General features: G+C 46.9%; 51 protein-coding genes and 1 riboswitch (1 of these 52 running past the window's edge). Of the genes, 32 read left to right on the forward strand and 19 right to left on the reverse strand.

Going from position 1 to position 57,671, the window contains the following annotated elements; genetic code table 11:
• Positions 1–560 precede the first annotated feature (560 nt).
• From GC098_RS38345 to GC098_RS38365, 5 genes are all read left to right on the forward strand, one after another.
• Entirely contained in the window at positions 561–2,915 is a 2,355-nt protein-coding gene (locus tag GC098_RS38345) for an FdhF/YdeP family oxidoreductase (RefSeq protein ID WP_171649578.1), read from the forward strand.
• Between the two features lie 5 nt (positions 2,916–2,920).
• Entirely contained in the window at positions 2,921–3,775 is an 855-nt protein-coding gene (gene fdhD / locus GC098_RS38350) for a formate dehydrogenase accessory sulfurtransferase FdhD (RefSeq protein WP_171649579.1), read from the forward strand.
• A gap of 95 nt (positions 3,776–3,870) precedes the next feature.
• Positions 3,871–6,381, forward strand: a complete 2,511-nt coding sequence (locus GC098_RS38355; RefSeq protein ID WP_171649580.1) for a trypsin-like peptidase domain-containing protein — start codon at positions 3,871–3,873, stop codon at positions 6,379–6,381.
• A 94-nt stretch (positions 6,382–6,475) separates the two neighbouring features.
• Entirely contained in the window at positions 6,476–6,943 is a 468-nt protein-coding gene (locus GC098_RS38360; protein ID WP_171649581.1) for a VanZ family protein, read from the forward strand.
• 59 nt (positions 6,944–7,002) lie between these two features.
• Complete coding sequence (locus tag GC098_RS38365) at positions 7,003–7,257, forward strand: hypothetical protein (RefSeq protein WP_171649582.1); 255 nt, start codon at positions 7,003–7,005, stop codon at positions 7,255–7,257.
• Between the two features lie 63 nt (positions 7,258–7,320).
• Here GC098_RS38365 and GC098_RS38370 read toward each other — a convergent pair whose 3' ends face one another.
• Positions 7,321–8,091: a pirin family protein gene (locus GC098_RS38370; RefSeq protein WP_171649583.1), complete on the reverse strand. Its 771-nt coding sequence runs from the start codon at positions 8,089–8,091 to the stop codon at positions 7,321–7,323.
• A gap of 162 nt (positions 8,092–8,253) precedes the next feature.
• On the opposite strand from GC098_RS38370, the gene GC098_RS38375 reads away from it, so the two are divergent.
• From GC098_RS38375 to GC098_RS38385, 3 genes are all read left to right on the forward strand, one after another.
• Positions 8,254–8,670, forward strand: a complete 417-nt coding sequence (locus GC098_RS38375; RefSeq protein ID WP_171649584.1) for a BlaI/MecI/CopY family transcriptional regulator — start codon at positions 8,254–8,256, stop codon at positions 8,668–8,670.
• A gap of 2 nt (positions 8,671–8,672) precedes the next feature.
• Entirely contained in the window at positions 8,673–9,512 is an 840-nt protein-coding gene (locus GC098_RS38380; RefSeq protein ID WP_171649585.1) for a M56 family metallopeptidase, read from the forward strand.
• A gap of 168 nt (positions 9,513–9,680) precedes the next feature.
• Positions 9,681–10,151: a DUF2231 domain-containing protein gene (locus GC098_RS38385; RefSeq protein ID WP_171649586.1), complete on the forward strand. Its 471-nt coding sequence runs from the start codon at positions 9,681–9,683 to the stop codon at positions 10,149–10,151.
• A 65-nt stretch (positions 10,152–10,216) separates the two neighbouring features.
• Here GC098_RS38385 and GC098_RS38390 read toward each other — a convergent pair whose 3' ends face one another.
• A complete protein-coding gene (locus GC098_RS38390; RefSeq protein ID WP_171649587.1) occupies positions 10,217–10,393 on the reverse strand; it encodes a hypothetical protein in 177 nt (58 codons plus the stop codon).
• A gap of 557 nt (positions 10,394–10,950) precedes the next feature.
• On the opposite strand from GC098_RS38390, the gene GC098_RS38395 reads away from it, so the two are divergent.
• The 5 genes from GC098_RS38395 to GC098_RS38415 all read left to right on the forward strand — a co-directional run bounded on the left by GC098_RS38395 (position 10,951) and on the right by GC098_RS38415 (position 18,952).
• On the forward strand, positions 10,951–12,696 hold the full coding sequence (locus tag GC098_RS38395) for an ABC transporter ATP-binding protein (protein WP_171649588.1): 1,746 nt from the start codon (positions 10,951–10,953) through the stop codon (positions 12,694–12,696).
• A gap of 34 nt (positions 12,697–12,730) precedes the next feature.
• Positions 12,731–14,785, forward strand: a complete 2,055-nt coding sequence (locus tag GC098_RS38400) for an ABC transporter ATP-binding protein (RefSeq protein WP_171649675.1) — start codon at positions 12,731–12,733, stop codon at positions 14,783–14,785.
• 357 nt (positions 14,786–15,142) lie between these two features.
• A complete protein-coding gene (locus tag GC098_RS38405) occupies positions 15,143–15,229 on the forward strand; it encodes a putative holin-like toxin (protein WP_156389939.1) in 87 nt (28 codons plus the stop codon).
• 345 nt (positions 15,230–15,574) lie between these two features.
• Positions 15,575–15,889 (forward strand): hypothetical protein, encoded by a 315-nt coding sequence (locus GC098_RS38410; protein ID WP_171649589.1) that lies wholly within the window; start codon positions 15,575–15,577, stop codon positions 15,887–15,889.
• A gap of 210 nt (positions 15,890–16,099) precedes the next feature.
• Positions 16,100–18,952, forward strand: coding sequence for an S-layer homology domain-containing protein (locus GC098_RS38415; protein WP_246359220.1), 2,853 nt, complete (start codon positions 16,100–16,102; stop codon positions 18,950–18,952).
• A 68-nt stretch (positions 18,953–19,020) separates the two neighbouring features.
• Here the strand turns inward: GC098_RS38415 and GC098_RS38420 are convergent, their stop codons facing one another.
• On the reverse strand, positions 19,021–19,644 hold the full coding sequence (locus tag GC098_RS38420) for an NAD(P)-dependent oxidoreductase (RefSeq protein WP_171649591.1): 624 nt from the start codon (positions 19,642–19,644) through the stop codon (positions 19,021–19,023).
• A gap of 162 nt (positions 19,645–19,806) precedes the next feature.
• Between GC098_RS38420 and rluF the strand changes: the two genes are divergently transcribed.
• Both rluF and GC098_RS38430 read left to right on the forward strand, forming a co-directional pair.
• Positions 19,807–20,520, forward strand: a complete 714-nt coding sequence (gene rluF, locus GC098_RS38425) for a 23S rRNA pseudouridine(2604) synthase RluF (RefSeq protein WP_171649592.1) — start codon at positions 19,807–19,809, stop codon at positions 20,518–20,520.
• A gap of 262 nt (positions 20,521–20,782) precedes the next feature.
• On the forward strand, positions 20,783–23,143 hold the full coding sequence (locus GC098_RS38430; protein ID WP_171649593.1) for an S-layer homology domain-containing protein: 2,361 nt from the start codon (positions 20,783–20,785) through the stop codon (positions 23,141–23,143).
• A 140-nt stretch (positions 23,144–23,283) separates the two neighbouring features.
• On the opposite strand, the gene GC098_RS38435 is transcribed toward GC098_RS38430, so the two are convergent.
• Complete coding sequence (locus GC098_RS38435) at positions 23,284–23,445, reverse strand: hypothetical protein (protein ID WP_164826787.1); 162 nt, start codon at positions 23,443–23,445, stop codon at positions 23,284–23,286.
• A gap of 167 nt (positions 23,446–23,612) precedes the next feature.
• Between GC098_RS38435 and ilvA the strand changes: the two genes are divergently transcribed.
• The 7 genes from ilvA (at position 23,613) to GC098_RS38470 (ending at position 32,067) form a co-directional block, all read left to right on the forward strand.
• On the forward strand, positions 23,613–24,869 hold the full coding sequence (gene ilvA, locus GC098_RS38440; RefSeq protein WP_171649594.1) for a threonine ammonia-lyase IlvA: 1,257 nt from the start codon (positions 23,613–23,615) through the stop codon (positions 24,867–24,869).
• A 62-nt stretch (positions 24,870–24,931) separates the two neighbouring features.
• Positions 24,932–25,020: riboswitch (cyclic di-GMP riboswitch) on the forward strand.
• Between the two features lie 86 nt (positions 25,021–25,106).
• Positions 25,107–26,642: a putative bifunctional diguanylate cyclase/phosphodiesterase gene (locus GC098_RS38445; protein ID WP_171649595.1), complete on the forward strand. Its 1,536-nt coding sequence runs from the start codon at positions 25,107–25,109 to the stop codon at positions 26,640–26,642.
• A gap of 256 nt (positions 26,643–26,898) precedes the next feature.
• Positions 26,899–27,972, forward strand: a complete 1,074-nt coding sequence (locus GC098_RS38450) for a BMP family lipoprotein (protein ID WP_171649596.1) — start codon at positions 26,899–26,901, stop codon at positions 27,970–27,972.
• Between the two features lie 128 nt (positions 27,973–28,100).
• Positions 28,101–29,642, forward strand: a complete 1,542-nt coding sequence (locus tag GC098_RS38455; RefSeq protein ID WP_171649597.1) for an ABC transporter ATP-binding protein — start codon at positions 28,101–28,103, stop codon at positions 29,640–29,642.
• The gene (locus tag GC098_RS38460; protein WP_171649598.1) at positions 29,635–30,714 is read left to right on the forward strand and encodes an ABC transporter permease; all 1,080 of its coding nucleotides are present in this window, start codon (positions 29,635–29,637) and stop codon (positions 30,712–30,714) included. The genes GC098_RS38455 and GC098_RS38460 overlap by 8 nt, the downstream gene beginning before the upstream one ends.
• Before the next feature lies 1 nt (position 30,715).
• Positions 30,716–31,699, forward strand: coding sequence for an ABC transporter permease (locus tag GC098_RS38465; RefSeq protein ID WP_171649599.1), 984 nt, complete (start codon positions 30,716–30,718; stop codon positions 31,697–31,699).
• Positions 31,700–31,890: 191 nt separating this feature from the next.
• Positions 31,891–32,067, forward strand: coding sequence for a hypothetical protein (locus GC098_RS38470; RefSeq protein ID WP_171649600.1), 177 nt, complete (start codon positions 31,891–31,893; stop codon positions 32,065–32,067).
• A 109-nt stretch (positions 32,068–32,176) separates the two neighbouring features.
• Here GC098_RS38470 and GC098_RS38475 read toward each other — a convergent pair whose 3' ends face one another.
• Positions 32,177–32,941, reverse strand: a complete 765-nt coding sequence (locus GC098_RS38475; RefSeq protein WP_171649601.1) for an SDR family oxidoreductase — start codon at positions 32,939–32,941, stop codon at positions 32,177–32,179.
• A 486-nt stretch (positions 32,942–33,427) separates the two neighbouring features.
• Complete coding sequence (locus GC098_RS38480) at positions 33,428–34,285, reverse strand: AraC family transcriptional regulator (protein ID WP_171649602.1); 858 nt, start codon at positions 34,283–34,285, stop codon at positions 33,428–33,430.
• Positions 34,286–34,519: 234 nt separating this feature from the next.
• Between GC098_RS38480 and GC098_RS38485 the strand changes: the two genes are divergently transcribed.
• The 3 genes from GC098_RS38485 to GC098_RS38495 all read left to right on the forward strand — a co-directional run bounded on the left by GC098_RS38485 (position 34,520) and on the right by GC098_RS38495 (position 38,340).
• Positions 34,520–35,701, forward strand: a complete 1,182-nt coding sequence (locus GC098_RS38485) for a galactokinase (protein ID WP_171649603.1) — start codon at positions 34,520–34,522, stop codon at positions 35,699–35,701.
• A complete protein-coding gene (gene galE, locus GC098_RS38490) occupies positions 35,702–36,688 on the forward strand; it encodes a UDP-glucose 4-epimerase GalE (RefSeq protein ID WP_171649604.1) in 987 nt (328 codons plus the stop codon).
• Positions 36,689–36,762: 74 nt separating this feature from the next.
• On the forward strand, positions 36,763–38,340 hold the full coding sequence (locus tag GC098_RS38495; protein ID WP_171649605.1) for a UDP-glucose--hexose-1-phosphate uridylyltransferase: 1,578 nt from the start codon (positions 36,763–36,765) through the stop codon (positions 38,338–38,340).
• 118 nt (positions 38,341–38,458) lie between these two features.
• Here GC098_RS38495 and GC098_RS38500 read toward each other — a convergent pair whose 3' ends face one another.
• Both GC098_RS38500 and GC098_RS38505 read right to left on the reverse strand, forming a co-directional pair.
• Positions 38,459–38,893, reverse strand: coding sequence for a VOC family protein (locus GC098_RS38500; protein ID WP_171649606.1), 435 nt, complete (start codon positions 38,891–38,893; stop codon positions 38,459–38,461).
• Between the two features lie 192 nt (positions 38,894–39,085).
• Entirely contained in the window at positions 39,086–39,907 is an 822-nt protein-coding gene (locus tag GC098_RS38505; protein ID WP_171649607.1) for a helix-turn-helix domain-containing protein, read from the reverse strand.
• 222 nt (positions 39,908–40,129) lie between these two features.
• On the opposite strand from GC098_RS38505, the gene GC098_RS38510 reads away from it, so the two are divergent.
• Genes GC098_RS38510 through GC098_RS38525 form a run of 4 tightly spaced genes read left to right on the forward strand, consistent with a single transcriptional unit; the run spans position 40,130 to position 43,463 of the window.
• Positions 40,130–41,119 (forward strand): acrylyl-CoA reductase family protein, encoded by a 990-nt coding sequence (locus tag GC098_RS38510; protein WP_171649608.1) that lies wholly within the window; start codon positions 40,130–40,132, stop codon positions 41,117–41,119.
• 50 nt (positions 41,120–41,169) lie between these two features.
• On the forward strand, positions 41,170–42,027 hold the full coding sequence (locus GC098_RS38515; RefSeq protein ID WP_171649609.1) for a carbon-nitrogen hydrolase family protein: 858 nt from the start codon (positions 41,170–41,172) through the stop codon (positions 42,025–42,027).
• A 32-nt stretch (positions 42,028–42,059) separates the two neighbouring features.
• Positions 42,060–42,770, forward strand: a complete 711-nt coding sequence (locus GC098_RS38520; RefSeq protein WP_376774080.1) for a GNAT family N-acetyltransferase — start codon at positions 42,060–42,062, stop codon at positions 42,768–42,770.
• A 21-nt stretch (positions 42,771–42,791) separates the two neighbouring features.
• Positions 42,792–43,463, forward strand: a complete 672-nt coding sequence (locus tag GC098_RS38525; RefSeq protein ID WP_171649610.1) for a GNAT family N-acetyltransferase — start codon at positions 42,792–42,794, stop codon at positions 43,461–43,463.
• A 271-nt stretch (positions 43,464–43,734) separates the two neighbouring features.
• On the opposite strand, the gene GC098_RS38530 is transcribed toward GC098_RS38525, so the two are convergent.
• Positions 43,735–44,184 carry an SRPBCC domain-containing protein gene (locus GC098_RS38530; protein WP_171649611.1) on the reverse strand — a complete coding sequence of 150 codons (450 nt, stop codon included), beginning with the start codon at positions 44,182–44,184 and terminating at the stop codon, positions 43,735–43,737.
• An 89-nt stretch (positions 44,185–44,273) separates the two neighbouring features.
• Here GC098_RS38530 and GC098_RS38535 point away from each other — a divergent pair, with 89 nt between their 5' ends.
• A complete protein-coding gene (locus tag GC098_RS38535; RefSeq protein WP_312880617.1) occupies positions 44,274–45,077 on the forward strand; it encodes a DUF6597 domain-containing transcriptional factor in 804 nt (267 codons plus the stop codon).
• A 66-nt stretch (positions 45,078–45,143) separates the two neighbouring features.
• Here GC098_RS38535 and GC098_RS38540 read toward each other — a convergent pair whose 3' ends face one another.
• The 6 genes from GC098_RS38540 to sigY all read right to left on the reverse strand — a co-directional run bounded on the left by GC098_RS38540 (position 45,144) and on the right by sigY (position 50,048).
• Positions 45,144–46,898: a methyl-accepting chemotaxis protein gene (locus tag GC098_RS38540; protein WP_171649612.1), complete on the reverse strand. Its 1,755-nt coding sequence runs from the start codon at positions 46,896–46,898 to the stop codon at positions 45,144–45,146.
• A gap of 366 nt (positions 46,899–47,264) precedes the next feature.
• Positions 47,265–48,002: a CPBP family glutamic-type intramembrane protease gene (locus GC098_RS38545; RefSeq protein ID WP_171649613.1), complete on the reverse strand. Its 738-nt coding sequence runs from the start codon at positions 48,000–48,002 to the stop codon at positions 47,265–47,267.
• Between the two features lie 90 nt (positions 48,003–48,092).
• Complete coding sequence (locus tag GC098_RS38550) at positions 48,093–48,878, reverse strand: CPBP family intramembrane glutamic endopeptidase (protein ID WP_171649614.1); 786 nt, start codon at positions 48,876–48,878, stop codon at positions 48,093–48,095.
• 23 nt (positions 48,879–48,901) lie between these two features.
• The gene (locus tag GC098_RS38555) at positions 48,902–49,120 is read right to left on the reverse strand and encodes a sigmaY antisigma factor component (RefSeq protein WP_171649615.1); all 219 of its coding nucleotides are present in this window, start codon (positions 49,118–49,120) and stop codon (positions 48,902–48,904) included.
• Entirely contained in the window at positions 49,113–49,526 is a 414-nt protein-coding gene (locus GC098_RS38560) for a YxlC family protein (RefSeq protein ID WP_171649616.1), read from the reverse strand. Before GC098_RS38560 ends, GC098_RS38555 begins: the two co-directional genes overlap by 8 nt.
• A complete protein-coding gene (gene sigY, locus GC098_RS38565; protein ID WP_246359217.1) occupies positions 49,527–50,048 on the reverse strand; it encodes an RNA polymerase sigma factor SigY in 522 nt (173 codons plus the stop codon).
• Positions 50,049–50,214: 166 nt separating this feature from the next.
• Between sigY and GC098_RS38570 the strand changes: the two genes are divergently transcribed.
• Positions 50,215–51,108 carry a GNAT family N-acetyltransferase gene (locus GC098_RS38570; RefSeq protein WP_171649618.1) on the forward strand — a complete coding sequence of 298 codons (894 nt, stop codon included), beginning with the start codon at positions 50,215–50,217 and terminating at the stop codon, positions 51,106–51,108.
• 673 nt (positions 51,109–51,781) lie between these two features.
• Here GC098_RS38570 and GC098_RS38575 read toward each other — a convergent pair.
• Positions 51,782–52,189 carry a winged helix-turn-helix transcriptional regulator gene (locus tag GC098_RS38575; protein WP_246321249.1) on the reverse strand — a complete coding sequence of 136 codons (408 nt, stop codon included), beginning with the start codon at positions 52,187–52,189 and terminating at the stop codon, positions 51,782–51,784.
• A gap of 112 nt (positions 52,190–52,301) precedes the next feature.
• On the opposite strand from GC098_RS38575, the gene GC098_RS38580 reads away from it, so the two are divergent.
• Positions 52,302–53,315 (forward strand): zinc-dependent alcohol dehydrogenase family protein, encoded by a 1,014-nt coding sequence (locus tag GC098_RS38580; protein ID WP_171649620.1) that lies wholly within the window; start codon positions 52,302–52,304, stop codon positions 53,313–53,315.
• Positions 53,316–53,399: 84 nt separating this feature from the next.
• Here the strand turns inward: GC098_RS38580 and pyrH are convergent, their stop codons facing one another.
• From pyrH to GC098_RS38595, 3 genes are all read right to left on the reverse strand, one after another.
• On the reverse strand, positions 53,400–54,134 hold the full coding sequence (gene pyrH / locus GC098_RS38585; RefSeq protein WP_171649621.1) for a UMP kinase: 735 nt from the start codon (positions 54,132–54,134) through the stop codon (positions 53,400–53,402).
• 220 nt (positions 54,135–54,354) lie between these two features.
• Positions 54,355–55,680 (reverse strand): MFS transporter, encoded by a 1,326-nt coding sequence (locus GC098_RS38590; protein ID WP_312880619.1) that lies wholly within the window; start codon positions 55,678–55,680, stop codon positions 54,355–54,357.
• A gap of 175 nt (positions 55,681–55,855) precedes the next feature.
• On the reverse strand, positions 55,856–57,671 hold the 3' portion of the coding sequence (locus tag GC098_RS38595; protein WP_246359218.1) for an ATP-binding protein. 1,037 nt of this gene lie beyond the right edge of the window; the window shows 1,816 of its 2,853 coding nt (coding positions 1,038–2,853); its start codon lies off the right edge, out of view; its stop codon occupies positions 55,856–55,858.

The following is a 57,671-nucleotide window of genomic DNA, read 5'->3' on the forward strand; positions in this document are numbered from 1 at the left end:
TTGTGCAGTAAAATCAGCTGCTTTTGACGTTTTTGCATGTATCGGGCTAGATTAGCTGTAGGTAATGCATCAAATTCATTAAATCTAGGAATTTATGCCCGTTTTGCTGCACTTTATGCAGTATTCGGTTCAGGTGAAAGTCATTTAGTAAGTGGAATTCTGTAAATAAATGCTCAAATAGCGACATATACATAGGTAAAGGTGCTTGGCACTTGGTAGCGAACCTGCCGGAGACTAACCACTGTGAGACATGACTTGAGACTTCCTCTGATGAGAGGAGGTCTGGGGATTGTTTTGCGGTGGTTTTTTGCTTGCTGGGGTGTTGTTAGGGCAGCTATTGGGTGTGCGGAGTAGGTGGAAGCAATAGCGAAAGTGGCTCGGGAATCTGAGCCAAAGGGATAGTGGCTAGAGGGGGATGTGAGTAAGTGTTTTCGAAGAGTTGTTCGCAGGTACGAAGGTGTAAACATAACATAGATTAAGAGTGAGAGTGAGAGTAAGAGTAAGAGTAAGAGTAAAAGAGTGGAAGAGATAAAAAATAGAACCAAAGGAGCGTTTTTAAGATGGGGAAAACGAAGCATACGGGACCAATTAAGCTGCCCGCTAAACCAGATCCGAAGCTTTGGGTCAGCAAGGTGCCATTCGGACTTGGGAAAATAAAGCCGCAGCATATTCGCGAAACGGCAAAAATCGCCTGGCAGAATCGCGATAATCTGCCCTATGCGTATCGCATTCTGACGCAAGGGGTGTGCGACGGCTGCGCGCTAGGCGTGTCAGGGCTCTACGACCAAACGCTGGCGGGGCCGCATCTCTGTACAACGCGGCTGAATGTGCTGCGTTTGAACACGATGCCGGCGATTCGGGAGGAGCTGCTGCATGCAGACATTGACGAGCTGAGCCGCATGAGCAGCACCGAGCTCAGACAGCTCGGGCGTATCCCTTATCCGCTCATCCGCCGCCATGGGGAGCGGAAATTCAGTCGAGCCACATGGGATGAGGCGCTGGACACGATTGCAGGAAAGATGCGTACGATCGATCCGAAGCAGATGGCTTTTTATTTGACGGCTCGGGGGATTACGAACGAGTCGTACTATGTGGCAGCGAAGGTGGCAAGGTTGCTCGGTACGAACAACATCGACAACGCCTCGCGTATCTGCCACTCCCCGTCGAAGACGGCTCTTAAGCGCTCCGTTGGCGTGGGCGCTTCGACGTGCAATTACAAGGACTGGATCGGTACGGACGTCCTTGTGTTCTGGGGCAGCGTGGCCGCGAATAATCAGCCGGTCTCGACGAAGTATATGTACGCGGCCAAGCGCAAAGGGACGAAGATCATTGTCATTAACCCGTACTACGAGCCGTCTATGGAGCAGTACTGGATTCCTTCGATTCCCGAATCCGCGTTATTCGGGACGAAGCTGGCTGACGATGTGTATCAAGTGAACATCGGCGGGGATATCGGCTTCATGAACGGCGTCATGAAGGTATGGTTCGAGATGGAGGAGCGCGTGCCGGGCTCCGCGATTGACCATACGTTCGTGCAGGCGCACACGAACGGGCTAGAACAGCTGCGCGCCCACGTGGCGCAGCAGGACTGGACGACGCTTACGCAGTCGTCCGGCCTCACCCGCGAACGCATGCGCGAGTTCGCGGAGCTGCTGGCGCGTGCCAAGAGCGCGGTTTTCGTGTGGAGCATGGGGCTCACACAGCACCGCTTCGGCACGGACAATATCTCGCAGGTGGCGAATCTCGCCCTCCTGCGGGGCTTCCTCGGCCGCGAGCACTGCGGGCTGATGCCCATCCGCGGGCACAGCGGCGTGCAGGGATCCGGCGAAATGGGCGCCGATCCCTTCAGCCTGCCGGGCGGCGAAATCGCCAGCGCCGCCGACCGCGCAAGAATCGAGCAGCTCTGGGGGTTCGAGCTGCCGAAATGGCAGGGTGACATCGTCGGTGTCACCCTAGAGAACGCGCTCCTGCCCGAGGAGCAGGAGAGGAAGCTTCGGATGTTCTACACATCCGGCGGCAACTTCCTCGAGACGATGCCGGACCCGGCATTCGTCCGCGAAGCCCTCACAAGCATCGATGTCCGTGTCCACCAGGACATCATCCTGAACACCTCCACGCTGCTTGACGCGCGGGAGGCTGTGGTGGTGCTGCCCGCAATGACGCGTTATGAGCAGCCCGGAGGGGGCACGTCCACCTCGACGGAGCGGATGGTGTACTTCTCGCCCGAGATCGCCGGCCCCCGCATCGGCGAATCCCGCGCGGAATGGGCGATCTACGTGGATCTCGCCCGCCGCGTGAAGCCCGAAGCCGCCGAGCAGCTGGGCTGCGGCAGCGCAGAAGCTATCCGCGAGGAAATTGCTCTAGCCGCGCCGAGTTACAACGGCATCCAACACCTGCGTGAGCGCGGTGATGTGTTTCAATACGGCGGCGCGTGGCTGTGCGAGGACGGCGTCTGTCCGACGCCGGATGGCCGCGGCGCGCTGCTGCCGATCGAACTTCCGGAGCTGCGGAAGCCGGAAGGGCATTTCGCGGTGACGACGCGCCGCGGCAAGCAGTTCAATTCGATGATCTACAGCGACATCGATCCATTCAATGAAGCAGATCGCTACGATGTGCTTATTCATAACGACGACGCTAGCGCGCTCTCTTTGAATGAAGGGGAGGCGATCGTCATCTACAACAGCTACGGCAGTATGCACGGAAGGGTAAAGCATGCCGACGTAAAACCAGGCAATATCGAGGTGCATTGGCCCGAAGGTAACTCCTTGATTCCCAAAGGTGTGTATGAGCAGTATGCAGGCATCCCGGAGTATAACACAGCAGTCATTGTAGAGAAGGCAGAAACCTATCACGCTCACAAGGATACACGCTACGTTGAGCGGCGTATTCAAGAGCTGGAGACAGAAGTGGAGTGAAGACGATGGACGACGAACAGGATATCTCTCACGCTCCTAATGCGGACTCAGCATCTCAAGCTCACCCCTCACTTCAATCAACGACATCATGGGGGATATACCGATATAACGGGACGGAGGTACTCTCTCAAGAGGATACCATTGCGACAGAGGCGCCGCTCACCATCAAAATTGATGGCGAGGAATTCGCAACACTCGTCTATACGCCGACCGATACCGTCGATCTAGTCACAGGCTTTCTAGCCTCCGAAGGCCTGATCCGATTCGTGGATCAGATCGAGTCACTCACGCTGGAAGAGGAGCGGGGCTTCGTTCATGTCAAGCTGCGTCACCTCCATCAATTAAGTCAAAAGATGGTGTCCAAGCGCTTCATCGGTTCCTGCTGCGGGAAAAGCCGCCAGTTTTATTTTCACAACGACGCTCGTACCGCCAAAACCGTTAGCACGAGGCTCCAACTATCGATTCAGCAGTGCTTTCATCTTATGAATCAGCTGCAGGAGCAATCGGCTGATTTTCAGGCCACGGGAGGTTTGCATAATGCAGCTCTTTGCACGGCTAACGAACTGCTCCTCAGCAGGGCGGACATTGGCAGGCATAACGCACTGGATAAAATTTATGGACACCTATTAAGGCAGCGAATTCCTGTTCGCGATAAGGTCATAGCCTTCAGCGGAAGAGTCTCTTCCGAGGTCGCTCTCAAAGCCGCCAAAATCGGTGTCGGTATCCTTTTGTCGAAATCTGCCCCGACAGATCTGGCACTTCGCTTGGCTCAGGATCTAGGGATTACGGTTGTTGGCTTCATCCGCAGGGATCATTTATCGGTGTACACGCACCCCGAGCGCATAACGGAATGTCGATAAAGCCCCCTTTTTGTGGAAAAATTTGTATTGTTTCTCTATCTTAATTATGCTAGATTCTAGCTATTGCCATCTTTTGTTAAGAGAGGAACACAACAATGGGGAATTGGAATACTTTTACGAAAAAAGGGATCGCAGTACTGCTAGCAGCCTTCTTAGTTGTCTCTCTGCAGAGTCCTGTGCCATCTTATGCAGCCGAAGTGAATGCTGAGGTTCCGAAGGTCATTGAGAAGACATCACCTTCTGTTGTAGCCATTATTGGAAAGCCTTCATCTGATTCGGATAAATCCTTAGACAAGAACCGCTTTAATCTCGCGCACGGTACGGGTGTCATTGTGGAATCAAACGGTGTCATCGTGACGAATGCGCATGTGGTCAAAGATATGAAGAATATCGTCGTCGTTACGTCGAACGGTACAACTTATAATGGACGTGCAACGAATATCGACGAGGAGAGCGATTTAGCCTTGGTCAAAATCGATGCCACTGGCTTATCGCCTGCGAAATTAGCCTCTTCCTCCGATATTAAAGTGGGTGAAACCGTAGCCGCAATCGGGACTCCGATTTCTTTTGCCCTAAGGAACTCCGTCACCGTTGGGATTGTCAGCGGGCTTGACCGCTCTGTGAACTCGCAATATCAGCTTATTCAAACGGATGCGGCGATTAACCCTGGTAACAGCGGGGGCGCTTTGATCAATATGAATGGCGAAGTCATTGGTATTAATACGATGAAATATGCGGATATCGGCGTCGAAAATCTCGGATTCGCGATTCCTGTGGACACCGTCAAATATGTATTAAAGCATTTTCAGCTTTACGGCAAAGTTAAACGCCCTTATCTCGGTCTGGAGCTGGAAGAAAGCTGGGAAGCGGTTGTAGGTTTACCAAGTTCTACGGGTTTAAGAGTAGCTTATGTAGATCCGGATTCACCAGCGGCTGGGGCTGGCATTCAGCAAGATGATCTACTCGTATCGATCGGTGCAAGTAAAGTGAAGACGCTGGTGGATTACAATGAGGCGATTAAGAAGTATTTGCCGGGTGAAGCGATTGAAATAACGATTCAATCAGGTAATTCAACCAAATCGAAGTCGGTTACACTCGGAGAAGCGCAGCAGCAGGAAATGAAACGTACGCAGGACGCTGAGGGTTCTTACTTGGATGCGGACCGCGGCAAAACGAAAATCGGCGACAGCCACTACGGATGGTCCATGAAATACCCGGCGGGCTTAGTGAAAGGTCATCAGTCCGATGACGGCGACTCCGTCAGTTTCGTGGATGCGAAGGGGGATTTCTCCCTAACGATTAAAGTAGAAAGCAATCAAAGCGACGAGCTGTCACCTTCAGCACTTCTGAACAGATTGGCTAGCGATGATGAAGACGATTATTCCGGCTCAGCTTCAACCATTTTAGAGCGTCAGTATGTGAAGCGCGAAGGTAGTCCCTATGCCAAAATTGTTGGTCGTTCAGGAGATGATGGCTATATCCAGACTCGTGGATACCTTCACCAAGGCAGCTTATATATGGTGCAGTTATTTGTATCGAAAGAGCATTACAATAACAATTTTAAGCAAAATAGCTACAACGATCTTTTGGATAGCTTCAAGCTTTCCTTTAATGATAAGGATGAGTCGCTTAAAGACATTTCAGTCTACTCTGGCGGCAATACTTCCTACACGAATGAGTATGGCTTATCCTTTGATTTGCCCTCCAATTGGCAGCAAGGCGGTTATACGGGCGGCTCCTCCTTCTTTAATGATGACTATTCCCAAATGCTTCAAGTCGGCGTAACCTCAGCCTCCTCCGGTGACACACTGGGAGCGTGGGTGGATCGTCAGCGTAAGCAGTTTGAAGATTCTTATGCCCCCAAATACCGCAGTATGGAAGAACCCGAGGAGCTAACCTTAGCCGGTGTGCCTGCTCTGAAATTAACCTACGCGAGTACGTTAGGCAATAAGTGGAGTGCGGGCTATTCCCTCTTTTTTATCAAGGATAAGTATAAATATGTGGTGGATGTGAGTTATCCGCAAGAGGAAGAGGGGGCAACGCTTGAGGATCTCCTGAAAACCTTAACTGCTACCATCAAAGTGGACAAAGACAGCATGGATCAAGAGCTTGGCTTCATTCAGGATCTGGATGAACTCATGGATCCGAATCGTACAGTTACTTACAAAAATGAGAAATTCAAATACGCTCTGCAAATTCCAGAGATCTGGACCAGCAGCAATTCATACGATAACAAAGATCAAGTGAATAAGACGTTCCTCTTCACAGGCGGGTACTTGAGCGTTGGTGCAGAAACGAAAACGACTTACGAAGAGATGGTTAAAGAGGAAGATGCCACTCAGAAGAAAAGTCACGATAACGATAATGACTATACGTTTACCGATGCGGAAATCTCGCTATTCGGTAATGTAAAAGCCAAAAAGTATGAGATCAGCTATGCAAGCGCCAAGATTCCTTACAAAGAAACGACCTACATTTTCAATCAAAATAATATTTCTTACACGGCAACGCTCCGTATGGATGATGCGGTACGCACCGAAACCAATCAGGCGCGGCTCAATAAGGCTTTTGAGTCATTCAAATTTTTGGACGGTGTGAAAAAATAGAGCTACGCTAATCAGGAAACCTCTCATCGGTCCAGGCTGAAGGGAGGTTTCTTGTTTTAACCTTTGATGACTTCTCTAAAGGGGATACTAACACATGAATATCAAGCTCGCTCGGACACTCATCTGGCTGCTTTTCATAGGCTACACGAGCTGTTTGCTGTATTGGATGTTTCTAGGCTTCGGGCGGCATATGTACACTACAGGTCAACTTGCTTACAATGTCGTCCCTTTTCGAACAATCCGTATGTATGTGCTGCATGTCGATTCGTTTTCTACCCGGACTTGGATCATCAATTTGTTTGGCAATATTGGGGTCTTCCTTCCTTATGGTTTTTTACTGCCTTATTTATTTCGCTCCGCAATACGTTATGGTACGTTCCTCCTGTACTTCGGATGCCCTCTTGTAGGCTTGGAATTGCTGCAAATGCTGCTGCGGGTGGGCAGCTTCGATGTCGATGACGTGATACTGAATGCGCTTGGCGCCAGTATATCCTTTGTTCTTTTCGCGGCTGTTGGGCGAAGCTTAGAAGGAAGAGAATCAAAAAGAAGGTATAAAATGTGAGCAAATGCCTCAACATAGCGGGTGTAACGAATTAACCCCAGAGGAGGAATTTAATAACCATGACACAGCCAGATTCAAGTCTACAATCACAAAATCCGATATCCTCAGCACAAAACTCAGTAGATAATGTCCATGCAGCCGTTTCTCGTGCGATGTCTCATCCAACACCTCAGACGAAGGAAGAGGCTCAAAATTCAATCACTCATGCGGAAAGAGCGCTAGAGCAGGCGACGGATCAATCCGATTCGCCAGCTGTGCAGCAAGCCGTCCAATCACTGAACGATGAAAAGGCTAGGCTCCAGAGTAACCAATAATATAAACAGCCCCGATTCCTACCCAGGAACGGGGCTGTTATGTTTCTACTGCTTATCTGCTGCTTATTTATGATATAACGTATAGCCCGGATCTTCCGGCACTTCAATAGCAATGATACGCAGGCCTTGATCGCTATTAGCACTCAGGTGCAGAGCTTCACCTTCCGTTGTGGCTTGGACTATCGCGAAGTCTTTGTGGGACCATGCTTGAAGCTCCTCCGCGGCGATTTCACTTGTGCCTTGCCCTCGAATAACAAGGAAGGCTAGCGGGCGGCTTGGCGTAAGTGTGTAGCTGAACTCGGAACCAGGCTCAAGGCTCCAATCGTACATGTTAACGTCCGCATCCAGCTTAATGGGAGAATCCCCGCCGATTACGGTTTTCAGCGTTGCTCCACCGATATGGCGGATTGAGAATTTCTCATGCTCATATTGATGGTAAGCGGCAGGTTTTTTCACGGTCTGACTAAGGTGCGGCTCGAACCAGATTTGCATCGCTTCGCTGCCAGCTCGGCGGAATGCCTCCGCGTGATAGACGCCGGAGCCGGCTTGAATGACTTGCGCACCGCCATTTGTTACTGTTTCCAAGGAACCAAGGGAATCTTGGTGTTCTACGAGACCGTCAATGACATAAGTGACAATTTCGAACGCTTTATGAGGATGCATACCGATCTCCGATACTTCAGAAGCTTTGCCCCATGCCCAGTAGAATAAGGAACCGACGCGGTCAACAGCCGTTTTTTCACCCGGAAAGCTGATAGCTCGTTGTTCCAGGAACTTTCCTCCGTCAAAAGCGCCAACGCCCTGTTGCTCAGCTGAAAATACTTGAACTTTCATAGTAGCAGCCCCTTCGCTATAAAATATTTAATTACTTACTATATGTAAGTAGTATAAGTCTTTTTTATCCGTCTGTCAAAGCTTTAGCTGGTCAAACTTGGGTAGATCTTGACTTCGCATCTACCCCGAACTACAATTTCTAATGTAAGGAGTGTGCCTATAATGAAAATGCAAAACTTTAAATATGAAGGAAGCGGACTTAATCGCTTTTTTGGCCCCTTAGAAGCAAAGATTATGGAAATTCTCTGGACCAACTCGCTGGAAATGACGATTAAAGATGTCCAACAGAAGTTGGATCAAGCTAAAATCATCAATTTCAATACCGTTATGACCGTGATGAATCGCTTGGTAGCCAAAGGAATTCTGCAAAAGAAATCCGTTGTAAGATCGTTTAAGTACAAACCCGTCGTTACGAGAGATGAGTTCATGGAAAAACAATCCAAAGAGCTTACCCTTGACCTTATTGAAGAATTCGGTTCTTTGGCAGTCACCCATATGGTGGATGCGCTTGATAAAGTAGACCCCGATCTGCTTGACAAGCTTGAGCAAAAAATTAAAGAAATGAAAAAGGATCGATAACGATGATGGAAACACGTTTTAAATGGTTGTATGCAGCGTCACTCGCCTTATCGGGGGCTATTTTAGGACAAATGTTACTCTTTGCTCTTCAATATATTTTTAAATGGAAATCGTTATATAATATATTTGATTTGTGTGTAATTTTATTTAAAGATCTTCATGTACCTGCACCCATTGCTATGAATGTAGTGAACGCTCTTATCCTCTACTCCTTTAGTGCTATCCTTTGGATTTCGGCTCGGCATGCCCTCGGCTCCATGAGAGCGATGAAGCTCGTTGAGAAGTATCAAGACCCTCAGTTATCAGAGCAATACCGCGATAAAATTCAGCTGGGTGAAGGCCGGTTCCATGTTATTTCTTACAAAGCTCCCATCGCGATGACGATAGGACTGTGGAAGCCGCGGATGATCCTATCATCCGGACTTATGGACATGCTGGAACCTAATGAGCTGCGTGCGGTAATCGAGCATGAGAAGTGCCATATGAGGCACAGAGATCCACTTGCGATCTTCCTGCTTTCGATGATATCCAAGTCGATGTGGTACATTCCGATATTCGCTTGGATGGCAGAGAAATACCCCATTATGATTGAACTTCGGGCAGACAAATATGCCATTACACAAATGAAACAGTCCGCACATTTAGGCAGTGCTCTCCTCAAACTACTCAAACAAGCACCAACACCGCATATATCCTTATCTCACGCCTCATTCGCCGAAACATCAATGAATGTACGCATTATGCATATTCTCGATCCACAGATGAAAATCTCATTCAAATGGCCCCTAGTACGGCTACTCATTTCGCTCTTAACAATTATTTTACTTGTGGGACTTATCTAAGATAGGATACCCTGATAGCAATGGTTACATTTAGCAGCCGGAGCCCATGTCAGATAAGTTGACGGGCTTCGACAAAAACTGCAGAAAAGTCTTGACTTTTCGGATATCCAAAACTACACTTTGTAGTGTTAAATCATACATAGCTTTTAATATGGGGGAGAGAGATTAATGGATTATATCTTGAAAAATTTACACTACATCGTAACACATGTACCAATTGCACTTCTTGTTTTTAGTTTTATTTTTGATCTTATCGCAGTTATCGCGAAAAAACGTGAATGGCACTCCGCTGGTATGCTTTGCCTAGTTGTAGGCGCACTCGGGGCTATCGCAAGTGTCCTAACAGGCCCGTCCCCATGGCGTAATCCACTAGTGGTTCCGCATGAGTTTTATGCGAAATTAACGATGTTTTTGTCTATCGCGTTGGCGATTGTACGTGTTGGCTTACTGATCTGGAAAAAGAAAGAATTGGGTCGTAATCCAATCTACTTGGTTGGTTCGCTCGCGGCAGTTATCCTTGTTGGCTATACAGGGCATATTGGTGGTCAAATGGTACATAAACCGGTTCCAGCTAAGACGGTTGTTCCAGCTGCATCACCTGGAGCATCACCAGCAGCATCTACTGCTCCAGCAAAATAATAAAAAGGGTTATCCAAAGGCTTATAGCCTTGTGGATAGCCCTTTTTTTGGTTGATTGGTCAGAGCTACTTGTCCCGAACCAACTCCAGCTCCTCCAGTGTATAACGATGTTCCCACAAAAATATCATATCGTACTGTATCGAATCCCTTTCGACAAAGCGGGCTATGCCTGTGATGACTCCCCCAATAACAACTCCAAAAACGACAATCCAACCCATCAGAGCAAACACTTGATCGACCATGCACATCCACTCCCTTATGCGCTATGAACCTATATACTATGGATATGCCGCCATATTTTGAAACATGTGTGACAATCCAAAGGGGTTAAAAGGCGAGTAAATGCATCTGCAATGTCGAGGTAAGATAGTTCGTTTATAGTCTTTCTATCCGGTTGACACAGACTCGCCAAGGATGTTAAGATCACCTCTGTAAGCACGAATATACAACTTTTGGAAAAGAAAACACTTATGATGCAAGCCTACTTACAACAACACTAAAGGAGGGTTTCAAAAATGATTGATATGGTTATGGATCCTATTGCTCATCGCAGATTTACAGATAAAAACCATACAATTTCATATTTTGTAACCCGATTGTTAGCCGGAAGCGCATGATTTGTGCTTGTTCGGCTGCTGCCGCCCCTTGACATACGCTAATTAAAAGCGCGGGTTACGAAGAAGTTCGTAACGAGCGCTTTTCTGTTTCATAGAAGGCATATCGCTGCGTGCGGTGTGCCTTTTTTGTGTGGATTTAGGTCATTTTGGACAGCACCATTTGAGAGGAGTGACATGATTACATGTTTACGGTATTAAAAAAGTTAGCTTGGTTTTTTCGAATGAATTGGATACGTTACACGATTGCCATTGGACTGCTTATTATTGTTGGAATCATTGATGTAATTCCACCGAAATTGATTGGCTACGCGATTGATGGTATACACATGGGAACTTTGACTGGTAGTAAATTGATCCAATTGCTCGCTTTTTGGGGGGCGTTAATTGTAGCTGGTTATGGGCTATCCTACGTCTGGCTGTATCAGCTATTTGGCGGGGCTTTCGTGCTGGAACGTGTTCTTAGATCCCGGTTAATGAGGCAGCTGCTGCGGATGACGCCTACTTTCTATGAGCGCAACCGCACGGGTGACCTAATGGCGAGAGCGACGAATGACTTGCAAGCGGTGTCGACGACAGCGGGCTTTGGGATTTTGACCTTCGTAGACTCAACGCTATTCATGCTTACGATCCTAGGTATGATGGGCTTCTTCATTAGCTGGAAGCTGACAATTGCTTCAATTCTCCCGCTGCCCATTATGGCAGTTGCAATTACGATCTATGGGGGACGCATCCACGAAAGGTTCTTGCTCGCTCAGAATGCCTTTGGACAGATGAACGATCGGGTGCTGGAGACAATAGCGGGGGTTCGCGTTATCCGCGCTTTTGTACAAGAGAAAGCCAGTGAACAAAGCTTCAAAACGATGACAGATGATGTATATCGCAAAAATATCGCGGTTGCCGTGATCGACGCCCTTTTTGAACCAACGGTCAAAATCCTAGTGGGCATTTCCTACTTAATCGGATTATGTTACGGCGGATATTTGGTGTTTCACAGTGAACTGACGCTCGGAGAGCTTGTGTCTTTCAATACATTCCTAGGGATGCTGATCTGGCCGATGTTTGCCATTGGCGAGTTAATGAACATTATGCAGCGAGGGAATGCCTCCCTCGATCGGGTGAATGAAACACTTGGTTACAAGCCGGATGTAAAGGAAGACCCTAAAGCAACGACATTGCTGCTGCCGAACACGATTAGCTTTAATGAGGTAACCTTCCGCTATCCTTCTTCTTCTATTGATAACTTGGTGAACATTTCTTTTCACCTGCAGCGTGGGCAGACGCTCGGAATTGTAGGACGTACTGGAAGCGGCAAAACAACGCTGCTTAAACAGCTGCTGAGAGAGTATCCATTAGGTCAAGGTGCGATTGTTATATCGGAAACGCCGATCGAGAAGTTAACCATCGACACTCTACATGGCTGGATTGGTTACGTGCCGCAAGAGCCGATCCTTTTCTCTAAAACGGTGAAAGAGAACATCATGTTTGGTCGCAGCCAAGGAACGGAGGAAGAACTGTTGCAGGCGCTTGAGCTGGCTGCGTTCCGCAAGGACGTGGAGTTCTTACCAGAAGGCCTTCAAACGTTGGTAGGTGAAAAAGGCGTCGCGTTATCCGGTGGTCAGAAGCAGCGCGTTTCTATTGCGCGGGCGCTTTATGTAGACCCTGAAATCCTCATGCTGGATGATGCGCTTTCTGCGGTAGACGCCAAAACAGAGGCTGAAATCATTCGCGGCATTCGATCGGAACGAGCCGGCAAAACAACACTCATCACGACGCACAGACTCTCCGCTGTTCAGCATGCGGATTGGATTCTTGTGCTGGATGAGGGGTATATCGTGGAGGAAGGTACGCATGAGCAGCTTGTCGCGCTCGGCGGCTGGTATAAAGAGCAGTATGACCGTCAGCAGTTAGAAGAGCAGACGAAGGTTTAGTAAATAGATATCTAATGAAAAGAAGGTGAGAACACTGAAACAGACAGGTAAGCGATTATTTCAATACGCGGCGTTATTCAAAAAGCCCCTGCTCATTGCGCTGATATTCTTATCGATCGCGGTGGCAACGGAGCTGGCAGGACCTTTTATCGCGAGACAGATGATTGATACACACATTCTCGGTATCGAAAAGCCGTGGTACGAGACTACATCTGCAACTCAGACTGGCAAGGCTGTCCCGGCGAATGGGATTTTTTATAAGCGAAGCGATAACTTTGCAGAAGGCGAGCCGAAGGGGAAGGAAGTTCGCATTTTGCAGGTGGGCAGCCAGTTCGTATGGGTGGATCAGCCGATCGCCTTTGATGGCGTACGCAATCTAGCAGACGATGGTAAGCTTACAATTACACAGGGGACGGAAAAAGCGGAATATGCGGTTAAGAAGCTGAGTATTCAAGAGCTTTACACGTTCTATAAACCGGAATTTAACAGTCTAATGAAGCTTGCAGGCTTTTATTTACTGCTAATCATTATTGGTGCAGGCTTTACCTATGGACAAAAATATTTACTTCAATCGGCGGCGAATCGGATTATTCAGCGCATGAGAAGTGATGTTTTTGCACAAATTCAGCGACTGCCGATCAACTATTTTGATAATCAGCCTGCGGGTAAAATTGTATCCAGGATTACAAATGATACGGAGTCAGTCAGGGATCTGTATGTACAAGTGCTTGCGAACTTTTTTACAGGTACGATCTATATCGTGGGCATTATCGCGGCTTTATTCGTTCTAGATTACAGATTGGCTTTATTCACACTTCCGGTTATTCCGCTGCTTTATGTATGGATCATTGTTTACCGTAAATATGCTTCCTTCTATAATCATGAAATTCGGGAACGGATTGGCTCGATCAATGGGATGATCAATGAGGCGATTCAAGGCATGACGATCATTCAAGCTTTTCGCCGGCAAAAGGAAACGATCCAAGAATTCGAACAATTGAACGATGAATATACGAAATACCAGAATAAATTGCTTAGCTTGAACTCGCTGACCTCTCATAACCTGATGAATGTGGTTCGGAATTTGTTCTTCTTCGGTCTCATCTGGTATGTCGGGGGCAGTTCAATCAACACATTGATCACCGTCGGTGTACTGTACGCTTTCGTCGATTATCTGAATCGGATGTTTCATCCGATGGTCGGGATTGTCAACCAGCTGCCGAATTTGGAGCGTGCCCTAGTATCCGCTGACCGTGTATTCGAGCTGCTAGATGAACAAGGCATCGACGTGGCTGCGGAGAAATCGGATCGCTATCTGGGCAATGTGAAGTTCGAGCATGTTCGCTTCGCTTACAAAGAAGGGGAGGATGTGCTCAAGGACATCTCCTTCGAGGCCAAACAGGGGCAGACGGTGGCGCTTGTCGGCCATACCGGATCGGGCAAAAGCTCGATCTTGAATCTGCTCTTCCGCTTCTACGATGTGAATGAAGGCCGGATCACGGTAGACGGCCGCGATGTGCGGGGGATGCCCAAACAGCAGCTGCGTCAGCATATGGGCATCGTGCTGCAAGATCCGTTCCTGTTCACAGGGACGATCGCGTCCAATGTTAGCCTGGACGATCCGTCCATCACCCGGGAACGGGTGGAGGCTGCGCTGCGCGAGGTTGGCGCAGATGAGATGTTCAAGAGCTTGCCGCACGGCATCGATGAGCCCGTGATCGAGAAGGGCAGCACGCTGTCTGCTGGGCAGCGGCAGCTGATTTCTTTTGCCCGGGCGCTTGCGTTCGACCCGGCGATTTTGATCCTCGATGAGGCGACAGCTTCCATCGATACGGAGACCGAGGCCATTATTCAGGCCGCGCTCGAAGTGCTTTCGAAGGGGCGGACCACCTTCATCATTGCCCACCGCCTGTCGACGATTAAGAGCGCCGACCAGATTCTTGTGCTCGACCATGGCGAGATCGTCGAGCGAGGGAATCACGAGGAGTTGATGGGGCTCCTCGGTCGGTACTATCAGATGTACCAGCTGCAGCAGGGACATCCGGAATCAGCCTCGGCCGCTGAAAGCGAAGTGCGCAGCGTGTTGTAGGGCAGGGAGCCAGCCGTCGGACTTATTGTCCGGAGGCTGGCTTTGGCTTTTTTGAGTAGATAAGAAAGTATAAGTTTTATACTATTGCTTCGCATCTACCTTGACAAACGCGCTCGTCCCTGAAGGACGACGGAGTCGTTTATCCTTGGAAACGGTATATGAAGTGTTGCTGTCATCGTATAATTGATCGTATAAATTAGTTGTGTATTTCTAGAATTTGATCAGCAATAGTTTCACTACCCTTTAGGAAATTGAGGTAAAGAAAAAGCCTACCGAATGGTAGACTTTGTATGATATATTAAGTTAGTACAGGACAACCTTGGGTGAGCATTCTCCTCCAGAAAGGAGGGTGATGCCATGGAAACTTTCCAAACGATTGTAATCATGCTTGCGTTCGGTAGCTTTATACTGGCGCTATTGACATACATCGATAAACGAAAGTAACCCACTCGTATAGGTTGACGACCTAGTGGGTTACTAACTCTACAATTCGGAGGGTATTCACACCCAAGTCTGTGCAGGAGATGGTGTTGGTCGCACCGTCTCTTTGTTATTATAATCATACTACGTATGCTTTAGACACGCAATATAAAAGGAAAACTACCTATTAGCTATAAGGAGATGATGAGCCGATTACAAAGTGCGAACTGCATTGGTTTTCTCGATAATTGCAGCATCTGAACTAGAATGAACTCCACTACGGACAAGGCTCTTTAACCGCACTAAAGACTAACTGTCGGCCCTATGCTACAATAAGTAATATTTCCCTATTTGAAATGGAGGAGCATTATGCGTCCAGAAACGATTCGATTGTTAAACTTGCTTCAGCTTCTGTCCGAAATTGCTATTGCTGTCGGATACTTGATTGGTCTTATTCCGTTTGTATATTTGTGGTCGTGCTCGTGGGTGATCCCGCTCGTGTTCGTCAACCTGGTCTTTGCCATACTTACAAGCAATGGCACCACGACCAAGACGGTCATCAATATTGTTATGGCTTTCTTGAGCTTTATTCCTGTTGCGGGGTACCTTTTCCGTGTGATTGGGATCGTTATTTCGTGGATCAACATTCAGGCATTGGCAAAGGGAAGAAGCAGAGGTTACTAGTATTAAGAGGAGAAAAGATGAATGATAGCCCAAAAGAGAGCCAAATTGGCTTTCTTTTTTTGTCATTTAAGGATATATTGAGTCGACTTTATGACCTTGATGTGCATATAGGCATTTAGGACTATTTTTGTCGAAAAGCGTTGTTGTATAAATAATACAATGGTAAAGTATTCCTATTCTACATAAAAGGAGAGACACATATTGAAGCGAATGAAGTTTTTATCTAGGGCTATTATCCTTGTATTATGCGTAATTATGATTATGCCTAGCTTTGCTCTTGGAGCGACGAACACGTCTTCGACGACTTCCGACATGAAGGGCCATTGGGCTGAGAAAGAAATGGCAAAATGGATTGATAAGGGGGCAGTTTCTGGATATTCTGATGGAACCTACCGACCTGATCATAGTATTAGTAGGGCGGAGTTTTTCACTCTAGTTAACCGCTCATTTAACTATACTCAGGAAGTACCTGTCACTTTTAAAGATTTGAGTGCTACGCATTGGGCATCTATTGAAGTTGCTCGTGCGAAGGCTGCAGGATACGTTGCTGGTTACGAAGATGGTACCATCCATCCTGATATGCAAATAAGTCGAGAAGAAGCAGCGGTAGTGCTCAGAACAATACTTAAGTTAAATGAGGATGCAGATCGTGCTAGCTCGTTTAAAGATGCTGTACGATTGGCTGCTTGGAGTAAGGGCTCTATTGGTGTGCTTGCGGCTAATGGATATCTAGCTGGTTATGAAGATGGAACTTTCAAACCAGATAACTCTATGACTCGAGCAGAAGTGATTGTGTTGTTGGATCGCGTTCTGACCAAGAAGGTTGCTACAACCACTTTTGACCAAAAGGGGACATTTGGACCCGAGACGGGCTCAACTGCCATTAAAGGAAATGTAGTCATTAGTGCACCCGGTGTCACGCTCAAGAACACAATCATTGAAGGAGATCTCCTTCTAGCAGAGTCAATTGGTGAAGGTGATGTTTTTCTGAAAAACGTAACCGTAAAAGGGGCGACTACCGTGAATGGAGGAGGCTCTCATTCCATTCACTTTGAAGATTCTATGTTATTAACGGTTATTGTCAATAAAGTAGATGGCAGTATTCGAATTGTAGCTGAAGGTTCTACGAGTGTACAGCAAATCACTTTGCAATCTAGTGCTTTACTTGAAGCAAGAGGTACTGGGACTATTGCGGACGTCATTCTGTCCAGCTTGCTTCCTTCCAGTGCTGAAGTATCTTTAGCAGGACAATTCAATACGCTCAGTGTACAAGCTACGAGTATTCGGGTTAATCTTTCCGAAGGCTCTATTCAACAATTGACTGTTGCACAAGGTGCAGCTAATTCTACTTTGCAAGTTGGAGCAGGGGCCTCTATTGCCCAATTGATTTTGAATGCGGCTACTTCCATTACGGGCAGCGGGACAATTGATCATGCAACAGTGAATACAAATGGATCAACGTTTGAGCGCACTCCTACTTCGGTAACAAATGGGGATGGAGTCACAGCAGGAAGTTCCTCCAATTCGGGAGGCTCCTCAGACGATAGTCCCACGGTCTCAGATCGTGTATATGGTTTTGAAGGAAGAATTGTAGATGTAAATAATCAACCTGTAAGTGGGATGACTATTTACTTCCGTCGAGGACTTGGCAATACGGACGGCGAGGTAGCAGCTACTGCCATCACGGACAGTAATGGCCATTATTCGGTTAGGTTGTCACCAGGTATTTATTTTGGACAACTTTCCAAAGAAGGATTTATTACAACCTATTTAGTTGGCGTATCTGCTGAGAACGTTTATAACAGAAGTGAGAACGAAACAGCAATTCGAGTAGCAGCAGCCAATGAAGTGCGTGTTGTATTAACTTGGGGAGAAAGACCATTTGATTTGGATTCCCATCTTGTAGGCCCAACACCAAACGGAACTACCTTTCATACTTGGTATGGAGGTCGAACATACACCGTTTCTGGTATCGTATATGATGATTTGGATCACGACGATGTAACATCATATGGTCCAGAAACTACAACTATCCGTCGACTTGTTGATGGATCGTACCGCTTTTATGTTCACAATTACTCAGGGACTCCTTCGATGCAGATGTCAGGCGCACATATTGAAGTGTTTGTAGGATCTACAATCGTTCCTGCTAAAACTTATGATATTGCTGCAGGAACAGGCACGGAGCGTTACTGGACTGTTTTTGAGTTGAATGTGTTAAATGGATCTATTGATTCTTTCACAGACATTAATCACTTGTATGCCAACGAGAATGACGCGCAACGTCTGGAAAATGCTCTTCATAATACTACAATAACATCTACTGTCTATGGGATTAATCAAAATTCTTTTGAAATTAGCGGTGTAGCCGCTAATACACCGGTGTTAAGCTTTAAATCAAGGCTCACAGTTTCACAAGGTGCTTCTTTCGAGGTGTATGAGTCAAATGGGATTACACCACGTGCAGGTGTAGTTCTGAATGGTGATAAAGTAATCGTAACAAGTGCCGATGGTCAATTAAAACGAACGTATACCGTAGTTTTGACAACTATTCCTACGGTTACCTCGCTCACGTACTCACCCGTAGGACCGATTGCGTTTTATACAACCGCACCTTCCGGTGTGACAGTTTTTGCTAATTATTCAAATGGCACGGTAACTGATGTGACTTATTCTTCGGGTATTACCTATAACTCTAGCAATACAAATATAGTGTCAATAGGCCAAAATGGCGTAATGACAGCCGCTGCTTCTGGAACAACAGTTGTAAGTGTTGTCTACGGAGGAGTCACGAAAGAGATTCCAGTAATCGTCATTTTTGCACCTACGCTAACATCATCATCAGCTGCAAACACATTGCAAGCATCTGGACTTATTGTGGGTGCTGAAGTGAGGCTGTACAATGCAACGACAGATGCGTTCATTACTACGTATTATCCGGCTATGCAAGGTGGAACAATAAGTATTCCAGCTCAAGCCAACGGAAATTACTATATCACTCAAACTTTTCAAGGATTGGTAAGTCAAAAATCAAATCCGATAACCTTAAGTAGTATCCAATAGATTATAAAAAAAGCCCAACTGTGAATCGTGTAAACGACTTATAGTTGGGCTTCTTTGAATTCTACACGCTAATAAGCAATCCCCACACGACACCCCACATACTCGCCCTCGAGAGCGACTCGGTATGTGAAAGCCGCGGTGTCGCCCACGGAGATGGACATCCCGCCTTCGGGCAAATAGTCCCGCTCGGCGCGGTACTGCCCCTGTGGCTCGCCGTCGGGTAAATAAGTTGGACAGACGACTGTCCAACTTAAGCCCGAGGCGGCGAGCTGCTCCCACGCTTTGCGATGCTCCTCGGCGGCTCGTGTTGATGAGCGCCGGGAGTCCGGCGCTTCATAGCGCAGCAAGCCGGGATGCTCTCTGCTTTGCAGAATGCCGGCTGTACCGACAGTGACTATTCGGCTCACGCCGTGTGTCTTCATTGCCTCTATGAGTTGAGGCGTAAACTCGGTCAGCACCGTGCCGCCGTCGGTGCCGAGGCAGCTTATGACCAGCTCCGTCCCGTTGAGGGCAGCATGTAGATCTTCTCCGTTACGAGCGTCCCCTTGAAGCTTGGTTAAGCCTTCGGAATGAATTCCTGTCAGCTTCTCCAGGCTTCGAACGAGTGCAGTGACTTCGTGTCCGTCCGCTAGCGCTTTTTCCAGTATTCTTCTTCCTACTCTACCTGTGGCTCCTAATATGAGAATGTGCATGATGGGATCTCCCTGTTTCGTTTAATGGTTATCATTATTATACGCTTATCACACTCGTGGAGGGAATCTACATCGATCCCTTTGAACGATACTTGAACCGAGTGAGCGAATCCAGCATAATAGTAGATACTTGATTACGGCATAGAAGGGAATTTCCCAAGCATGAGAATTAATAAATTTATTAGTGAAACTGGCGTTTGCTCCAGACGGGAAGCGGACAAGTGGGTAGAGGCGCAGCGCGTTACGATTAATGGTGAGGTTGCCGGACTGGGGAGCGTAGTTGGCCCTGGGGATGAGGTTCGGATCGATGGTCGACCGATTGGCGAGAAGAAAGAACATGTTTATATTGCTCTCAACAAGCCTGTAGGGATCACAAGTACAACCGAAGCGCATATCAGAGGCAACATTGTTGATTTCGTTGGGCATTCGGAGCGAATTTTTCCAATCGGCAGACTGGATAAAGATTCCGAAGGGCTCATCCTTCTGACCAATAACGGAGATATTGTGAACCAGATTCTGCGAGCGGAGAACAACCATGATAAAGAATACATCGTGACGGTAAACCGACCGATTACACCGATGTTTTTGCAAGGAATGGCTAGCGGGGTCCGAATTCTGGGCACGATGACGAAGCCGTGTGAGATTTACCAAGTTGGCGACCGTGTTTTCCGAATCATTCTCACGCAGGGTCTTAACCGGCAAATTCGTAGGATGTGCGAAGCGTTCGGGTATCGGGTGGTGCGTCTGCAGAGGGTTCGGATCATGCATATCCATCTGGGTAATTTGAAGGTTGGCAAATGGCGGGATTTGACGCAAGGTGAAATGCAGGATTTAATGCATACACTTAGCAAAGAGAACACCCAATCAAGAAAATAATTGCAATAAAATATACACATGTTTGTGCATTCGATAAAAGGGTGCTCAGATATGTGTTTTTTGTTGAATTATCCTAGATTTTTAGCTCTAAACCGTTTCGATCTAGTGACATTTCGTGTAAATAAAAATATATAGCATTTATCGAGTTTTCTAAAGCAACTTTTTTCCAGTTCTACACGTTAAGGATTATTATGGAATCTCTATGTTTCTAAGGCTTTAAAGCTGTTTTTTAGCACGTAAAACGCTAAGGAGGAAGATGACTTTGAAATTAATCAAACAAGCAGGCACATTGGTACTCGCTTCGACACTGCTGCTCACTGCTGCGCCTGGGGTTTGGGCGGCTGAAGCTGCTGTAGGAAACACATCCATTGCACCCCCTGCATTTCCCGGAAAAGATGATAAGCAGCTGGATGCCAAAATTACCAAAGAGCAAGCCATTGAACGAGCTAAGACCTACATAACGCTGCCGGAAGGCTACACGTTTCAATCCATCAGTCTGAATGCTTATTACAACATGAATGGCCGGAATTTCCCGACGTGGAACATTAATTACACCAAAATGGTGAAAGATCGGAATTACGGCTCCTTAAACGTATCCATTAACGGCTTGGACGGAACGCTGACCGCCTATTCCATGAATGACAATGACCCTGATCACAAACCTAGCTATCCGCCGAAGGTGGATTTCAAAGCTGCCAAGGAAGTCGCTTCTGCCTTTATTGGTAAAGTGAACCCAGTGAAGCAGAAGGAGCTTGTGTACAATGATTCAGAGGAGAATGCATTTCGTACGCCGCTGAATGGTAATTATCAGTACAATATTCGGTTTGATCGATCTGTTGGCGGTGTGCCTTTTGCAATGAATGGTATCAATGTGGTCGTCAATGGAGAAGGACAGGTTACGAATTATAACTACAATTGGGATGACAATGTCACGTTTCAGCAGAATGTAACGCCGATTACTAAGGAGAAAGCTGCCCAAATGTTCCGCGATAAGGCGAATCTTTCTTTGCTTTACCAGATTCCTTATGGTGCCAAAGGCAAGAAATTGCCGATAATTTCGTACATGCTGGGCGGCTTCTCCCTGAATGCGGAAACGGGTGAGATCTGGAGCCCAGTCAAAGGGATGGAAGATGCTGAGGGAAATAAGCCGTTAACCGACAAGCCACTGGCTGCTAAGCCGACTGCTACCTTGGACCTGACTAAGGAAGAGGCTATTAAGAAGGTGACAACGGTTTTCAACCTATCCTCTGAATACAAAATCCAAGAGGCATCCTATAATGAATCGACGAACCCTGAAACAGGGGAAACCAATTCAAATTGGAACTTAAGTTGGAATGAGACGTCTGAGAAGGATTCCAAAGTTAAAATCGTCGGCAAAGGCGCATGGGCTAGCGTGAATAGCAAGACAGGAGAGATTACGAATTTCAGCAGCTACACGCCTTATGGTCCTGACTCTGATAAAGATATAGAGGGTAAAATTTCTCTGGAAGATGCGATAACAACCAGTGTTGATTTTGTGAAAAAGCAGCTTCCTGCTTATACCGATCAGCTGTTGCTTCGTGCACAAACGGCTAAAAATTATTCGGAAGATCAGTTGAAGCATATGCGCAATTGGGATATTAGTTTTAAGCGCGTGATTGATGGCGTAAATGCCGGGAATGAAGAAGCGACGGTAAGCATCGATCGTGTGACAGGTCAAATTGTTGGTTATCACTTCTCTATCAGCAATATGCCATATCCACAGCAAAAGCCACAGGTGCTGGCAATAGATAAAGCCAAGGATCTTTGGCTCGCGCAGTTCGACATCAAGTTAAATTATGTGGCCCAAGGCAGCGGGTTCATCGGTGGAATTCCACTGGAGAAATACAGAGTGATGGTTGCAGCTGGGGATGTCCCGCAATCCATGGATCTGAAGACAGACGGGAAACTAGAAGCCAAGCTTGTCTATTCACTCGTTCCCAAATTCAACCGTGAACCTTTCCTCTTGGATGCGCAAAACGGTCAATGGCGGAATAGTGAAACGGGTGAAGTGATTTCTTTGGATAAAGTGACAGTAAGCGACATTGACAATCACTGGGCTAAAAATGAGCTTCAGCTTATGCTGGATTATCAAGCGCTGGATGTGAAGGATGGCAAAGTGAATCCGGATCAAACGATTCAACGTGGTGAGCTAGTCAAAATGCTCGTTATTGCCATGAATGGCGGTAACGGTGGTATTTATTACGGGGCAGAACGGAAGGCATCTTTTGCCGATGTGAGCAAATCTTCTCCTTATTTTGCCTATGTCGAAAATGCGGTTGATCGCGGCTTGCTAGATGTAGGTGCTGAATTTAATCCAGAAGCTGCGATGAATCGGGAAGAAATGGCACAGCTGATCGTGAAGGCTCTTGGCTACAAGAGCTTGACGAAGTTCGATGGCATTTTCAATGGCAATATCGCAGATGCTGCTAAGCTTAAGCATGTTGGTGATGCAGCTATTGTGGTGGGGCTGAATATTATGTCTCTGAACGATGGACAATTTGCACCACAGCAAGAAGTGACGAAAGCACAAGCGGCCAGTGCCTTTTACCGCTTTTTGCAAAGACGGTCTGAGCTTCAGGAGCAGCCTCGTTACTATTACTAAATAAGTGGTTGAGGGGAGTTGACTAACTCCTGTCTTAACCAATACAAGAAGCCTCTAAATCCACTTACTAGTGGGTTTGAGGCTTCTTGTGGTTGAGCGGGCTCCCTTTGATGAGGACACACACAACTTATGTCCAAGCTCTAGAGCATTGGGAATACATATCGAACTAAGAAATACAGAACGCCGAAAATGATGACGATGTAAGCAGCATATTTGATGAAAGTAGAAGCGACTAAACTGGAATCCGATTTTTTCTCCACATGGCGTTCTTCGATATCGATATTGCGAGGCTGAGTCGACATTTGAACCACTCCTTTGAAGTTGTATTGCTATGTAATACCCTGCTGGGCGTGAAGTGAAACACAGGAAAAAACTATACCAATATTATTTTCGTACAGTTGGGCAGAGTTGTGTTACAATAATCTTTAAAACTTTAATAGTACAATGTGGAGAAAGGGAGTAAGAGAAAATGGTTGTTTCCAGTAAAGTAGGTTTGGAAGATATTATTAGGGCCAATCATGTGCTCAGCAGGGTGATCGAACCATCGCCTTTGCAACGCAATGAGCTGCTCTCTAACTTGTATGAATGCAACGTTTATCTTAAACGTGAAGATATGCAAATTGTTCGTTCTTTCAAAATTCGTGGAGCTTATAATGTGATTCAAAGTTTAACGCCAGAGGAACGCGAAGCGGGTGTCGTGTGTGCGAGCGCTGGCAATCATGCGCAGGGCGTGGCTTACTCTTGTAAACAGCTCGGTATTGAAGGCAAAATCTTCATGCCGACGACAACGCCTAGACAAAAGATTTCCCAAGTTAAGCTATTTGGTGGATCTTTTGTTGAAGTAATTCTTACAGGTGATTCATTCGATGATTCCTCTAACCATGCTAAAGCCTACTGTGCTCAAGAGAATAAGGTGTTCATACACCCCTTCGATGATATCCGTACGATTGCTGGGCAAGGCACAGTTGGCCTCGAGATTTTGAATCAAATGCCCGAATCTCCTGACTTTATCTTCGCAACGATTGGCGGAGGTGGCCTGGTAGCGGGAGTTGCGACCTATGTGGATAGTGTTTCTCCACGAACGCGCATCATCGGTGTTGAGCCAGAAGGCGCGGCAAGCATGACGGAAGCGCTCAAGCAGGGGAAGGTAGTAACCTTATCCACGATCGAGAAGTTCGTAGACGGTGCAGCCGTGAAGCAGGTCGGCGAGCTTACCTTTGACATTTGCAAAGAAAAGCTGGAGGATATCGTAATTGTCCCTTCCGGCAAAGAATGTACAACCATTCTGGAGCTTTACAACAATAACGCGATTGTTATTGAGCCCGCTGGCGCACTCCCGGTTGCAGCACTCGATGCCTATCGGGAACAGATTCGCGGTAAGAATGTGGTCTGTATCATCAGCGGCGGCAACAATGACATTGACCGTATGCAGCAGATTAAAGAGAGATCGCTCGTGTATGAAGGCTTGAAGCACTACTTTATTCTTAATTTCCCGCAGCGTGCTGGGGCATTGCGCGAATTTCTGGAAGAAGTTTTAGGGCCTACAGACGACATAACACGGTTTGAGTATACGAAAAAAAATAACCGGGACGATGCCCCGGCGCTGGTCGGCATTGAGCTCAAAAATAAAGATGATTATGAGGGGCTTATTGAACGCCTATCCCAGAAGGATTATGGCTATATAGAAATAAATAAGGACCCCAAGCTATTTAACTTGCTTATTTAAGGAAAAATAGCCAAACGTGGAATGAATATGATATAGTTAATTAGTCCCATTTATTCCCTTAATATCGTAAAAGGCAAACTTATCGAAAGGTAAGGACGCAAAGCTGCAGATCTAAGGTTGCCCTCGCAACAATGATGGCTGGGCTGCCGACAGGTTGCAGTTTACCTAAACAGGTACACCTACGGCTATTCCGATTCGGAATAGCCGTTTTTTCATATCAAATAAGGAGGTTCATGAATGAGAGGCATATTTTCTAAGTGGATACAGCATATGAAAGCGCAAACGTTGGTCTATTTGGGCGTGCTGGGCTTCTTTTTGTTGACCGTTAATCTACTTGCTGCTTCTTCTTTCTCCTTTTCGCCTTACGTTTTCATTAGTGTGCTTGTTCAAGCGCTAATCTGTCTATTTTTTGCGAAGAGTGTCCGACAACTGCTTCTTACTAGTAAAGAAGAGGAAGAGAAGAGTAAACAACTAGCCTTTCTGGCCTATCATGATACATTGACGGGATTACCCAATCGCCGATTGTTTAATGACCGATTGGAGCGGGCGCTCCTGCATGCGCAGCGTAATGAACAACTGGCGGCTGTTATGTTCTTGGACATGGACAGATTTAAGGATGTCAACGATTCATTAGGTCATGCCTACGGTGATCGTTTAATTCGCCTTGCAGCAGAACGTTTGCTGGGCTGCCTGCGTGGATCGGATACGGTGTACCGCCAAGGTGGCGACGAGTTTACTATATTATTAGAATCTTTTGCAAAGCCTGAAGATGCAAGAGTTGTAGCTTCCCGAATTCAAATGGCTCTGGAAGAGCCTTTTATCCTAGATGGAATGCCAGTAACCATAACAGCTAGTATAGGGATAGCGCTGTATCCGTTAGACGGTAAGCTGCCTGAGCAGCTTATGGCCTATGCAGATGAAGCGATGTATGCGGCCAAAAACCGAGGACATAACCAGTTCCAATTCTATGCCTCTGACATCGATGCCATGGTGAAGAGCAAAGCTCACATGGAGAAAGAGCTTCGAGCGGCCTTAGATAACAATCAATTTGAACTCCTATATCAGCCTCAATATGAAATAACAAACCGGAAATTAATCGGAATGGAAGCGATCATTCATTGGAGCAAGGGAGACGACCTCACACCTAGCATGGATTGGAAGAAAGTGGCCGAGGAAATGGGGTTCATGATACCCATCGGGAAATGGGTTATACGAACGGCGTGCAGACAGATGAGAGTCTGGCAGGACGAGGGCTACACACCGCTGAGAGTGACCCTACCAGTTACGGCTTCGCAATTTAAAGATGAGCATTTTATTGAAGAAATTGCTGTTGTTTTGAAAGAAACAGGTGTTGATCCGATGTTAGTGGAACTGGACCTTACGGAAAGTATCACATCTTCCAATGTACAAGAGGCTAGCGAGAAATTGATTTTGCTAAAGAAATTCGGTGTGCGCATCGTTATGGATGACTTGTGTACAGGCCTATTTACACGAAGCGGGCTCGAAGGTATGCCGCTCGATAGCGTTAAATTGGATAGCGCATTGATCCGGGATTTGGTAGACGACGATGAGAATCAGCTGCTAGCTGCTGCCATTATTCGCATGGCTCAGCGTCTAGGTCTAAACTTAATTGCAAAGGGTGTTGAAACGGAAGAACAACTGGAGCACTTGAGACTTTTGCAGTGTACGGAAGTGCAAGGAATGCTGTTTAGTAGCCCTTTAGGACCCGAACAATTCCTGAGACTTATGAACGATAAAATTAACAAAGGGTAATCTAGATTTTATTAACCAGTGGTAGTATAATAAATAATTGGGGCTTGGAACCTATATTGTATGGGCTTACAAAAAGACCATGTCAACTTGTATGACATAACGAATTATGTTATTTTGCTGGTGTATCGCTTTTATCTTGGGTTTCAAAATGATACACTCATCTATAGCCAGTCTTACATAATTTAACTAATTTTGGTCAACCTACAATGTAAGATTTCATGGTTTTAAATTAAATGATTCTATGGGGGTAATAATGATGAAGAAAATGCTTTCAACAGCTCTTATGGCTGTAACGGTTTCTGCATTGGCTCTTTCCGGCTGTGCCAAAAAAGAAGAAACGAAACCGGCGGCTTCAGCAACTCCAGCTACTTCTGCAGCTGCAACAGCTTCTGCGGCACCAAGCAACAACAGCGGTAAAGACTTCAAAATCGGAATGGTTACCGATATTGGTGGCGTCAACGATAAATCTTTTAACCAAAGTGCATGGGAAGGCTTGAAGGCCCTTGAGAAACAAACAGGCGTTAAAGTGAAAAACCTTGAAAGTAAAGGCGATGCAGATTACACGCCTAACTTAAACCAGTTCGTTAAAGACGGCTACAACCTGACTTGGGGTATCGGCTTCTTGATGGGCGATGCACTAAAAACAGTAGCAACACAAAACCCAAATGCTAAATTAGCGATCATTGATAATGTTGTTGAAGCTCCAAACGTAGAATCCGTAACATTCTCTGAGCAAGAAGGTTCTTACCTTGTTGGGGTAGTTGCAGGTTTAACAACAAAATCAAACAAAATCGGTTTCGTTGGCGGTATCGACATCCCGGTTATCAAACGTTTTGAAGCTGGTTTCGTAGCTGGCGTTAAAGCGGTTAATCCAAATGCTAAAGTTCAAATTAACTATACAGGCGCTTTTGACAAGCCAGACCTTGGTAAAGCAGCAGCAGCAACGATCTACAACGATGGCGCTGATGTTATTTTCCACGCAGCTGGTTCCACTGGTAATGGTGTATTCAACGAAGCGAAAGACCGCGCGAAAAACGGTAAAAAGGTTTGGGTTATCGGCGTAGATAAAGACCAATCCCTTGAGTTCGGCGATGAAGTTACACTAACTTCCATGTTGAAACGTGTTGACACAGCAGTTGTTCGTGTTTCCAAAGACATTATCGACAACAAATTCCAAGGTGGTAAAGTGGTTACACTTGGTCTTAAAGACGATGGCGTAGGCCTTCCTGAAACATCCAAGAAAAACGTAACACCGGAAATCTTGAAAAAAGTTGACGAGTTCAAAGCAAAAATTATTAGCGGCGAAATCAAGGTTCCTGAAAAACCTTAATTTAGGTATAAAAGGCGTTGCGGTTACGAACGATAGGTTTGCTTCTGTTCAAACAAGGCTAGTTATAATAACTAGCCTTGTTCTTTAGTTTTAAAGGTAATTAAAAAATTGATCCTTAGGGTGATCTGATGAGTGAAGTAGTCCCTGTTGTTGAGCTTAGCAACATTACGAAGCGGTTTCCAGGAATAGTGGCGAATGATGCCATTAGTTTAAAGCTGATGAAGGGTGAAATTCATGCCTTACTTGGCGAAAATGGTGCGGGTAAATCAACACTAATGAATATTGTGTTCGGACTTTATCAGCCGGATGAAGGTAACATTAAAGTGCAAGGCAAGGAAGTGTTTATTGATAGCCCGAACCGTGCTATCGAGCTTGGCATTGGTATGGTGCATCAGCACTTCAAGCTGGTTCAGCCATTTACCGTGACGGAAAACATCATTTTGGGCATGGAGCCCAAAAAAGGGTCGAAAATTGATTACAAAACAGCACAAGACAAAGTACGCAAGTTATCGGAGCAATATGGTTTGCGTGTGGATCCAAAAGCGAGAATTGAAGATATCTCCGTCGGCATGCAGCAGCGTGTGGAAATATTGAAAACGCTGTATCGCGGCGCCGATATTCTTATTTTTGATGAACCTACAGCAGTACTAACGCCGCAAGAAATTAGTGAATTGATGGTCATTATGCGCAATCTTGTCAAAGAGGGCAAATCCATCATTCTCATTACACATAAGCTGAAAGAAATTATGGAGATTGCCGATACCGTGACGATCATTCGTCGGGGCAAAGTGATTGATTCGCTCCAAATTTCGAAGACGAATCCACAGATTCTGGCGGAGAAGATGGTCGGGCGCGACGTCTCCTTCAAAGTGAACAAGCAGGATGTGAAGCTTGGAGAACCCGTTCTTCAGGTGCAAGAATTGGTCGCGCGTAACCAGCAGGGTTTGGCTGCTCTGAAAGGGCTAAACTTTGAGGTGAAAGCCGGAGAAATTCTGGGCATCGCCGGTGTTGATGGCAACGGACAGAGTGAATTGATCGAGGCATTAACCGGTCTGCGTTCCATTGATAGCGGTCGTGTACTGCTGATGGGAAGCGATATTACCAACCATACGCCGAGAGAAATCTCCGAGGCTGGATTGTCGCATATTCCTGAGGACCGGCACAAGCATGGACTCGTGCTCGATTTTACAATGAGCGAAAACATGGTGCTGGAAACGTATTTTCATCCTGCCTATAACAAAGCTGGTTTCTTGAATTATGAAGCTATCGATCGTCATGCGGAAGCGTTGATTAAGCAATTCGACGTTAGAACGCCAAGTATCTACAATAAAGCGCGTTCTTTGTCGGGTGGTAATCAACAAAAGGCGATTATTGCCAGGGAAATATTCAAAAATCCCAATCTTCTCATTGCCGCGCAACCAACGAGGGGACTGGATGTCGGTGCAATCGAGTTCGTGCATCGTCAGTTGATCGAGCAGCGGAACAAAGGCAAAGCTGTTCTGTTGATTTCTTTTGAGCTGGATGAAATTATGAATGTGTCGGATCGCATTGCCGTCATCTATGAAGGACAGATTGTGGGAGAAGTGCTGCCGCAGGAGACGAACGATCAAGAGATTGGTTTGCTTATGGCTGGCAGTAAGCGCACAGAGAAAGGAGCTGCTCATGAATAAGGTTGCTCGCATTTTTACAAGTGAATCAGCGGTGAATCCGATCGTGGCGATTATACTTGGGCTGTTATTCGGAGCACTCGTGATGCTGGCAGGCGGATATAACCCAATTGCCGCCTATGGGGCGCTATTTTCTCGTATTTTCGGTAATTCGTATGATATAGGTGAATCCATTCGTGCGATTACTCCTCTTATTTTGACAGGATTATCCGTCGCATTCGCTTTTCGTACAGGCTTATTTAATATCGGTGCCGAAGGGCAATTCGTCATGGGCATGACGGGGGCCACATTTATCGGTGTCAAATTGACAGGTCTTCCATGGATTATTCATGCTCCGTTAGCTGTTATCGTCGGTGCACTTATTGGTGGCCTATGGGGAGCTATTGCGGGCTATTTGAAAGCAAAACGTGGAGTTAATGAAGTAATTACAACGATTATGTTGAACTGGATCGCTTTGTTCCTGTCGAATTATATCATTAATCAATTTCTTCTAGAGCCGAAGCAGCAGCGCTCCTACATGATCCAAGACTCGGCATCTCTGAGCATCACATGGTTATCAGCTATGATGGATAATGCGAGGATGCACTGGGGTACACTCATTGCGATACTCGCAGCGATTGTGTTCTATATCATCTTATGGAAAACGAAACAAGGCTATGAGCTGCGTGCAGTTGGTCATAACATCGATGCCGCGAAATATGCCGGTATGAATGTGAAGAAGAACATTATTAAAGCGATGTTTATCTCGGGCGTTTTTGCCGGGCTTGCGGGCGTGTTTGAAGTCCTTGGTGTATTCCACTATCAAGTTGTTTCAGCAGGCTTCCCAGGTTACGGGTTTGATGGGATTGCGGTATCCCTGCTAGGTGCTAACAATCCAATAGGGATTGTGCTCGGGGCTGCACTGTTTGGTGGATTGTCATACGGTTCAGCAGGCATGAGTTTCGGTGCCGATGTGCCGCCGGAGATTATCCGAATTGTCATCGGTTCGGTCATCTTCTTCGTCGCAACCCAAGGTATCGTTAAATGGGTGCTTATCCCGTTCTATAGTAAACGCAAGAAAGAGAGGGCTACGTAACATGGACCTGCTCACCATGCTTAACGCGTTTTTCACGAAATTTAGTGAACTTATCAACACGACGCTCGTCTATTCGACGGCGCTCATCTTTGGAGCCTTGGGTGGGATTTACTCAGAGCGCTCCGGAGTAGTCAATATCGGGATTGAGGGACTTATGGTTTCCGGGGCATTCGCTTCGGCCGTTGGAGCTTATTATGCAGAAGAGGCGAATATGGGTATCTGGTCCCCGTGGATCGGTTTACTTACTGCCATGGTATTTGCGCTCATTTTCGCTCTGATTCATGCGGTAGCAACGATTTCGTTCAAAGCCAATCAAGTTATCAGCGGTGTTGTGATTAACTTCTTGGCAGCTGGCGTAACGTTGTATTTGGTCAAAGTACTGTTCAATGGTGCTGGTCAAACAGAAACGTTAAATGATGTGTTTTCCAAATGGGAAATTCCGATTTTGTCCAAAATACCGTATATCGGCTACGCGCTCTTCAATGCTTATCCGACAACTTACATTGCTTTAATTCTAGTCGCAGTTACTTACTATGTGCTGTTCAAAACACCTTTCGGTTTGCGTCTTCGTTCCGTTGGGGAGCACCCAAGTGCCGCGGATACCGTAGGGATTAAAGTGAAGCGTATTCGTTACATCGCCGTGTTGATTAGTGGTCTGTTAGGCGGACTTGGTGGGGCGACCATTACGCTCACAACAACAAGTGCCTTCTCACATAACACGATCTCAGGTCAAGGGTTTATTGCGATGGCCGCGATGATTTTCGGTAAATGGCATCCAGTTGGCGCATTGGGCGCAGCAGTCTTCTTCGGAATGGCGCAGGCGCTCAACAACTTCATGCGTTTGTTTGAATTCTCGAAAAATATTCCGCAGGAATTCCTCTACATGCTGCCTTATGTACTGACCATCTTAGTACTGGCAGGCGCAGTAGGTAGGGCTAAAGCACCATCAGCTCTAGGTGAACCTTACGATCCAGGTAAGCGATAAAAATAAAACATGCACTGCTATGGGAGTTTCCCGCGGCGGTGCATGTTTTTTTTGTACATACAATTGTAAACAATTCCCAATAAATGCGTGTCGGAAAATACAGGGAATATGCCGAATCATGACGAAATCCCAATCCACTCCATATTTTTTATAACCTATCATATATGACCGCGGAAGGAAGAATGTCACAAATGTCTGTTTTACGAACCATGTTAGGAGCCAAGTCGCTGAAGGTGAAAATGACGCTGCTGCTGCTGGCCGTCTCACTGGTCCCTCTTTTGATCTCTATGTTTATTCTTACCGCTCAATCCTCTTCTGTTGTTGAGTCTGCCAGGGATGGGATATCTCGCTTATTTTACGGATCCTAGTGGAATGATTGTCGGTGTTTCACAAGCAGATTCGAATGCGAAGTAATGGTATGAAACCAATACGGATTAAAAAGCTTGGCGCATCCGCCAAGCTTTTTAATTGTTTATTTTACATATGAGATCCGCCGCTTGCATCAATCAATTGCCCCGTTATCCAGCGGCTGTCCGAAGAGGCAAGAAAGGCTGCGATATCGGCAACATCTTCAGGCTGCCCCCATCTGTTAAAAGGGGAGAGACCGGCTGCGAACTGCTGCCCACCCGGATCCTGTAATGTTCCGGCATTCATATCGGTATCGATGATACCGGGCAAAATAGCGTTCACTGTAATGCTGCGATTCCCAAGATGCTGTGCTAAGACGAAGGTGAGTGTGTTGAGCGCACCTTTCGAGATGCTGTAGCCCAGAAAATTAGGGAAAGCCAAACGGGTAACAGCCGAAGATATATTGATGATGCGGCCCTCGTCTCTTAGACGAGGCAATGCTTGTTGGATAAGGAATAGCGGTGCTTTGACATGGAGGCTCATGACTTCGTCAAAAGATTGTTCTGTCGTCTCCTCGATGGTTCCACCTTGCCCGATTCCAGCGTTATTAACAAGAATATCAAACTGATTACCGCCAGTGTGCTTCTCGAGGGCTTCGTCCAAGCCCACATATAAATCGCGAACGCCGTTTACGACATTCAAGTCAGCACCGAGTGTAAAGGCGGAGCCGCCTTTATGCTGAATCTCGCGAACCACTTCCTCTGCAGCATCGTAATTCTTTCCATAATGTACGGCGACAATGGCACCATCCTGCGCTAGACGCAGTGCTATCCCTCGTCCAATACCCCGACTTGCACCCGTTACTAAAGCGATTTTACCTTTCAGCATGCTCATATCCTCATCTCCTTCAATGTTTTCATGTTTAGTTTTATCACAGGGTGGCATTCGCAATGTTGCTCTCTCATTCAGAATTCCTGCCTTGTGAGGGGATTGGGGAGTACAGATATTGTCGGTACCCCAGTCTGAGCATGCTTCAGGAACTGTGTGAAGGATTTTATCTGATGCTTGAGAGGGTGGCGAATCGTTGGTTTGAGCTCGGTATTCAGCATGAAATTATATACTTCTATTGGAATTTTCCAATGGAATCGACTCTCATGCCTCAGAATTCGTGCTTTTATTGGAGTTAATCCAATGGAATTGACTTATAGGCTGTAAAATCTCTACTTCTATTGGATTAATCCAATGGAAGTAGCATTCATGGCTTTGAAATTCACAAAGTGGAGCTGAATATTCCAAATATGACTTTTGGGACAGCCCCTTCTGTTTGGTGAAGTTATCTATACGAACTTTGATCCATCGATACCTTATGGTAGATTAAAATCAAAGCGATTTGATTTGATTCCGATACTCGCTTGGCGAGACACCGTACCAACGTCGGAATTGCTTAGAGAAGTACAGCGGATCGTAGAAACCGACGGAGGATGCAATCTGTTCGATGGTGAGCTCCAGGCGTTCTCGAAGCAGCAGACGAGCTTTATCCACACGCAGTTTCAGAAGAAACGTGACGGGGGTTACCTTGGTATGCCGCTTGAACATGCGCGATAAATAAGCGCGGTTGTAGCCCAAACTCTCGGCCATCAGCTCAATGGTGATAGGCTCGGCGTATTGGGTGGATAGGTAGTGAATCGCTTGCTGCACGATGCGGTCACTCTCGGCTTCCGTGATCACGCCGGCTAATGTCGAAGCTGATAATGTTTCACAGTATTCACCGAGTAACAAGTGTAGGTATCCGATGGATTTCAGCTGTGCGTTCGCTTTTTTGGATCTTAAGGCTTGCTGAATATGGCGAAAAAGGACAGGGATGTGGCGATTGCGTTTCGTATGGATAATAGGCTGCAACGGGTTTACTCCAGTTGAGGCGACTAACGCCGCGGCCTGCGTACCTGTAAAAGCGATCCAGCAATAATGCCATGGATCTGTCTCATCGGAGACGTAGCTAATGAGCTGTTCAGGCTCGATGACGAAGCTGTCTCCGGCGCCTAGCTCGTACTCTTCGCCTTGCGAAGAGAATACCCCTTTACCCGATATCACATAGTGGATCAGATAGTAGTCGTATACTTTGGGGCCTAACCGATGCTCAGGTTTCGTTTGACTCTCACCCGCAAACAGCACGGTTAATTCACTCTCCTGGGAAGGCAGTGGATTCGAAACAACGTAATAGCTCTCTGACTTTGGCATGTCTACTCATCATCTCCGATCGAAGCATCTTCATATACCATCACTTTATCATAAATTCAATAAAAAAGTAGTGAGCTTCAGATCACATTTTTCCATGTGGAAATAACATGCCTCCATAGCCAATCACGCGTTCTTCTCGTATACTGAAGTTACAAAGATACCAAACATAAACGACTCCATCATCCTCAGATGACGAGCGAAATCACTTCTAAAACCACTAAAGGCGGTGCCAGAATGGCAGACTTGCAAGCTCTAAAAAACACGTTTATTGAAATTTACGGGAATTCTACAACGGCAATTTCAGCTTTTCATGCTCCAGGTCGGGTCAATTTGATCGGTGAGCACACGGATTACAATGGCGGTTATGTTTTCCCGGCAGCGTTAACGTTCGGAACGACTTTGATCATTCGTCCAAGACAAGATCGTGTAATTGGATTTGCATCGACAAACCTGTCACTTCGCAAACAAATTTCCATAGATGACTTGTCCTATCAAGAAGAAGACGACTGGATCAATTATCCGAAAGGGATCTTCGTTCACTTGGCGAAAGCAGGTTTCCCTGTCACGCAAGGTTACGATCTTTTGTTCCACGGTGAAATCCCGAATGGTGCCGGACTTTCGTCCTCGGCTTCCATTGAAGTCGTTACAGCTTTTAGCTTATTAACACTTGAAAAATATCCAATCGATACCGTAAAAATCGCACTGCTTGCTCAAAAAACAGAGAACGAATTCGTTGGCGTCAACTGTGGCATCATGGACCAATTCGCTGTAGCTAATGGCAAAAAAGATCATGCGATCCTGCTCATGTGCGACACGCTTGAATATCGCCATGTGCCTTTTCAAAGCGGCAGCTATAAGCTGGTTATCGGAAATACGAATAAACGCAGAGGTCTGGTAGACTCCGCTTACAATGAGAGAAGAAGCCAATGCGAGCAGGCTGTGACCTATTTGCAAAAGCAGTTTCCTTCCATCACTTTGCTCGGTCAACTGAACCTTGCGCAATTTAACGAATTCAAACATCTAATTCCAGACGAAACCGTTCGACACAGAGCGCAGCATGTTATTGAAGAAATTGACCGTGTTCTGAAATCCATTGAGGTGCTAGAAGCGAACGACCTTGAATCTTTCGGTAAGCTGATGATCGGGTCCCATGACTCGCTTCGTGATCTTTATGAAGTAACAGGGGTCGAGCTGGATACGATGGTTGCGGCAGCACTGAAGGTTCCGGGTGTGCTTGGGGCACGTATGACAGGTGCAGGTTTCGGCGGATGCACGGTTTCTTTAGTTCATGAGGACAGTGTACAAACGTTTATCGATCAAGTGGGTAAAGAATATACGGAAAAAACAGGCCTGACACCAAGCTTCTACGTTTGTGATATCGGTAATGGTGTCGAACAAGTCGGGGAGGCGTTATAAATGGCCATTCTAGTAACGGGCGGAGCAGGATATATCGGATCTCATGCGGTAGCGGAGCTGGTTGCCAAAGGTGAAGAAGTCGTTATCGTTGATAATTTGCAGCAAGGGCACAGAAACGCTGTGCTTGGGGGCAAGCTGTACGTAGGTGATTTGCGCGACGGCGAATTTCTGGATACGGTTTTCACAGAGAACAGTATTGATGCTATCATCCATTTTGCAGCGAATTCGTTAGTTGGCGAAAGCATGACCAATCCTGCGAAATACTATCACAATAACGTGTACGGAACGCTTTGCTTGCTTGAGAAAATGACGCAATACGGCGTGAAGAAAATCGTCTTCTCCTCTACGGCTGCCACGTATGGTGAGCCTGAAAATATTCCAATCCTAGAAAGCGACCGTACTTTGCCGACAAATACGTATGGCGAGACGAAGCTGGCTATGGAAAAAATGATGAAATGGTTCGACATCGCGCATGGTATTAAATATGTATCACTTCGCTATTTTAACGCAGCTGGGGCTCATGCTGGCGGCAAAATCGGGGAGGATCATAGCCCAGAGACACATCTGATTCCTATCATTCTTCAAGTGGCTCTTGGCCAAAGAGCGCATATTTCGATCTTCGGTAAGGACTATGATACGGAAGATGGCACATGTGTACGGGACTACATTCATGTTAGCGACCTGGCAAGCGCTCATATACTTGCGGTTGAGAAGCTGCGTGGCGGAGCCGAAAGCAATATTTACAACCTAGGCAATGGCACAGGTTTCTCGGTCAAAGAAGTCATCGAAATCGCTCGTAAAGTAACCGGTCATGCGATTCCTGCTGTCATCGAACCGCGTAGAGCTGGTGATCCAGCAACGCTAATTGCCTCCTCGGAGCGCGCAAGAGCTGAGCTAGGTTGGAAACCAACACGCGATTCCTTAGAATCCATTATCGAGAGCGCGTGGAACTGGCACCAAAATCATCCGAATGGGTACGAAGAGTAGAGTAGAGTAGATCAGGGGAGAAAGTGCAGAACGGAGCTGAACAGAGGCTTGTTTTGTAGAAAGGAACGTGGCACATGGAACGGACAGTTAAAGCATCGCAGCATGCAGCGTTGACCATAGAAAGGCTCCTTCAGTTCGCTATGCAAAATGGGTTGATTGAGCAACTTGATATATATACTTCTCGAAATGCTTTACTTGATTTATTCGGACTTGCTGAACCTTATCTAGGAGAAGTTCCGACAGAGAGATTAAGCAGTCCGGTTGTACTGCTTGAAGAACTGCTCGATGCAGCTTTCGAGGCAGGCCTCTTGGAAGAGAATACGACAACGTACCGTGATTTGCTGGACGCGCGGATTATGGGGCTTTTGATGCCTCGTCCATCCGAGGTTGTGCATCAATTCTGGAACACAGCCAAAACAACGAGCGTTGAGGCGGCGACAGATTACTTCTACAAGCAATCCATCGATTCCAACTATATTCGGATGGATCGCATTCAGAAAAATGCCTACTGGTTGGCCGAAACCACGTATGGCGATCTCGAAATCACGATCAACCTTTCCAAACCGGAGAAAGATCCGAAGGAAATTGCCCTGCTCAAAACGCTGCCGCAAAGCAGTTATCCTTTATGTCTGCTATGCGCAGACAACTTAGGGTACGCAGGCCGTGTGAATCATCCGGCGAGGCAAAATCTACGTGTCATTCCTTTGGAATTAGATGGCGAGAAATGGTACTTCCAATATTCTCCCTATGTGTATTACAACGAGCACAGCATTATTTTCCATGAGAAACACATCCCGATGAAAACGACGGCGCACACGTTCTACCGTTTGCTGGACTTCATCGATCAGTTCCCTCATTATTTCATCGGATCGAACGCGGATCTGCCGATCGTAGGTGGTTCTATTTTGAACCACGACCATTTCCAAGGCGGACGCCATAAATTTCCGATGGAAAAAGCACCAAGTGAGAAGGCATTCTCACATGCTGAGTTTGCCGGCGTGAAGGCCTCCATCGTCAAGTGGCCGATGTCAGTGCTTCGCCTGAACGGGCACAACAAGCAGCAGCTTTATATGCTTGCGAGCAAGCTGCTCGAAGACTGGCGCGCATATAGTGATGCGGAAGCGGACGTCCTCGCCTTCAGCGAGAAGGACGGACAGCGAGTCCCGCATAACACGATCACCCCGATCGCCCGCAACAATGCACGGGGCGAGTACGAGCTTGACCTGGTGCTGCGCAACAACCGCACCAGCGAAGAGCATCCGGATGGGATTTTCCATCCGCACCAGCACTTGCACCACATCAAGAAGGAGAACATCGGCTTGATTGAGGTTATGGGGCTGGCGGTGCTGCCAGGCCGCCTGCAAGAAGAGCTGGCGGATATCGCCAAGCTCCTCACCGGCGAAGCCGCATTCGGCCGCGAGATCCGCGTAGAGGCCAGCCATCCGCTGCGTAAGCATGCGGAATGGATCGAAGCGATGCTCGCGAAGCACGGCGCAGCGCTGCCGCAGGACGCAGCCAATGCGGTGCTGCAGGCTGAAGTCGGCAGCAAGTTTATGGACGTGCTGCTGGACGCAGGCGTGTTCAAGCGTGATGAAGCCGGGCAAGCGGCTTTTGGCCGGTTTTTGGCGGCTGCGGGCTTTGCGCAGCAGTAGGAAAAAAAGAACCAACTCCTTGAGGCCTTTGGCCTTGGGAGTTGGTTTTTTGTTTCCGGATTCTAGAGCTTAGACATCTTCATTTCTACCGACAGCAACGCAGTCATCGTAAAAGAGGTTAACTCACAAACAAGGCGAGAAATCGCTTCTGCATTTCTTCCGGATTCACGACTTCAATTGTAGTATAGATCATCCAATAATGTCCGAATGGATCCTTCACACTTCCTGCTCGGTCACCGTAGAATTGATCCGTCATCGGATTAACGATTGTTGCACCAGCTGCAATCGCCTGATGGTATAACTTATCCGCATCGTCAACCTGCAGTTGGATGCCAACCGTTGTATTGCCAAGAGTTTCCGGCCCCAGAATGCCGTATTCGGGATATTCACCGGCGAGTGATATTTTGGCTCCACCGATTGTAATTTCAGCATGAGCCACTTTGCCTCCCGGCTCCGTCAATCGGTATATCTCTACCGCATCGAAAGCCTTCTTATAGAACTCAATTGCCTCCGCAGCGTTCTTGATCCATAGAAACGGGGTCGCCTTATCCATTTAAATCCACCTTCCTCTTTTCCAAAATAAGATGAGCCGTACGCAGTATCGCCAGATGCAATCCAATTCAAGCTGACTGTTCCGGCCTCATATAAAAGTAACCAACCTCCAAAAGAGCGTATAGTAAAAAAATGACCTGTTATTTAATAATTGATCGTGCAGTGATAACATAGTCACTATTTGAATAAGGCTTCAATTGTCGAGCGCAACATGATTGTGATGCCTGCCTGGCCTCGAGAAATAATCAGTAGGATTGAGACTGGAGAAAGCCTGAAAATCTTTTATAAAATGCATCTGATCATAATAACCGCAAGCGATAGCGACATCCAACCAATTGACGCTCTTAGCGTGGTCTATTCTGTTTAATACCTCCTGAAAGCGGCGAAGACGACAGAAGAGCTTGGGAGTCAACCCGACTTCTTCTTTAAAAATCTGGATAAATCTCCTTGGGCTTAAACCGATTTGTGCGATCACATCCGAGAGGGGGCGATTATGCGGCAAGCTCATAAATTCGTTAAGTGCGAAGTTTACTGCCGGATGTCGTATCAGAGGTCGGGAGGCCAGCTTTATAAGACTTTCTTCAAGTATTTGAAACTTATCCTCCACCGTTTTCGATAGAAGCAGCATCTCACGGAGATCATGGGCTCTTGCTCCCCACAGTGCATCCAAGGAAACATGTATATTATGTAATTCATTCACTGGCATTTTAAAAAATGGATAAATACCGCCCGGTTTGAAATGTACGCCCAAAACTGTGGTCTCTGCGGAAGTATCAATGATGAAATATTCGGAATGCGGCCCGCAAATAACAGAGCTGCCATATGTCTGCAACGGGTCCTTATATTCTCGGTCAAACAATTTAATCTTATCTTCACGCAGGTTGATCACGAGTTCAATCGAACCATCAGGTAGCGCGAACTCTTTCGAATGTGGTGGACTATATCCTTGGAAATACCAGAAAAAATCCACGAAATCTGACAATGGAGCTTGTGGAATATAAGTGCGTAACAGCATGGCATATACACGACAGGAGCCTATGGACGTTATATCCGTGGAGTCGCTCCATCCTTTCTGGGGAGTACTTTTTAGTATAAATCTTATCTGCCGATTTAAGAAGCTTGATCAATGAACAAATCGTCTTTTTATCTGCTGGAAGAATGGAAACTGCTGGGTGAATTTAGTAAACTGAGAGAGTAGTTGAACATTGAGCAGGATGATCGTTGAAGGAGGAGTAGAATGGATAGCTTTGAAGCGTTGGTGGTGGATCGAACAAAGGAATCTTTTGCTGTGGAAGTAAAGGAACTGAGGCTCGATGATTTACCTGTTGGCGAAGTGGTGATCCGAGTGTTATACTCCGGCATTAATTATAAAGATGCGTTAGCTTGCAGCCCGAATGGACGCGTTGTGCGTGCCTACCCGATGGTACCGGGGATAGATTTGGCCGGAACCGTCGTAGCTTCGTCAGATGGTCGGTTTCGCGAAGGCGATGAGGTGTTGGTGACGAGCTACGAGCTGGGTACAGGACATTACGGCGGATTCAGCGCCTTTGCACGTGTCCCGGCTGACTGGGTAGTGCCTCTCCCACAGGGATTAACTCATCGCGAGGCGATGATACTGGGTACGGCGGGATTTACCGCTGCGCTCTCCATACAGCGCATGGAGGAGAATGGGCTAAGTAAAGAGCAGGGGCCCGTGCTTGTTCGTGGTGCAACCGGCGGAGTGGGCAGCAGCAGCGTGTCCATGCTGGCAGCGCTCGGTTATGAGGTGGAAGCGAGTACTGGGAAGTCTGCGGATCATCAGTACCTACTCGATCTCGGAGCTAAGCAGGTATTAACGCGAGAGGAGCTTTCTCCCTCTGTCAGCAAGCCGCTGAATAAGGAATACTGGGCGGGCTCTGTTGATCCTGTAGGGGGCGACTCCCTCGCCCATGTGTTGAGCCGGATTAAGTACGGCGGTTCGGTTGCTTTGAGTGGTTTGACAGGTGGCGGTGAATTCGCCGCGTCGGTGTTTCCTTTTATCATGCGAGGTGTGAATTTGTTGGGTATTGATTCGGCTGCTTGCAGGGTGGAGGTTAGAAAGCCCCTGTGGGAGCGTATCGCGAAGGAACTGAAGCCGAAAGGCCTGGAACAGACTGTCTATCAAGAGGTTACGCTGGATGGCGTTACGGAGGCTGCTAAGCAGGTTCTGGAAGGGAAAGTCAGAGGAAGAGTGCTTGTCCGATTGTAAAAGGGGAGGAAGGTACTTCTTTCATTTCATGAAATAAGGAGAGATTGACGTTGAAAATGCGCGTTTCTGCGGTGCAATATCATTTGCATACGATACATAGTTTCGAAGAGTTCGCCGCGCAGGTGGAGCATTATGTGAAAGTGGCTCAGGAGTTTGAGGCGGATTTTGTGCTGTTTCCAGAATTATTTACGACCCAGTTAATGTCAATAGGAGATGAAAACGGTAAGGCGCTGCCCATCGAGGCGTTGCCTTCGTATACAGATGCTTATCGAACGCTTTTTCAGGGGTTGGCGAAGCAAACGGGGATGCATTTGATCGGTGGGACACATATTACCTCTGAGGAAGGCAAGCTTTATAACACGGCTCATTTATTTTATCCGGACGGACGGATTGGGGAGCAGAAGAAGCTGCATATCACCCCGACTGAAGTGAAGGAATGGAATATGGGAGCTGGGGATTCCTTGCAGGTTTTTGATACGGATAAAGGCCGCATTGCGATTCTGGTCTGTTATGATGTGGAGTTTCCGGAAATCGTCCGGATGGCAAGAGCTCGCGGAGCAGATGTGCTGTTCGCCCCATCATGTACGGATGACCGGCACGGGTTCCATCGGGTGCGTTATACGTGCCATGCCAGAACAATTGAGAATCAAATCTATGTGGTCACGACGGGGACAGTCGGGGCGCTGCCAACGGTTGATTTCATGAGGGGGAATTTCGGACAGGCCGCGGTGTTAACGCCAAACGATGTGCCTTTTCCGCCAAAGGGAATTTTGGTAGAAGGCGAGATCAACGGTGACATGGTCGTCACGGCTGATTTGGATCTGGAGCTGCTGAACCTCGTTCGGGAAAAAGGCTCCGTCACCACGTGGCGTGATCGCAGAACAGATTTGTACACAGATTGGTCCTAATGAAGTGAGATCAAGGGGGCTTACAGTGCACGATGGATTTAGAAGCTGCCAAGAAAGTTACAGAGCCGGGGAAATTGTACGCTAAAAAATTATACGTCTTCGACGGGGATAAACCGATCGAGGCTGTGATTCGCAATTATGGAAAAGTCGATTTTGACGCGCTCATTCGCGTTCAGCAGGAAAGCTTCCCTCCGCCTTTTCCATCCGAGCTATGGTGGAATGAGGAGCAGCTTACAGAGCATATCACCCGATTTCCCGAAGGGGCGCTTTGTGTAGAGGTGGCCGGTCAGGTTGTTGGGTCCATAACAGGGCTTCGCGTAGAATATGAGGAGCAGCATGCAGCTGACCATAGTTGGTCATCTTTGACGGACGATGGATACATCCGAACGCATCGTCCTGATGGCGACACCCTTTACATTGTGGACATATGTATTATGCCGGCTTACCGTAAATTTGGTCTCGGCAAGTTGATGATGCAGTCTATGTACGAAGTGGTCGTGCATCTAGGTTTAAGAAGGCTGCTCGGAGGCGGGCGGATGCCAGGTTACCACAAGCATGCCGCCGCCATGAGCGCGGATGACTATGTGAGGGCTGTCACGGCAGGCACGTTAAAGGATCCGGTTATTACTTTTTTGCTGCGCTGCGGCCGGACGCCTGTGCAGGTTGTGCCAAACTATTTGCAGGATGAGGAGTCGCTTAATCATGCGCTTTTGATGGAGTGGCGGAACCCATTTCGAATCTGACGAAGGAGTGAAGATTTTATTATGGAGTATATACGGATTACAAGCATAGACAATCCCTTGTTTCGGAGCATGCATGATCTGATGAAAGAGGTATTTCCACCAGAAGAGGTGCTCGAATACGCATTGTGGAAAGAACCGCTCGAGGACCCCGGTATCCGGGTATTCGTAGCTGTTCATGAAGGTAAAGTCGTAGGTACAACGGAGTACCGCTACTATGATGACTTCCAAGTGGCGATGACAGACTTCACCATTATCGGTCAAGCTGGGCTTGGTATCGGTCGGTTCCTGGCGCGGAAACGCTGGAGCGATCTTGAAGTATTGGCAGCTGAATCTGGCAAGCCGATGCTGGGGATGTTCGCTGAGATTTATGATCCCTATCGGACCCGAGATCATGCTTTCGGCGGCGTGAAGCCAATGGATCCTTATGTACGGCGCGAGGTATTATCGCATCTGGGCTATAAGCGGATCGACTTCCCATACGTTCATCCCTCTTGGGAGAACAATGGAGAGGCGGTTGAGGAACTCGACCTCTGTTTCTTGCCAACAAATGAGGATCAAGATGAGTTAGACGCAGGGATCGTTGTGAAGTTCCTGAAACGCTATTATTCCGTTTTGGCGAATAAACCTAAGGCGTGGCATGACATGGTTGAGGAACTCGAGGGGAAAGTAACCTTGGCGCTGAAGCCGCTTTAGAAGGGGTATGGATAGGAGACTCCAAAGGCTTCTATTTCCTCAGAATTAGGCGAAGGTTTATGGATTAGAGTCTTTAAAGGCTGTTATTGGGAAGATTTTTTTGAAATGCATTCTTTTTAGCATAAATAGCAGTCCTTAGAGGCTTCTATATTATTAAAATCTACTGAAAATGCAAAAATAGGAGTCTCTACAGACTCCTATTTTTATTGAGAAGCTCAATATCGTGTAAAAGTGCTCTGTATAACACCACGAATTGCTCCTCGTTTATTCCCTACCAACCAAAATCCAATGTCTTTCCAGTCTCGGCGAGTGTCTTGATATTGCTCAGAATCATCCACCAACTTGCCTTGGTAGTCTCGAAGCTTGGGTGGTTGGGTGTCCAATTATCATTGACCAACGTTAGTTTTGTGCAGCTCCCAACAGTCTCAAGTGACAACGTCATTCTAGATTCAAAGTCCGCATGATTCGGGTTGTAAGATGGACCGGCATGTTCGGTACAACTAATGAGCTTTTCCGGCTCGTAAGCCAATATCTTACCGTATACATGAACGGTTTCCTCACCGTCATTACCAGGCCCCACATAAGCATAATCGGATCCAATTTCAAAAGTAGACTGAAGCACACTGCCAAAAAGAATCTTACGCGTCCCCTCTGGAGTCACGAGAATATCCCACACTTCTTTCAGTCCTGCCCCAATGTAAAACTCGTATTTGAGTTCCATATACTTCCACTCCTTTGGTATGTGTTATGATTAAGTATAGATGATTGTACAACCTATGTATTGTAAAAACGCGACAAGGAGTGAGCGAAGTGATTCCCAAAGCCTCCAAGCCCAGCCTAGGTATTATGAATCTGCAGCAAGGCGAGCAGAAATTCCAGCTTTCGCGACTTACCCCATCCGAAGATCTGGCCTATTTCATCCGACATTACTGGATAGTTAGGTGGGATTTAACCGACCAGGAGCCTTATTTGCAGCATGTTATCCCGAATCCCTGTGTTAATCTCCTCGTTGAACCAGGTCGAACGGCCATCTACGGTCCGGGGAAAGAGAAGTATGGGCATTATTTGCAAGGCCAAGGATGCGTGTTCGGCGTCAAATTCAAGCCTGGCGGATTTTACCCTTTTGTGAGGCAGCCGATTTCCGGTTTGCTGAACAATCCAATGAGTGTCCAGAGCGTTTTTGACATAGATCCACGTCGACTTGAAACGGATGTTTTTGCTCAAAAGGAAGAACATCTTATGGTTTCACATATCGAGCAGCTGATCCGTCCTAAGCTTCCTGAACAGGATGAACAGGTCGTTTTTATTAATAGGATTATCGATCATATCAATCAGAAGCCCGATCTCACCAAAGTAGATACTCTCTGCGATTACTTCAATGTGAATAAAAGAACGCTGCAGCGCCTGTTCGACCACTACGTCGGAGTTAGCCCCAAGTGGGTGATCAAACTGGCCCGAATCCAGAATGCTGCGGAGACGACGGATCTAAGCCGGAGGCATAATTGGTCCAAGCTCTCCATGGATCTTGGTTATCATGACCAGTCGCATTTCATCAAAGACTTCAAGTCCATTATCGGCCAGACGCCTGATGAATATGCTCGGCTGACGGTATGATAAAAAAGGACCGACACCTTGCTGTCGGTCCTTTTCATTTGAAGGGTTGAAACTTATCGTTGCGCCTTACAGTTTAAATCGATGAGCCATGAACTGCATCTCTGAGGACATGATTTCCAATGATTCCGAAGCGGATGTCAGCTCCTCCATCGCCGCGAGCTGCTCTTCCGTAGACGAGGAAATCAGATGCGCCAAATCATTGGTCTGGTTCGCCATTCGTTCGATTTCCTGCAAGGAAGCGGCAATTTCCTGCGAGCTGGCAGACATCTCTTCGGCTGCTGCCGAAGCTTCCTGTACTTGATTCACAACGCTCCGCGTTGCGTCGAGAATACGAACAAAAGCTTGACCCGTATGCTGGATTGCACTCACACCTGCAGAAACCTCATGCTCGCCTTTTTCCATCGCCTCACCAGCCTGCTTCATATCCAATTGGATGTCTTGGATCAGCTCGGCAATTTCAGCGGCAGATGCCGAAGAACGCTCAGCGAGCTTTTTCACCTCGCCAGCTACGACGGCAAATCCTTTACCTTCATCTCCAGCACGCGCTGCTTCAATAGATGCGTTCAAAGCTAGCAAATTGGTTTGAGTGGAAATATCCGTGATTACCTGGACGATGTCCCCAATATGCTGAGAACGTTCTGTAAGTTTCTCAACAATCTTGGCGAGATCGCCCACTGTAAGACTTACAGCATTCATCTGCATGGTTGTCTCGTTAATCAGGTGGTTACCTTGCTCCGCTTCCTTCAGCGTCATCTCTGATGCTTCATAGGCGGCAGACGAGGTTGTCGCGATCCGATGAATTCCAACAGCCATTTCTTCCATCGCTGTCGAGCTTTCATTGACACTGCGGGCCTGCGTTTCGTTGCTTATGACCATATCTTCAATAGAGGTCGAAATTTGATTGCTCGCTGTTGTCGTTTCCCCAATGGACTGGTTTAGTTCATGAGAAGAGTCCGTTAACTTATCTGAATTAGCTAAGAGCCCTGAAACGATTTGGCGTAGATGGTTGTGCATCAATTGAAAAGAAACCGCGAGTTCACCAATTTCGTCGTTATTGCTTACTTTTAACTGGGCTGAACGAAGATCTCCCATAGCGAACTGTTCCGCCTGAAGAGCAAGCTGTTTAATCGGTCTGGAAATATGGAAGGCAAAAAACGTCATCACCACGCCTCCAATTACCCAGCAGCAAATCAACGTAATGAGGATCGTGTTCAAAATATGAACTTGTCCCGTATTGTAATCCTGCATATAAGAGCCTGCCGAAATGATCCAACCCCAATCCGAGTTCGTCGCCTCAGCAAACGCGATTTTTTCTCCTTCTTTGGTAGAGTTGGGAAGCGGCCAATTATAGATCGTGAAATCTCCTCCGCTTTTTCCTTTTTGAATCATATCCTTGATGTAATAAAAGCCGTCTTTTGTCTGTTTATCTAGAATGTTTTGACCTTCCAAAGATGGATGTGCCAGCAAGTCTCCATTCTCATTCAAGATGAAAAAGTAACCGTTGGCACCGAGATTGATGTTGGCATTGATTGAACGCGTTCCATCTTTCTTTGCTCCAAGCAGTATCTCCTTCACTCTTTCCTGAGCGTCTTCTTTCGACATCGTTCCCTGTTTCGAAGCTTTTTCAAAAGCAGCCGTTAGCTCCAACGCCATTTCGACCGAATTTTTCAAATTGCTTTGAATCAATTTATCGGTTTCTTGGGTTGAAACATTATACGTAATAGCACCTAACACTAATATGGGTGTTAACAGTAAAAGCAGAGAAACCAACATTAGTTTTTTGCGAATGGTTAATCGCCATATTTTTTTGTTTTTTGACATCTATACCCCTCCTCGGATCCATGACTATAGTCCTGATTGTAAAATAAGTATGAATTTTTTACCATCGACTTCCTTGCAAAATAATGTCACTTCAATGAACTTTTTGTGAAATTTTACCTATTGTATGTGAGAAAGGCCATTATCTGTCGGGGCAAGGAAGTTCCGAAACTGATTTTTATTAATGAGCGTGGATCGGAGTGAGGCAAAGGGGTCATTACGATTCTTGTCGCAATATACAGTTTTTCTGAATATGTCATGGAGCTTCAAGAGCAGTCCTTCTTTTTTGCACCTTTTGAAGCAGCGCGATAGCCTTAAAAAGGAGAACGGGATGCCGGCATGAAATTGCCGGCACCCCGTTCTTTGGTACTAAGCGGTCGCTCGCCGAGCGACGCGGAGATCTAGCGGCAGCCATGCTGCGTGCACGAGCATGTGCGCCACGATGGCAGCGGCGAGGCCATGCTGCCAGAACAGCCAACCGCAGTAGAGCGACACCCACAGGTTTAGGACGAGTATCGCCGTCCAGAACCGTGGGGTGAGCTTGCAGCCTGCGGCAGCATACGAAGGCGCGTGCCCCGCTGCGAACGCGATGCCGCTCACGAGGATCGAGAGCCAAACTCCCGTGGCGGTGACACCGCCGCCGGGAGTTAGTAACGAGATCAACCATGCTAGGAGGCTCAGGAGTCCCCAACGAATGAGCACTTCCTCGACGACGCCACCGTAGAGCACGCGTACCCAAATTCCGCTTGCAAAGCGGAATTGCTCCATGCTGGCGACGGTGGCGTCGTCAAGCCAAGGCCGGAATACGAAGTAGTATCCGGCCAAGAAGACCGCGGCTCCTGGTGCGCCGACCAGGAGCCCTGCGAGGAGCTGCGGGCGCAGCAGCTCCCAGAGTCTAAAACCGCCTTCACCTTGCGCGAAGGCGAGAAGGAAGGGATCTGCGAGCCCGGCGCGGGGCGCGAAGTAGGCGCCAACAACGGCGAGCAAGGTAACGACCAGGCCAGTCTGGACGAAGACGAGCAGCCGTAGTATAGGTGCAGGTGGGAGCTTCTTCTTGCCTTCCGGTATCGGAAGGCGGCCTAAAGTGTGCACGATGCCGTAGGACATCAGCGCCAGCCCCGGGAGGCAGCTAATTAGTAATATAAATACGACAGACCAGTGAAACATATGGCATCATCCTTTTCTTAACTTTTACAATCAACTAAATATCGAGGACCAAACAACGTGCAAGAAGAAGTCCCCGGCCATATGAGAAAGGATGGCATATTCCAATCCTTTTTTCCAATACAGATATCCGAAGAAAATCCCTAGAAGACCGTTACCGATGAGTGCTCTCACGATTAATACAGGAGTAAGCTCTCCGAATAGCATTTGCGTTGCTGGTAAATGTCCAAGCCCGAACAGCAGAGCTGCCACGACGATAGCTATCCCATACAGATAAGCCGGGATATGTGTACGATTTCTGAGAAACCTGGAGAATACCCATACGAGCAGTGTCATCAAACACAGCCGCACCAGCACTTCTTCGACGATACCGCCATAGAACATCGTTAACGCACTCTTCCATAAGGATACCGAGGGGACGATAGAGAGTGCAGGGAGAAAGGGTTTAAACAAGTAGATTTCCAGAACCAAAATCAACAGAGTGCCGACACAACTGCCTAAGAAAGAGATAATAAGCCATCTTTTTGAAAAGTCAATAAAGCGACCTTCATTCAACCAACTTCTCCATATCCGCAGATCCAGCCCTACTTTAGCTGCAAGCGAAAGACCGATCCAACTCGCAATCAAGGTCATGACAGTAACCTGTAATACCATCAGAGCGATGGTGACGCCAATTGGAAGGCCGGCTTGATCCATTGTTTGACTCAAACCGCCCGACATCATGGACATCTGATACGGAAGCACAGTAATTCCGCCAAATGCGCCGAGCAAAGTAAGAGATAATATAAGCCGTCTATTTTTATGAAGTGGAATTGGCATTTGTTCACATCCTTGTACGATTATTATTTGCGTGACCAGTTTCGGTGTATTTTACGGACTGCGAATAGATAGACGATGAAGGGGAACGGCACTTGAATGATCCCCCAGATCCCCCAGAACCAAGGGTATTTCGCGCCGCGTTTGCGTGCATCCATGAACAACCATGTGCTTTGCGCGAGTAGAAGAAGGGCAATTCCGACCCATGCCCAGAGGGGCAGTTGATCCCATTTTGGATCATTCATAGTGGTGTTCCTCCTGTTTGCGAGCGAGTAGCCAGACCAGAGGCGCTACAACAGCGAGAACTTGAAAAGTGATGAAAACGACAGGCTGTGCATTCATCATTGCATATAAGAGCGAGAGCAGCAGCAGAGCGGTTATCCACAATATGAGCAAGTCTCTCCTGAGCTTTGAACGCTGTTTGCTTTGCGTTTCAACGATTTGCTGATCGAACCAAGAGGGGCTTGGTGTGAAAGCCGGAAAGAGCTCATCGAGCCGTTGAAGCCCTTCTTGCAGCTGTTGTGCCATCATCTCATCTGTACCCTCTAGCCCTCGATAGACATCACTGCCTTTATAGCTTTGGCCGTCATCAAGGTTCTTGCTCCCGTCGTTTTTCGAAACTTCGCTTTTCTTCGGATCTTCCGGTTCCATCTACGCCAGCTCCTTTCGCAATTGTTTGAGTGCATGGTGCACTCTCGATTTGGCTGTGCCCTCTGCTATGGAGAGCATTTGCCCAATTTCCTCATACGTATAGCTATAGTAATGCTTGAGAATAACCGGGATACGGCTCTCCTGCGGCAGCTCTGCCAAGGCATTCAGCACATCAGGCCAAGCCTCATGTTGATGTCCGGCCTGCCACTGCATCTGACGTAAGGATTGCTGCTGTTCTTGCTCCTGCCAATGCTTCTCGCGTTTGCGCCGTCTTCCTTGATCAATCATCAAATGAGTGGCGATGGTTATGAGCCAAGATGAGAATTTGGACTTCCCATTGTACAGCTTTATTTTTTCGATACATCGGATCATGGTTTCTTGCGTAATATCCTCAGCCATCGGTGGATTAAGCGTTATTTTCAGCAGATACTTGTATACAAAAGCATAATGCTGCTGCAGCAGCTGGGACAGAGCAGTTTTGTCTCCCTGTATGGCTTGACGAATTAATTCGTGCTCTTCCAAGTGAATGAACATCCTCTCTGCCTGAATTCCTAGATAATACGAACAGCTCCGATAAATCGTTCAATGCGCACGAAAATTTATGTAAAATTATTTATTAGCTTACCACGCCATTGTTCAGACATGTATAATGACATCAGGTAAGAACTTTAGAATGATGGAGGACAACATGTTGAAACAAGGCGTATTACCAAGAGCAGGACTGTCACCGCTGGAGCTGGAGGAAGTTCGGAAGCTTTGGGAGGTTTGTAATAGCCATGACCATATCGAGATTAAACTGAATTGGAGCACACTATCGGATCGTCCGTCTGGCGTGACGAATGACTTTCTATTTTATCAAAATGACCGTCTTGTCGGCTTTTTGGCTATATATTGCTTTATGTCTACGGAAGTAGAGATTAGCGGGATGGTGCATCCAGAGGCGCGGCGCCAAGGTATTTTTGGCCAAATGGTTCAAACAGCGATAGCCGAGTGCCGGCGCAGGGAAGTACCGAAGCTGATTTTTATTAATGAGCGTGGGTCGGAGAGCGGCAAAGCTTTCCTTACGAATCTTGGCGCAACATACAGTTTTTCTGAATATGTCATGGAGCTTCAAGAGCAAGCGGCAGAGACTCCACAAGATTCAGCTATGAATGAATTCATTGCCATTCGTTTAGCGGATGTACAGGATACGGAGCTGCTGGTTAAGCTCAATATGTCAGGGTTCAACATGTCGGAGAGCGACACGAGAGAGTATGTCACCCAAACCATAACCGGCGACAAAGAGCGGACGTGGATCGCGGAGCTTGGCGAGAAGCGAGAGCCCATTGGGAAGATTGGTGCCATGGTCGAAGCAGAAGAGAGTGGATTCATCTATGGCTTTAGTGTAGTGCCGGCGTATCGGGGCAAAGGCTATGGGCGGCGTATTTTGAGCCAAACAATAACAGAATTAAAACAGCTGGATCATGCTAGTTTCATTAAGCTGGAAGTATCTGTTGAGAACGAGAAGGCTTTAGGCTTATACGAATCATGTGGTTTTAAGACGAAAAATGCGAATGACTATTACGTGCTTCTACTCAGCTAAAAAGATAAAAAGGATAGAGAGGCAGCCTTGGCTGCCTCTCTATCCTTTTTATAGTTGATAAGAAAGTATAAGTTTATACTGTAGCTTCGCATCAACCTTAACAAACACGGTCGTCCCTGAAGGACGACGAAGTCGTTTATCATTGAAAGAATAAGAAAGTATAAAGTTTTCTGAGGCATGAGAGAATGAGATGATTCCATTGCACATAATCCAATCTGCACCTCATAATGATATACCCATTCCTTAGAATACTGCACATTTTCCATTGGGAGTGGATCTAGCCAATTCATATTCATATTGTTGCAAAGCGTACAATAACCTACAGCCGGTACACAAGCTGTAAAGATGTTTTTCATCGTTACAGTCGCGAGGGGGAAGTGAAAACGTGTCTCTAACGATGTTTTGCATTCTTACAAACGATAAAAAAGCAGTTTTATGCCGCTGAGCGAAGCTGTAAAGATATTTTTTATCGTTACAGATACAAGGGGATGTGGAATCGTGTCTGTAACCATATATTTCATCGTTACAGACGAGAAGATGGCGGATTGGTATCTTAACGAGTGAGTGATAGCAAGAGAAGTTCGTTCCCCATGCAAAAAAAAGGATTTAGACAATAACCCGCCCATCGGTCAGGTTTTATTTGCGTAACCCTTGTCTATGGGTGGGGAGCTTGTTATTCATTCTCGGCGAAATCCTGAGACACAGCCGACTGATCATAATGGTCTCTTGCCTGTTCTACATCGGAATAATGATCGACCGTCCATTTTTTTAACTCCTGCATCGGTTTTAACAAACTTTCACCGAGTGGAGTTAGTGAATAGTCAACACGAGGTGGAATGGTTGGCGTCAGATGGCGCATGACAAGTCCGTCCCTTTCCAGTTGACGCAAGGTTTGGGTTAGCATTTTTTTGGAAATGCCTTCAATACGCCTTCCCATCTCTCCATATCGTGCGCTGCCATTCTCCAAGGCATAGAAGACAAGCACCGTCCATTTGCTCGAAATGATCTCAAGCATTCTGCTGTAGCCGCAAACTTTCAAGGATATGTCAGGATGGTTTCGTTTGTCGGTGAAGAACATCATTTACCTCCTAATGCACCTTTTGGTGCCCAGTGAACAAATAAGTGCCTACTTACTCAATTTTATTTGATGGGCTAATATATGTCTATATTGAGTTGTGAAGGAGAGATACCCTATGAAAGTTATTCAAATCCAAGGTGGTTATGGTCTTACACATGTCAAGCAGGCAGAACGCCAAATACCGGTTCCGGGGCCAAATGAGGTGCTTATTAAGGTTCGTACGGTTTCCCTGAACTCCCGTGATCTGGGTGTCATTGGTGGTTTCTATCAACCCGATCTGTCGAACCCGTTGGTACTGACTTCAGATGCTGTTGGCGAGGTTGTTGCTCTTGGTGCGCAGGCATCCAGATTCAGTATTGGCCAACGGGTCAGCGGCATTTTTACGCAAAGTTGGATTTCTGGTGAAGCGACCCAGGCCAACTGGAGTAGCACGCTTGGCAGTCCGCTGGACGGGATGCTGGCTGAATACGTGGTCTTGCCTGAGCAAGGACTTGTGCATGTACCGGATTACCTGACAGATGCGGAGGCAGCAACGCTTCCATGTGCGGGAGTGACGGCTTGGCATGCAATTATCGAAGAAGGGGGTGTCAAAGCAGGCGATACGGTTGTGGTGCAGGGGACGGGAGGCGTTTCTTTGTTTGCACTGCAATTCGCCAAGCTTCAAGGAGCGTCCGTTATCGTGACGTCAAGCAGCGATGAGAAGCTCGAGAAAGCCCGTCAGCTGGGTGCGGATTTTGGGATTAACTACAGGGTTCATCCTGAATGGGAGAAAGAGGTACTGAAGCTTACCGAAGGTCGAGGTGCAGACCATATTATTGATGTGGGCGGAGCGGAGACACTTAATCAATCTATCACAGCACTTCGTGTTGGAGGCCGAATCAGCATCGTTGGACTTCTCTCCGGCGGCTCGGTAGAAGGTTTCCACGTGGTGCCCGCGATTTTGCGCAGGGCGCGGCTTCAGGCTATTAATGTGGGGAGCAGAGAGATGTTTGAATCCATGAACCGTGCCATTACGAATCATAAACTTCGTCCTGCGATTGATCGCGTTTTCCGATTTGAACAGGCTATTGACGCTTTCAAATATTTCGAAAATGGTTCTTACTTCGGAAAGATCTGCATTACGCTTTGACTCAACATAAGAAATGGCATCATATCATTTTTAAAATATGCTTTGGTTTGGGGTAAGCGGTGCTTACCCCTGATAATCTAGGGATTAATGAAAAATAAGTTCGGATGAACCGCTGATGATCGTGCCTGTATTCTGACCTTCACAAATTTCTTTCATGGAGCCAGGCTTATCGAAGTTGAAAACATGCATAGGGATTTGATAATCTCGCGCCAGAATGAAGGCGGACTGATCCATGACCTTGAGGTCATTTTGGATAACGTCGTTATAGTGGAGTGATTTGTACTGAAGAGCTTCCTTATGGTGCTTCGGATCTTTATCGAAAACACCGTCAACCCCCTGCTTCGCGACGAGAATCGCTTCACAGTTGACTTCAATGGCTCTTTGGACCGATGGATAATCGGTGGTGACGAAAGGCTGCCCATTACCGCCAGCGAAAATAACGATGTACCCTTTTTCCAAGTGATGAATGGCCCTCAGTCGGATGAAAGGCTCTGCCACCGAAGCGATCGGAATCGCAGTCATGACGCGCACTTCAGCTTCGCTCTTCGCTTTGAGAACACCGCGCAGCATCAAGCTGTTGATGACGGTAGCAAGCGTGCCGATATTATCAGCCTCTGCCTTCTCGATTCCCCAACTCTCGCCCATATTCCCGCGAAAAATATTTCCTCCGCCTATCACGATGCACACTTCGACACCTAGATTGACAACGGTCATAATCTCATTGGCAATGTGATTAAGCTGCGTAGGATCAAAGCCAAACTCACTATCTCCAGCTACTGCCCCGCCACTAAGTTTAATTAGGACCCTTTTGTACCGCATATCCATCTCTCCTCCCAGATGAGAAAATCTGTCGTATTGACCATAACCATAAGTACGACCTGCGCCGGTGGGCGCATTGTACCCATAAAAAAACACTAAAGCAATGAATGCTTTAGTGTTCCATGAATGAGAAATAGGAAAAGTTCACGTTGCTAACATCAACAGGACCCTTCATACGCCTCACACCTTCCGTCTATGTTTAAAAGTTATTGTACACGAATTAAGAGGAAGAATGCAATTTCTGCGGCACACGCATATGAACGAACAGACCAATCACGACTAGGATCAAGAGAGAGCCCAAGGCTACGCGACTAGCCAGGTTGCCAGATGACGCTAGCGCCCAGGTAATCGTACCATAGAGTGCAGGCCCAACGATCGAGGACACTTTACCTGAAAAGGCGAACAATCCGAAGAATTGACCGCGTTTCTCTTCCGGCGTTAGCTCAACAATCAGTGTGCGGGAAGTGACCCACATGGCGCCCATAGATACCCCATACAAGCTGCCGGCAACCCAGAATATGCTCTGACTAGTTGCAAATGCCGCTAAGGAGATCGCAATAATAAGGATGAAGGCGACGATGGTCACTGCTCTTTTGGGACCAATATTTCTGGCCACATAGCCGAAAAGGAACGAACCGATGATGCTTGATACCGTTGAAACGAGGTAAAGAAGAATGAATTGCCCCGTGGTGAAGCCCATAACGGTATTCGCGTAAATGGCCATCACGGCAATCGCCGTGGCAATCGCATCGTTAAAGAAGAAGTAGGCGATCATGAACAAGAAGGCAGCTCGGTACTTTCTTGCTTCTTTGAACGTATCCCAAATCTCACGGTAACCGCTGAGGAGCGACTTTTTCCCGCTGACGGGCTTCTGAGGCTTCTCTTTGTAAAAAAACATGATCGGTAAAGAGAAGATCAGAAACATAAGCGCACTAGGGATGAACGTATTTTCAAAATGATTGCCATTGATCAATGGAAACACGATAAGTCCAACTAATGTACCGACATAACCAACCGCTACGCCAACTCCGGAAATGATGGGGATTTCACGTGCATTACCCAGATCCGAAATCATTGAATCGTAGAAGATTAAGCTTGAATTGTAAAAGAATTTGGCGACCATGAAAAAGAAAATCACGCCTAGTATGGAGGTGTTGAGTCCCATCCACTGCTGGTCTGTATGCCAAAGGGCCGAAGCGCCCATGAGCAGAGTTGCCGCGATAGCAATAAGCGTAAAGGGAACGAGGTAAGCCTTCTTTTTACCTGTCCGGTCAATCCAAACCCCAAATAAGGGAGACAACAACACGAGGAAAAAGCTGGATATCGCATTGGAGTAAGTAATGAAAGTACTGGCGATCTGATTTAATTCTTCGCTCTTGCCTAACGTTTCTTTTAAATAAAATGGATAAAACACAGTCACGATATTGGAGGAAAAAATCGTATTCGCGAAATCGTACATCGCCCAAGCGAATATCGGTAAGGAGAAGAACAGGGTCCAGACTTTACGTGCTTGCACCTTATTGGAAGCGGATTCAAGCTTTGCCACTAGGGTCACACCTTTCCTTCTCATCAATTGGTATTTCTCTAGTATATTGGCTATAAGGCCGAGAAATCCCTCTGTATTTACAATAAAAAAACTCTCCCTCTTATTAATTTGGAAGGAGAGAGAGTATGCCGCTATGGTTGCATGGATTGTCTAACCGAAGGCTCTCTTTGATGCGTTATGCATCCGATTGCGGCTTTTTGATTTCGACCTCGATCATATCCATGCTCTCTTTCATTTCAAGCACATCGATGCCGTTACGCTGTAAGGTGGTCGAAAGCTTCTCTTTATTTTGGGCGGGGAAAACGTACGCATTACTTTGCTTATTATCGAGGAGACGTTTCGCCACCTGGACAAGACGTTCCATTGTGAACGGCTTTTTGAGATATTTCTCAATCTCTTTCTCGTGATAATCATGAGGTGGATCGAGCGCTGTTGAAACGATAACAGGGGTCTGATAGTGCACTGGATGACGGTATAAATCAGCGATGAAATCCCAACCTGTTTTGGCGCCTTCTAGATGAATATCGACGATAAAAAGAATCGGTCCCTCGTCTTTACAGCGATTAAGCGCAATAATGCCCTCTTCAGCAGAACGAAGCTGCATGGAGGGGAGCCCCAACTTGTTCAATGCAACTTGAATGAGCTTCGCCAGATTATCGTCATCTTCGAAAATAACAATTTGACCATCCATGGTTGAAATCTCATATAGATCGAACTCAATTCGGAATGTTGTACCTTGTCCCATTTCGGATGTATAGGAGATATGACCGTTGTGTCCTTCTACAATCTCTTTGACAATAGCGAGACCTAAGCCGGTACCCCCAATCTGACGTCGGTCGGAGTTATCGACACGAAAGAACTTGGAGAACATTTGGTCACGGGCTTCCTCTGGGATGCCGAGTCCGTAATCTTGAATCGCTATGGTGATTTTACCTTGGTCGACAGTTAGGTGAATATCAATGTGATCTGCTCCTGGCGAATACTTAATCGCATTGCTGATCAGGTTGTCGAATACTTGACGAATACGGTCAGCATCGGCTCTCACATATAGTTCCGTTTCTTGCTGATGAATGAGAATACGATGGTTATGCTTATCCTGCCACTGCTCGACGATCTCTTGCAAAGTAGGCAGCAGATTGACTGGAGAGAAATGATACAGTTGTCGACCGGACTCCATCCGCTGCAAATCAAGGAAATCGTTGATTAAATTCGATAAGCGATGTGCTTCTTTATAAATGGTTTCCATATATTTCTTTTGTTTCTCTTGTGAAAGATCCCGATGCAGCAAGATCTCGATAAAGCCAAGCACACTGGCAAGGGGAGTTCGCAGCTCGTGAGATACAATACTAATGAATTCATTCTTCATTTCGTCAATTCGCTCTTCTTCGGTGCGATCACGGAATACGAATAAGTAGCCTTGCTGTTCGGTATCTTCGCTGACTACGGTCGCATATAGCTCCGCGTGTTGGACCTGATCCTCAAGCTCGAAACTAAAGCGTTGTGTGAGATTAGACAGTGAGCCATCGATCAGCGCTTCAATGGATGATGCTACGCCTATAAAGCTCGGAGAATCGGCAGCTATTTCGTGACTGCTATCAACTAGGTTCTCGCCTATGCGTTCATTTAAACTGAAATACCGATGCATTCGATGATTGGAAAAAAGGATGGTACCTTGCGAATCACACATCATCATGCCCTCATGTGCGGATTCCAAAATATTTTGAATCAGATCGCGCTGCCCTTCGATGAGCTGCTTCTCCGTTGTTAATTGATCATTCAGCTCTGCTAAGCTGGCAGCTTGCCCTAGCCTCTCGTCATTCATAACCTGCGCGTAGAAGGCGAGTCCGAACTGACGAACTAAACCTTTGGTCAATCGTTGGTTACTTTCTTGAAAGAGGGAGCTTTGATAGCTTGTTAGCAGTAAGAAGCCAATGACCTTCTGTTTATCGTCCAAGAGAGGGACATATTGATCGACAGCTTGTGTCATTCCC

It is taken from the genome of Paenibacillus phytorum, from assembly GCF_013141715.1.
GTDB classification, from domain to species: domain Bacteria; phylum Bacillota; class Bacilli; order Paenibacillales; family NBRC-103111; genus Paenibacillus_E; species Paenibacillus_E phytorum.

What these genes read in the sequence shown, in the direction of transcription:
- GC098_RS38345 (WP_171649578.1), top strand. Translation starts at nt 561, where the DNA reads ATGGGGAAAACGAAGCATACGGGACCAATTAAGCTGCCCGCTAAACCA.
- fdhD (WP_171649579.1), top strand. Translation starts at nt 2,921, where the DNA reads ATGGACGACGAACAGGATATCTCTCACGCTCCTAATGCGGACTCAGCA.
- GC098_RS38355 (WP_171649580.1), top strand. Translation starts at nt 3,871, where the DNA reads ATGGGGAATTGGAATACTTTTACGAAAAAAGGGATCGCAGTACTGCTA.
- GC098_RS38360 (WP_171649581.1), top strand. Translation starts at nt 6,476, where the DNA reads ATGAATATCAAGCTCGCTCGGACACTCATCTGGCTGCTTTTCATAGGC.
- GC098_RS38365 (WP_171649582.1), top strand. Translation starts at nt 7,003, where the DNA reads ATGACACAGCCAGATTCAAGTCTACAATCACAAAATCCGATATCCTCA.
- GC098_RS38370 (WP_171649583.1), bottom strand. Translation starts at nt 8,091, where the DNA reads ATGAAAGTTCAAGTATTTTCAGCTGAGCAACAGGGCGTTGGCGCTTTT.
- GC098_RS38375 (WP_171649584.1), top strand. Translation starts at nt 8,254, where the DNA reads ATGAAAATGCAAAACTTTAAATATGAAGGAAGCGGACTTAATCGCTTT.
- GC098_RS38380 (WP_171649585.1), top strand. Translation starts at nt 8,673, where the DNA reads ATGATGGAAACACGTTTTAAATGGTTGTATGCAGCGTCACTCGCCTTA.
- GC098_RS38385 (WP_171649586.1), top strand. Translation starts at nt 9,681, where the DNA reads ATGGATTATATCTTGAAAAATTTACACTACATCGTAACACATGTACCA.
- GC098_RS38390 (WP_171649587.1), bottom strand. Translation starts at nt 10,393, where the DNA reads ATGGTCGATCAAGTGTTTGCTCTGATGGGTTGGATTGTCGTTTTTGGA.
- GC098_RS38395 (WP_171649588.1), top strand. Translation starts at nt 10,951, where the DNA reads ATGTTTACGGTATTAAAAAAGTTAGCTTGGTTTTTTCGAATGAATTGG.
- GC098_RS38405 (WP_156389939.1), top strand. Translation starts at nt 15,143, where the DNA reads ATGGAAACTTTCCAAACGATTGTAATCATGCTTGCGTTCGGTAGCTTT.
- GC098_RS38410 (WP_171649589.1), top strand. Translation starts at nt 15,575, where the DNA reads ATGCGTCCAGAAACGATTCGATTGTTAAACTTGCTTCAGCTTCTGTCC.
- GC098_RS38415 (WP_246359220.1), top strand. Translation starts at nt 16,100, where the DNA reads ATGAAGTTTTTATCTAGGGCTATTATCCTTGTATTATGCGTAATTATG.
- GC098_RS38420 (WP_171649591.1), bottom strand. Translation starts at nt 19,644, where the DNA reads ATGCACATTCTCATATTAGGAGCCACAGGTAGAGTAGGAAGAAGAATA.
- rluF (WP_171649592.1), top strand. Translation starts at nt 19,807, where the DNA reads ATGAGAATTAATAAATTTATTAGTGAAACTGGCGTTTGCTCCAGACGG.
- GC098_RS38435 (WP_164826787.1), bottom strand. Translation starts at nt 23,445, where the DNA reads ATGTCGACTCAGCCTCGCAATATCGATATCGAAGAACGCCATGTGGAG.
- ilvA (WP_171649594.1), top strand. Translation starts at nt 23,613, where the DNA reads ATGGTTGTTTCCAGTAAAGTAGGTTTGGAAGATATTATTAGGGCCAAT.
- GC098_RS38445 (WP_171649595.1), top strand. Translation starts at nt 25,107, where the DNA reads ATGAGAGGCATATTTTCTAAGTGGATACAGCATATGAAAGCGCAAACG.
- GC098_RS38450 (WP_171649596.1), top strand. Translation starts at nt 26,899, where the DNA reads ATGAAGAAAATGCTTTCAACAGCTCTTATGGCTGTAACGGTTTCTGCA.
- GC098_RS38455 (WP_171649597.1), top strand. Translation starts at nt 28,101, where the DNA reads ATGAGTGAAGTAGTCCCTGTTGTTGAGCTTAGCAACATTACGAAGCGG.
- GC098_RS38460 (WP_171649598.1), top strand. Translation starts at nt 29,635, where the DNA reads ATGAATAAGGTTGCTCGCATTTTTACAAGTGAATCAGCGGTGAATCCG.
- GC098_RS38465 (WP_171649599.1), top strand. Translation starts at nt 30,716, where the DNA reads ATGGACCTGCTCACCATGCTTAACGCGTTTTTCACGAAATTTAGTGAA.
- GC098_RS38470 (WP_171649600.1), top strand. Translation starts at nt 31,891, where the DNA reads ATGTCTGTTTTACGAACCATGTTAGGAGCCAAGTCGCTGAAGGTGAAA.
- GC098_RS38475 (WP_171649601.1), bottom strand. Translation starts at nt 32,941, where the DNA reads ATGAGCATGCTGAAAGGTAAAATCGCTTTAGTAACGGGTGCAAGTCGG.
- GC098_RS38480 (WP_171649602.1), bottom strand. Translation starts at nt 34,285, where the DNA reads ATGCCAAAGTCAGAGAGCTATTACGTTGTTTCGAATCCACTGCCTTCC.
- GC098_RS38485 (WP_171649603.1), top strand. Translation starts at nt 34,520, where the DNA reads ATGGCAGACTTGCAAGCTCTAAAAAACACGTTTATTGAAATTTACGGG.
- galE (WP_171649604.1), top strand. Translation starts at nt 35,702, where the DNA reads ATGGCCATTCTAGTAACGGGCGGAGCAGGATATATCGGATCTCATGCG.
- GC098_RS38495 (WP_171649605.1), top strand. Translation starts at nt 36,763, where the DNA reads ATGGAACGGACAGTTAAAGCATCGCAGCATGCAGCGTTGACCATAGAA.
- GC098_RS38500 (WP_171649606.1), bottom strand. Translation starts at nt 38,893, where the DNA reads ATGGATAAGGCGACCCCGTTTCTATGGATCAAGAACGCTGCGGAGGCA.
- GC098_RS38505 (WP_171649607.1), bottom strand. Translation starts at nt 39,907, where the DNA reads ATGCTGTTACGCACTTATATTCCACAAGCTCCATTGTCAGATTTCGTG.
- GC098_RS38510 (WP_171649608.1), top strand. Translation starts at nt 40,130, where the DNA reads ATGGATAGCTTTGAAGCGTTGGTGGTGGATCGAACAAAGGAATCTTTT.
- GC098_RS38520 (WP_376774080.1), top strand. Translation starts at nt 42,060, where the DNA reads ATGGATTTAGAAGCTGCCAAGAAAGTTACAGAGCCGGGGAAATTGTAC.
- GC098_RS38525 (WP_171649610.1), top strand. Translation starts at nt 42,792, where the DNA reads ATGGAGTATATACGGATTACAAGCATAGACAATCCCTTGTTTCGGAGC.
- GC098_RS38530 (WP_171649611.1), bottom strand. Translation starts at nt 44,184, where the DNA reads ATGGAACTCAAATACGAGTTTTACATTGGGGCAGGACTGAAAGAAGTG.
- GC098_RS38540 (WP_171649612.1), bottom strand. Translation starts at nt 46,898, where the DNA reads ATGTCAAAAAACAAAAAAATATGGCGATTAACCATTCGCAAAAAACTA.
- GC098_RS38545 (WP_171649613.1), bottom strand. Translation starts at nt 48,002, where the DNA reads ATGTCCTACGGCATCGTGCACACTTTAGGCCGCCTTCCGATACCGGAA.
- GC098_RS38550 (WP_171649614.1), bottom strand. Translation starts at nt 48,878, where the DNA reads ATGCCAATTCCACTTCATAAAAATAGACGGCTTATATTATCTCTTACT.
- GC098_RS38555 (WP_171649615.1), bottom strand. Translation starts at nt 49,120, where the DNA reads ATGAATGATCCAAAATGGGATCAACTGCCCCTCTGGGCATGGGTCGGA.
- GC098_RS38560 (WP_171649616.1), bottom strand. Translation starts at nt 49,526, where the DNA reads ATGGAACCGGAAGATCCGAAGAAAAGCGAAGTTTCGAAAAACGACGGG.
- GC098_RS38570 (WP_171649618.1), top strand. Translation starts at nt 50,215, where the DNA reads ATGTTGAAACAAGGCGTATTACCAAGAGCAGGACTGTCACCGCTGGAG.
- GC098_RS38575 (WP_246321249.1), bottom strand. Translation starts at nt 52,189, where the DNA reads ATGATGTTCTTCACCGACAAACGAAACCATCCTGACATATCCTTGAAA.
- GC098_RS38580 (WP_171649620.1), top strand. Translation starts at nt 52,302, where the DNA reads ATGAAAGTTATTCAAATCCAAGGTGGTTATGGTCTTACACATGTCAAG.
- pyrH (WP_171649621.1), bottom strand. Translation starts at nt 54,134, where the DNA reads ATGCGGTACAAAAGGGTCCTAATTAAACTTAGTGGCGGGGCAGTAGCT.